Source organism: Nonomuraea monospora (assembly GCF_039531895.1).
GTDB classification, from domain to species: Bacteria; Actinomycetota; Actinomycetes; order Streptosporangiales; family Streptosporangiaceae; genus Nonomuraea; species Nonomuraea monospora.
In genome coordinates, this window is the sequence record NZ_BAAAQX010000001.1 from 188,382 (window position 1) to 244,988 (window position 56,607).

The following is a 56,607-nucleotide window of genomic DNA, read 5'->3' on the forward strand; positions in this document are numbered from 1 at the left end:
GCCACGCGGGGCTGCCGTGGTGCCGCGCCACGCGGGGCTGCCGTGGTGCCGCGCCACGCGGGGCTGCCGTGGTGCCGCGCCACGCGGGGCTGCCGTGGTGCCGTGCCACGCGGGGCTGCCGTGCTGGCGCGCCATGCGGGCTGCCATGCTGCCGTGCCGCGCTGGCCTGCCGTGCTGCGCGGGGTTGCTGTGCTGGCCCGCCGCGGTGGCCCGCCGCGGTGGCCCGCCGTGCAGGGCTGTTCGCTTGGCGCTGGCCCGGCAGTGCTGCCTGCCACGCACTGGCGCGTCGGGGAGCCGCTTGTCACGCGTCGATGCGGCAGGGGCGGCCTGCCTGCGACACGTCCCACTTAACCGGGATCAACCCCCAGCCGTCAGGACACCTTGCCGGCAGGTGCCGACCACGTGTCACAAGCGGCGGGCGACGTCGTCGTAAGCCCCCGCTTGAACCAGCGCCCCCGGTTGACACCCTTGCCATGGCTACGCCCCTCGCCACCATCACCACTACCCCGCACCACCTCGTCCAGAGCCGCCCACTCCTCCCCCGTCCGCCCGAGAGACCCCCGCACGCTCCCCATGAACACCCCCGCCAGACAGTCGGCCTGCAGCTCGAACCGGCGCCGCAGCTCGGCCCGTGCCCCCGCCTCGGCGCGGTAGCGGGTCTCGTAGGAGCGGCGGATGCCGGTGAGGGTCTGGAGGTGGTGGGCGTACTCGTGGGCGGCGACCTTGAACGGGTAGAGGTCGCTGCGGCCTTCGATCCACCGCCCGGTCAGCGGGAACACCAGGGTCTTGGCGTCGTGGCAGTAGAAGGCGTCCACGTCCGCGACCGGTACCCCGCACACGGTGCCGTCCTCGGCGTATCGCACGCCGGGCCGCTCGAAGCGCGTCCTCGTGCGGGAGAAGTAGGCGGACCACGAGGTGTCGAGACATCTCACGACCGTGTCGAGGTATTCGCGGGTGCGTGGGATGCCGCCGGAGCTGAGCGGGGGCTCGGGGCAGGAGGTCGTGGCCAGCTTGCCGGCGCTTTTGGGGAACGGGGACGCGGCGGCGGCGTGGGCGGGGAGTGGGGACAGGAGTGTGAGGGTGAGGAGGGTGGAGAGGAGGAAGGGGGATGATCGCACGGTGGTGAGCTTAGAGGGGTGCGGGCTGTGGCACGATGAAAAGGCCACCCGGCGAACTGTTACTTCGCCGGGCGGCGAAATCTCACAACATCCGCTTCAGTACGGTGACCACTTCCTCGACCACCTCGTCGGGCGCACTGCCGACGTAGAAGTCGAAGCGGTCGGGCGAGATGGCGCGCAGTTGCTCCATCATCGCCCAACTGGTCTTGGCGAGGCCCGTGCCACGATGGTCGATGCGGACATGGGTCATGTAGCCGCGCTCACGGGTGGTCAGCGGCACCGCCAGGACGATGTCGAGGCGCGACTGGTTGAGATGGTCGTTGCTGACGATCAACGCGGGGCGGTCGAAGCCCTGCTCCCGGCCGGTCGGCCGGCCGAAGCGGGTGAACCAGATGTCACCTTGCGCCAGTTTCACTCTTTCTCCTCGGGATATGCGATGAGGCCCTCCCACTCCGGTGCGATCTGGCGGGTGCGGGACTTCGGGCCCAGCACGAGCTCTCGCTCTGCCAGGTAGTCGGCCCAGCCCTCCGGGTCCTCGCGCTGGGTGCGCTCTATCTGCTCGTTGACGGTCTGCCAGAACAGTTTCTGCTCGTAGTCGGTGATGGCATCGTTGAGCACTTCTGTCATGTTGCGGCCCTCCTGTCGGGCGATCTTGGCTAGCCGGTCTCTCGTCTTGACGCTGACCCGGATCGTGGTCGCCGCGTTATGCTTCGCGCTCATACCCGTCAGGCTACGGGCGCGACGACCAGAACACTATCGCGGCGTCGTCACTCGCAAGGTGCTTACGGCAACAGAGAGTAAAGATGATTGACTCGTCCGCATGACAAATGCGGCATTGGTCCTCATAGTGGGAAGTTTGGCGGTTCTGGTGGGCGCCATCGTCCAAGGCGGGGTCGGATTCGGTCTCGGCCTGGTCGCCGCCCCCGTGCTCACCATGCTGGCCCCCGACCTGATGCCGGGCGCGATTCAGGTGGTCAACATGACGTTGCCGCTGTTCACGCTGGCCGTCGAGTGGCGGCGGGTGGACTGGCGGGGGCTGGGGTTCGCGCTGCTCGGGAGGCTGCCGGGCAGCGCCATCGCCGCAGTCATCATTGTCTACGTTTCTGTCTACACCAGGGGCGTCTTCGTCGCCGTCATGGTGCTGATCGCGGTGGTGCTGACCGCGCGGGCGCTGAGTGTGCCGCGCAACGGGTACACGATCACTTCGGCCGGGTTCGTCTCGGGCATCACCGGGACGGCGACCGGCATCGGCGGGCCGCCCATCGCGCTGGTGTACCAGAACGCCAAGGGGCCGCAGATCAGGGCCACGCTGGCGATGTTCTTCTTCCTGAGCGCGGCTCAGTCGCTGGTCATCCTGCAGTTCGTGGGGGAGTTGCCCGGTCAGGCGTTGCTGGTCGGGGGTGTGCTGATCGTGCCGATGGTGCTCGGGTTCCTGGTGTCGGGGCCGCTGCGGCGCTACCTCGACGGGGGCAAGGTGCGGGTGGGGGTGCTGACGGTGGCGGCGCTCTCGGCGGTGGGGCTGATCGTGCAGAACGTGATCACCGCCCTGTGAGGCCCCGCCCCCCGGGCACACGGGCCGCCGCCGTCCTGTGAGGCCCAGGTGGGTGCCGGGCCTCACAGGGGGTCGGGGCCCGGGTGGGTGCCGGGCCTCACAGGGGGTCGGGGGATCAGCTCACCGGCGTGTTCATGTCGGTCTGGACCTGAGCCGCCGTGAGCGCCCTGTTGTAGATGCGCACCTCGTCGATCTGGCCGCTGAACACCTGGTTCAGCACGCCGTTACCGCCGATCCTGAGCGAGCTGCCGTCCGTCCTGATCGCCCCGGCGACCGCCTGTTGCGCGACCTGCGTGCCGTTGACGTACAGGCGGAGTGTCGCCCCGTCGTACGTGGCCGCCAGATGGGACCACGTGTTGACCGGAAGCGCGGCGGCGCCCGGCAGGTCGGCGGCGGCGGTGGTGTGGAGGCGGGCGTGGGGGCGCTGGTCGGGCGCGCCGGCCGAGAGGGCGTAGGCGAGGCCGCCGGAGTGCCGTTTCATGACCACGGTGCGCCAGCCGCTGACGCTGGACGGCCGTACCCACGCTTCGAGCGTCATGCCCGACGTGAGCCGCAGCCCCGCGGAGTCCGGCACGTTCACCCAGCTCAGCACCCCGTTGAAGGACAGCGCCCGGCCGTACCTGCCGCTGGCCGTCCGGCTGGTTCCGGAGGTGGTGCCGGTGTTGCCGTTGCCGGAGGCGTCCACGACCGTGCTGCCTGAGGCCTCGTTCATCCCGTACGCGGCCACCAGCCCGCCCGCCGGCGGCACCAGCGTGTACGCGGCCGTGTACGTGGTCGCCGTCGCGGGCGCCACCACCTGGTGGGAGGCGGCCCCGCCGTCGGACCACGACGCGAACGTGTAGCTCTGGCCGCCGAGGGTCTGCGGCGACGGCGCCGAGATGGAGTTGCCGGAGCCGACGATCACCGTACGGGTGAACGGTGTGGCGACCTGCTCGCTGTTGAAGCCGAGCCGCAGCCCGGACGGCGAGGAGGCGAACGTCAGGTTCACGGTCCTGGGCTGGAGCAGCACGCTCTCGGTGTCGGTCAGCCCGTGGGCGTCCGTGACGGTCAGCCGCAGTTCGAGGTGGGACGGGTACTCGTGGTCGGGCGCCTGGAACGAGCCGCTGGCCCCGGTGAACGTGGTGATCTCGTGCTCGTGGCAGGTGCTGGGACAGTGGTGCATGATGAGCGCCCAGCTCATGCGCGAGCCGGGAATGGCGCCGTCCTGGGCGTCGCTCCCGCTGCCCGAGAACGCGATGGACTGGCCGACCGCCCAGGTGGTGGCCGCCGTCGGGGTGGTGATGGTGGCGGTGGGCGCGGTGTTGGCCACGTTGATCGTCACGGTGGCGTCGTTCTGGCCGCCGCGGTCGTCGCTCACCCGCAGCCGCACCACGGGGGAGCCCGGCTGGGTGTAGGTGAAGGACGGGGTGGCCGAGGTGGAGTCGTCGAGCTCGCCGTCGCCGTCGAGGTCCCAGGCGTAGGTGAGCGGGTCGCCGTCGGCGTCGGTGGAGCGGGCGGCGGAGAAGTTGACGGTGAGGGGCGCGTTGCCGGAGGTGGGCGTGGCGTCGAGAACGGCGGCGGGCGGGGTGTTGTCGTAGATGTAGCGGACGATCGTGCCGTTGGTGTAGTCGACGGCGAACAGGTCACCGCCCGGCCCGATCTCCAGCTCGACCGCGGGGATGCCGGAGTCGAAGTTGGCGACCGTGGCGGGGTCGGGCAGGCCGTTCGCGCCGGGGGTCATCACCCAGACGCAGGAGCGGCTGTAGTCGGAGAAGAACAGGGCGCCGTCGTAGGCGGCAGGGTAGTCGCCGCCCTCGTAGAACGCCACGCCGCTGGAGGAGGAGCCGCCGGTCGGGCAGGGGTCGTTCGGGGCGGGCCTGGAGTTGTGGTTCCAGGCGAAGTACGGGGCGGCGTGCGCGGCGGTGCCGGCCGTGTAGAGGTTCTCGCAGAGGGTCAGGTTGAGGTTGTCGTAGCCGCCCTGGCGGGCGGCGCCCTCGTAGCAGGGCCAGCCGAAGTTGGGCACGGACGCGGTGGGCGTGGCGATTCGGTTGATCTCCTCGAACGTGCTCCAGCCGACCTCGCCGGACCAGATCTCGCTGGTGCCGGGGCGGTGGGTGATGCGGAACGGGTTGCGCAGGCCGTGGGCGACGATCCTGGCGACGTTGGGGTCGGCGCTGCTCGCGTTGGGGTTCCCGGCGGCGGCAGCCCCCGTGTCCGGATTTATCCGGATCACGGTGCCGGCCAGCCCGGCCGGGTCGGCGGTGGTGCGCACGTCCTGGGAGCGCAGCGCGCCACCCTCGGCGGCGGGCGGGCTGAGCGCGGTGCCGACGGGGGAGGGCGGGTCGCCGCACGGGTTGTCGGGCGTGACGTCGGAGGCGGGCAGGTTGTCCTGGCCGTAGTCGGCGAAGTTGAAGCTGGCGCCGTCGCCGCCGGAGGCGTACAGTGCGCCGTCGGCGCCGAACTGCAGGTCGCCCACGGAGTGGCTCGGATGTTGCTGGCACCAGTCGGTGATCAGCGGCGTCTCCGCCCCCGAGGGTGAGATCACCGACAGCCGGCCGGTGACCAGGCAGCCGTCGGCGGTCGCGCCGGGCGGGGTGGGGCAGGGGTCGTCCGTGCCGCCCGCGGTGCCCCAGCGGGGCGCGGTGCCGCCGGGGACGGCGTCGTAGGCGTACAGGACGTACATCCGCGGATCGGACGGGAAGTTCGGGTGCAGCGCGAGCCCGAGCAGGCCGCGGTCCCAGAAGTTGTGCACCTGGGTGCGCAGGTCGGCGTAGGTCGTCGGGGTGGTGTCGGCGAGCGAGTCGAAGACCTTGATCAGGCCGCTCTTCTCGGCCACGAACACCCGTCCGTCGGGCGAGAACTCGATGTTGGACGGGTGGTTCAGGCCGCTGAAGACCGTCTGTTTCTGGAACTGAGCGGGTAAGGCCGCGGCCGGTGGAACGTTCCCGGCGATCAGGGCGGCGGAGACGAGCAGGATGGTGCCCAGGGCGCTGCAGAGCCGCTTCACGGAACCCCCAGATGGGTAAAGAACAGCGTCCCCGCACGCCGAATGGCCTTGATCGATGTATCGCAGATGATGGGGCGGTTTGTCACGAGTTGTGGCCGCATGTGGACGCGACCGATTTGGGCGAGCCGCCTACCCGGTGACGTCCACCAGCGCCTGGAACAGGCGGGACGGGTCCTCGGCGAGGCGGTTCCAGACGTAGAGCCACCACTGCGTGCCGAACACGATGTACACCCTGACCGGATGCCCCTGCTCCCGCGTCGCCGGCAGCAGGCCGCCGTCGAGGCCCAGCAGCATCTCGATCTCGTACGCGCCGGAGCCGGGCCGCATGCGTGGCCGCAGCTCGCCGAGGAGGTCAGGGTCGTGGGTGGCGATCGAACAGGGGTGGCCGCTGTCCAGCAGGAGGGCCGCGTACCTCAGGTAGGCCGCCCGCAGCTCGCGGCTGTCGCGGGCGTGGGCGAGGGACTCGGACTCGAGGTAGGAGCCCTTCACCAGGCGGATGCGTCCGGGCTGCCGCAGCAGGCGGTCCAGGTCCCCGGCCGTACGGTGCAGGCGGGCCTGGACGGTGATGCCGACGTGGTCGAACCGCTCGCAGAGGCGTTCATGGGTCCACAGGATGAGATCCGTACGGTCGGAGCCCTCCATGGAGATCGTCATCTCCTGGCCCGCGGCGGCGGTGGCCTCGGCCAGCCGGGTGGCGTTGGCCAGCCCCAGCTCCCGGTCCACCACCGAGCCGAGGTGGGACAGGTCGAGCGACACCGAGCAGGCCGTCCCGCGCGCGGCGGCCTGCCGCGACAGGTCGAGGAAGACGTCGGTCTCGGCCGTGGCCAGGGCGGCGTCCCGGCAGCTCTCTCCCATGTAGTCGATGGAGACGAGCGTCCCCTCGGCGTTGAGCTCGGCGGCGCGGGCGAGCGCCTCGGCGATGCTCCGGCCGCCGACGTAGCGCTCCGCCACCCGCCAGGCGGACGCGCGCAGGGCGGGGTCGGCGGCGACCTGGTCCTTGAGCGCCTCGTCGAGGGCCAGCGCCCGCATCGCCTGGGCGGCCTGCTCCATCACGGTCATCTTCATCCTTCCATCGGGTGCCGGAAATCTATCACCAATGGAAGTTTTTTTAGAAGCCCTCAGGTGAGGACGCGGCGGCCCGCGTCCACCGGGATGCGAACACCCGAGACGGCGCGGAATCCGCCGTCCAGGACGGCCACGACCACCGCGGCGACGTCCTCCGGATCGAGCATCCGGCCGAGAACGGAGGCGCGCCCCAGCTCCGCCTCGACCTCCGGGGTACGGACGGCCGCGCTGCCCTCGGTGCGGACGGCGCCCGGCGCCACCGTGTTGACCGCCACCCCCCATGCCCCGGCCTCGGCCGCGACGTGCTGGGCGAACACGTTCAGCGCGGCCTTGGCGCTGGCGTGCGCGATCGCGCCCTGGCGTACCAGGTCGGCGCTCAGGCTGGAGACGTACACGATCCGGCCGCCGCCGCCCTGCTCACGCATGCGGGCCAGCGCGGCGCGGGTGACGTGGAAGACGGCGGCCAGCTCTCCGGTGAGCTTGCCCGCGAAGTCGTCCCAGGCCATCTCGGTGAGCGGGGCGAACGGCGGCGGGACGTTGGCGTTGCACACCAGCGCGTCCACCCGCGGGCAGTCCGCGATCATCCTGGCCACCTGCTGCGCGTCCTGGACGTCGGCGCGCACGGCTCGCGCCCGGCCGCCCGCCGCGGTGATCCGCTCCACCACCTGCTCGGCGGCTGCCGTGTCCGAACGGTAGTTGACGATCACGTGGTAGCCGTGGCGGGCCAGCTCGCAGGCGGTCGCGGCGCCGATGCCGCGTCCGGCGCCGGTGATCAGGGCGATGCGTTCCATGCCTACGACCGTAGGCAGCAGGCTTACTTCAGGAAAGTACCCACCTCTAAGTAAGCTCCTGACGTTCAGGTTGGAGTCCAGGAGGGTGAGGGTCATGAGTGACGCGTTTCACAGGGACTGCCCGGCGCGGATGGTGCTCGACCATCTGACCGCCCGGTGGGCCGTGCTCGTCCTGACCGCCTTGCGTCCGGGGCCGTTGCGCTTCCATGAGCTGCGGACCAAGATCGAGGGGGTCAGCGAGAAGATGCTCTCCCAGACGCTGCGCACGCTGACGCGCGACGGGTTCGTCGGGCGCACGGTCATCCCGGCTACGCCGCCGCAGGTGAGCTATGCGTTGACGCCGCTGGGGGAGGGGGTCACGGAGCCGCTCCAGGCACTGTCCGACTGGGTCCGCGATCACGCCGACGCCATCGTGGGCGCTCAGGCGGCGTACGAGGACGCCAGGAGCGATGGCTGACCAAGGCGACGGTCTCGTGAGCCGCCGTCCCACGGCGTGACGTTACAACGGGATCCGCTCACACCCCCGGCCCCCGTCCGTTGAGCCCGTGTTGAGCTGACGTTTCTGGATTGTTACCGGAAACAACAAACTCGCCGCCTCAACCCTCTTCCCATGCTGTCCGTCCCGGAATACGTTGCCGCAAACAACATTCATCCGGGCCCCTCCGGAAGAAAGGACCCTGCATCATGCGCAAGGGGATCCTCAGCCTGACCGCCGCGGCAGCCGCGCTCGCCCTCGGTCTCACCGCCTGCGGGGGCGACAGCGGTCAGACCACGTCGACCTCGACCTCCTCGGCCACGGAAGCAGCCAAGGCCGGCAAGGTGGGTGTCATCCTGCCGGACAGCAAGTCCTCCGCCCGGTGGGAGACGGCGGACCGCAAGTACCTGGAAGAGGCGTTCAAGGCCGCCGGCGTCCAGTACGACATCCAGAACGCCCAGAACGACAAGACGGCGTTCCAGACCATCGCCGACCAGATGATCACTAACGGCGCGACCGTCCTGATGATCGTGAACCTGGACAGCGGAACCGGCAAGACCGTCATCGACAAGGCCAAGTCGCAGGGCGTGGCCACGATCGACTACGACCGGCTGACGCTGGGCGGCGGCGCCGCCTACTACGTCAGCTTCGACAACACCAAGGTGGGCACGCTCCAGGGCGAGGGCCTGAGCAAGTGCCTCACCGACAAGAAGGCCGACAAGCCGATCGTGGCCTACCTGAACGGCTCGCCCACCGACAACAACGCGACGCTGTTCAAGGCCGGTTACGACGGCGTGCTCAAGCCCAAGTTCGACGGCGGCGAGTACGTCAAGGGCCCCGAGCAGTCGGTGCCCGAATGGGACAACACCCAGGCCGGAACGCTCTTCGAGCAGATGCTGACCGAGCAGCCGAAGATCGCCGGAGTGCTGGCCGCCAACGACGGTCTCGGCAACGCCGCCATCACCGTGCTGAAGAAGAACAAGCTCAACGGCAAGGTGCCCGTGACCGGCCAGGACGCCACCGTCCAGGGCCTGCAGAACATCCTCTCGGGCGACCAGTGCATGACCGTCTACAAGGCGGTCAAGAAGGAGGCCGACGCGGCGGCCAAGCTCGCCGTCGCGCTGGCCAAGGGCGAGAAGCCCACGGCGAGCAGCAGCGTCAAGGACCCCGAGAGCGGCCAGGACGTGCCCGCCGAGCTGATGGAGCCGCAGGCCATCTACTTCGACAACGTCAAGGACGTGGTGGCCGACGGTTACGTGACCAAGGAGGAACTGTGCACGGGTGACTTCGCCGCCAAGTGCACCGAGGCAGGAATCAGTTAACGCCGAGGGGTACGGCCCGCGCCACGAGCGGGGGCCGTACCCTCGTTTTAGGGAGCCCCATGACCCCCCTCCTTGAAGTGCGCGGGATCGACAAGAGCTTCGGCCCGGTGAAGGTCCTGCACAACGTCGAGTTCGCCGCCTACCCCGGTGAGGTCACCGCGCTCGTCGGCGACAACGGCGCCGGCAAGTCCACGCTGGTCAAGTGCATCGGCGGCATCTACCCGATCGACGGCGGCCAGATACTCTTCGACGGCAAAGAGGTCCACGTGCACAGCCCCCGCGACGCGGGCGAGCTGGGCATCGAGATCGTCTACCAGGACCTCGCCCTGTGCGACAACCTCGACATCGTCCAGAACATGTTCCTCGGCAGGGAGCGCAAGCACGGCATCCTGCTCGACGAGGACAGCATGGAGGAGCTGGCCGAGAAGACCCTCAGCGGCCTGTCCGTCCGCACGGTGAAGTCCATCAGGCAGCAGGTCTCCAGCCTGTCCGGCGGGCAGCGGCAGACCGTGGCCATCGCCAAGGCCGTGCTGTGGAACAGCAAGGTCGTCATCCTCGACGAGCCCACCGCGGCGCTGGGCGTGGCCCAGACCGCGCAGGTGCTGGAGCTGGTGCGCAGGCTCGCCGACACCGGCCTGGCCGTGGTGCTCATCTCGCACAACATGAACGACGTGTTCGCCGTCTCCGACCGGATCGCCGCGCTCTACCTCGGCAGGATGGCCGCCCAGGTCAAGACCTCCGACTTGACGCACGCGCAGGTCGTCGAACTGATCACCTCCGGCCGCAGCGGCGAACTGGGCCTCAAGAACGGGGTCACCCCATGAACAAGGTCAAGGAACTGCCCGGCGAGGCCATCGTCGCCGCGGCGCAGGCCCCCTCGATCAAGAACAGCTTCCTCGCCTACGCGCAGCGGGTGCGCGGCGGCGACATGGGCGCGCTGCCGGCCGTGCTGGGCCTGCTGGTGCTGTGCGCGGTCTTCGCCATCGCGCGGCCCTCCTTCCTCACGGCGATCAACTTCGCCAACCTGTTCACGCAGGGCGCGGCGATCACGGTCATCGCCATGGGCCTGGTGTTCGTGCTGCTGCTCGGCGAGATCGACCTGTCCGCCGGGTACGCGAGCGGCGTCTGCGCGGCGGTGCTCGCCGTCACGCTGATCAACACCGGTCTGCCCTGGTACGTCTGCATGCTGGCCGCCATCCTCACCGGCGTGGTCATCGGCACGGTGCTGGGCACGCTGGTGGCCAAGGTCGGCATCCCGTCGTTCGTGGTCACGCTGGCGGCCTTCCTCGCCTTCCAGGGCCTGGTCCTGGTGCTGGTGCGGGAGGGCACGAACATCTCCATCCGCGACGACATCGTCAACGCCATCGCCAACAGGAACCTGCCGCCGTGGCTCGGCTGGGCCCTGTACGCGCTCTGCGTGGCGATCTACGCGGCCGTCCAGCTCAGGCGGGCCAGGAGCCGGACCAAGCGCGGGCTGGTCGCCGACCCGCTCTCGCTGATCGCCTTCCGCGTCGGCATGCTGGCGCTGTTCGCCGGGCTCGCGGTCGCCGCGCTCAACCTGGAGCGCAGCCGCAACCCCGCGCTGGTCTCCCTCACGGGCGTGCCGATCGTGGTGCCGGTCATCCTGGTGCTGCTGGTCTTCTGGACGCTGGTGCTGCGCCGCACCGGGTTCGGCCGTCACCTGTACGCGGTCGGCGGCAACACCGAGGCGGCCAGGCGAGCGGGTATCCCGGTGGACCGGATCAAGATCAGCGCGTTCGTGATCTGCTCCTCGATGGCCGCCGTCGGCGGCATCGTGGCGGCCTCGCGGGCCAGCTCGGTCGACCCGAACACGGGCGGCAGCTCCGTCCTGCTGTACGCGGTCGGCGCGGCGGTCATCGGCGGCACCAGCCTCTTCGGCGGCAAGGGCAGGGTGCTCGACGCCGTGCTCGGCGGCGCCGTGGTGGCCGTGATCGAGAACGGCATGGGTCTGATGGGGTACGGGGCGAGCGTGAAGTACCTGGTCACGGGGTCTGTCCTGCTGCTCGCCGCGGGTGTCGACGCCCTGGCGCGCAAGCGGGCGGCTGCTGCTGGTCTAAGGTGATCAGCGACTCACAGCCCCTGAAGGAACCCCAGACGATGCGTGCCGGCCCCTCCCAAGAGGACATCAGGCGCCACAATCTCGGCGCGCTGCTGCGTCATGTCCACCTGGGCGGGCCGATCTCGCGCGCCGAGCTGACCTCGAAGATGGGGCTCAACCGCAGCACGATCATGGCCCTGACGTCGGATCTCACCGCCGCGGGGCTGGTACGCGAGGAGCTGCCGCGCGAGACGGGCCGCGCGGGCAGGCCCTCGCTCGTGGTGCGCCCCGAGTCGGCCCGGGTCTACGTCTTCGCCTTCGACGTGGGCCCCGACCGCATGGCCGTGGCCCGCGTCGGGCTCGGCGGGGTGATACTCGACCGCCGCGAGACCGTACGCGACCGCGGCCGGTTCGAGGTGGACGAGCTGACCGGCACGCTGGCCGGGTTCGCCCGCCAGATGCGCCGCAAGACCAGGGACGACACGGTCTGCGTCGGCGCGGCGGCGGCCGTGTCCGGCGGCGTCCGCAAGGCCGACGGCGTGGTGTCGTTCGGGCCGAACCTGAAGGCCGAGGACGTGCCGTTCGGCGAGGAGCTGGGCCGCAGGCTCGGCCTCGGCCTGCCCGTCAGCGTCGGCAACGACGCCAACCTGGCCGCGCTGGCCGAGCACAGCCGCGGCGTCGGCGTCGCCGTCCGCGACCTCATCTACCTGCACGGGGACGTCGGCATCGGCGGCGGCATCATCGCGGCCGGCCACCTGCTCGGCGGGCACGACGGCTACGGCGGCGAGGTCGGCCACATGGTCGTCAACCCGGGCGGGCGGGCCTGCGGCTGCGGCTCGCACGGCTGCCTGGAGGCGGAGGTGGGGGAGCGGGCCCTGCTGGAGTCGGCGGGCCGCGTCTCGGCCGGTCACCAGGGCCGCGACGCGGTGCGCGCGGTGGTGGACGCGGCCGACCGCGGCGACATCGTCGCCCAGGAGGCGCTCAGCCGGGTCGGCGACTGGCTGGGGCTGGGCGTCTCGAACCTGGTCAACATCTTCAACCCGGAGATGGTGATCTTCGGGGGGATGCTGCGGGAGATCTATCTCGGGTCGGCGGCGCAGGTCCGCTCGCAGCTCACCCTGCACGCCATGGCTCCGCAGCGGGAGCGCGTACGGCTGCGCACCTCGGCCCTCGGGGACGCCGCGACCCTGGTGGGCGCCGCCGAGCTGGCCTTCGCCCACGTGCTGTCCGACCCCCTGGAAGTCCTGGCCCGCGCCAACGCCTGACTTCGTCTCAGGTGACCTTGGCCTTGCCGGCCGTCCACGTGTTGCAGAAGCCCGTGGCCCCGCCCCGGTACCCCCGGTCCTGCCAGCGCGCCAGGTTGCGCGGTTTGCCGTGGATGTCGCTCTCGTCAGCGTTCCGCACCGCCTCGATCCAGTTCTTCCACGAGATGCCGGGCTTGATGGACTTCAGCGTGGCGCTGTAGAACACCCCGGCGAAGCACTCGGCCTGCATCTCCAGCCGGTGGCTCAGCAGCTTGCGCGCCCCCTCCGAGGCGGGCTCGTACAGGGCGGCCTGCGCGGCCAGCACCCCGATGAGCTGCTGCACGTGATGACCCCACTCGTGGGCCACCGAGTGCGCGATGTTCATCCTGAACGGGTCCCGCAGATCATGTTTCATGATCCGGATGACGATCGTGCGGTGGTCGGGACAGTACTGCGCGCCGCTGCTGGTGATCGCCCCGCACACGGAGTCCCTGCCCGTGGTGATCGTGACCTGGGGAGAGCTGTACGGCAGGCCTGCGGCGGCGAACCTGCCCGCCCAGAACGTGTCGGCGCACGCGGCCATCGCCTGGTGGAAGGCTTTGAGCGAGGCGACGCTGCCCACCCGGATCGGCGGGACGGCGCACTTCTGCGGCACCACCTCGCCGCCCATCGTGCCCATCAGCCCGGCCTGGCCGATCCGGCCGGCGGCGGCCGGTGCGGGCGCGAGAAGACCCGCGACCATGCACCCGGCCAATGCCGTGAGGGGAATGCGCACGATCGCGGATCTTAGAGGGTCTTGTGCCTTTTGTCTTAGTACACCCGGCGGCTGGGCGCGGTGAAGGTGTTGCACGCGCTCGCCGACTGGGCCTTGAAGCCGCGCTCCAGCCAGTACTTGTTGCTGGCCTGGGAGGCGTGGGTCTCGTCAGCGTCGTTGCGCACCCCGAGGGCGGCGACCGGGTTGTGGCTGCCCTTGAGCAGGATGCTCCAGTCGGTGTCGGGGCGGCCCAGCGAGTTCCACACGCGGCCGACGAAAGCCGCGCTCAGGCACTGGGCCTGCAGCTCAGTGCGGCGGATGCCTTCGAACGCCCGCGCGTTGACGGCCTTGAGGTAGAAGGGGTCGGTAGCCTTCAAGATGCCGGTGAGCTGCTGGATGTGGTGGCCGTACTCATGGGCCAGTGTCTGCATCAGCGCGAGGTCCGACGGCTCCTCGATGACGTTGTCGCTCAGGTAGAAGTACATGCTCTTGTTGTCCGGGCAGTACATGGCCTGCACACGCGGGTCGTTGATGGTTCCGCAGGGCGTCTTCAGACCGAGCTTGGTGTACACGGTGAGCTTGGACCTGGTGAAGCGGTAACCCGCCTTCTTCACCACGGGACTCCATGCCCTGTTCAGGCAATCCATGACAGCCTCGAAGTAGAGCTCGGCCTCATCAACCGTTCCCCGCAAGACCTCCGGTTCCTCGCACACCGATACGCCCAGCTTGCCGGTCTTGTAGAGCTTGTTCTTCGTCAGGACCGGCTTGTACGACGGGGCCGAAGAGGTGGCCGCGTGGGCCGTGCCGGCGAACAGCACGCCGGCCAGAGCGCCCGCCATGAGCGCCAATCGAGGGATACGCATGAGAAGGCACCCTATTAAAGAGGGAGTTCCAGGTAAAGCGAGACTAAAGAGCCATTAGGTGACATTTCGCGGATTTGCGGCCCAGGTGTTGCACGAGCCGGGTGTGCCACGCTGGAACCCCCTGGTCATCCAGGCCGCCTGCGTCGGCCCCCGGCCGTGGTCGTTCTGCGGCCACCCCTTGGCCCCGTTCTTCTTGAACCAGTTCACCGTGTACTGCCAGTCATCCGGCGTGACCAACGGTGTGTTCTTCATCGTGCTCATGAAGACCGAGGAGAAGCACTCGGCCTGCAACTCCGAATTACGCGACAACTGCAGCCGCTTCGCCTTGCCCGCGGAAGTCCGGGCCGCCCAGTAGTAACTCCAGATTCCGGAGACCTGCTGCACGTGATGCCCGTACTCGTGCGCGATCAGCCGGGTGATCCCCAGCGGGAACGGGTTGCGGAGCTGCGCCTTGCTGATCATCAGGTACATCGTGCGGTCGGTGGAGCAGTAGACGCCGTCCGCGCCGGTGTTCCACGCTCCGCAGGGCGTGCGCACCTTGCTGGTGATGATGCGCAGCCGCGGCTTGCTGAAGGGCATCTCCGCCTTGCGGAACTGCGCGGCCCACGCCTTGTTCAGGCAGGCCGTCACGCGGGTGAGGAAGCGCCGGTAGGCCACCATGCTGCCGGCGGGCAGGTCGCCGGGCGAGCAGTTCACGTCGGTGAGCCGCCCGGTCTTGTACAGGGGGTTGGCCACGGCCAGTGTCCTGGACGGCAGGCCCGTGCCCGACTTCTCGCTGGAGACCTTCGCGGGCGGGGAGGCGTACTGCTGCGCCTCGTTGGCGGGGCCCGTCGAGGTCGTGGCCACGTCCGCCAGCACCATCACCAGAGCGGCCGCGGCGAGGGCGAGCGCCAGCACGGCAGCCACGAGGGTCAGGAGTCTGCTTTTGGGGACGGAGTTCATAGGTACCGAAAGACTAGGTCAAGATCGGACATATGCGGGTGGATTTGACTCGATGGAGTCAGTGGGGCCTCCGCGAACTAGACTCGGGGGGATCGGCGCAAAAGAGCAGAGGGGAGACGCATCCGTGAGCGGGTTGCTGGGCTCTATCAAGGGACCGCAGGACGTCAAACGGCTCAGTGCCGAGGAGTTGCCGCGGCTCGCGGGGGAGATCCGTGACCTGCTCGTCGACGCCTGCGCCAAGTTCGGCGGTCACCTGGGGCCCAACCTCGGTGTGGTGGAGCTCACCATCGCCGTCCACCGGGTCTTCGACTCCCCCCACGACCCCGTGGTGTGGGACACCGGCCACCAGGCGTACGTGCACAAGCTCCTCACCGGCAGGGCGGCCGGCTTCGAGGCGCTCAAGCAGGAGGGCGGCCTGTCGGGTTACCCGAGCCAGGCCGAGTCCGAGCACGACTTCGTGGAGAACTCCCACGCCTCGACCGCGCTGTCCTACGCCGACGGCCTGGCCAAGGCGTTCAAGCTGCGCCGCGACCGCGACCGCACGGTGGTCGCGATCATCGGCGACGGCGCACTGACCGGCGGCATGGCCTGGGAGGCGCTCAACAACATCGCCGCGATCAAGGACCTGCCGGTCGTGATCGTGGTCAACGACAACGGGCGCTCCTACTCGCCGACCATCGGCGGCCTGGCCTCCCACCTGTCCTCGCTGCGGGTCAACCGCCGCTACGAGGACATGCTCGACTTCGTCAAGGACAAGATCGGCAACGTCCCGGTCCTGTACGACGCCCTGCACGGCATCAAGAAGGGCGTCAAGGACGTCCTGTCACCGCAGGTGATGTTCGAGGACCTCGGCCTGAAGTACGTCGGCCCCATCGACGGCCACGACGAGCAGGCCATGGAGGCGGCGCTGCGCCAGGCCCGCGACTTCCGCGGCCCCGTCATCGTGCACGCCCTCACCCAGAAGGGCCGCGGCTACACCCCCGCCGAGAACCACGACGAGGACCAGTTCCACTCGCCCGGCGCCTTCGACCGGGCCACCGGCGCGGAGAAGCCCAAGGGCCGCATCTGGACCAACGTCTTCAGCGAGGAGCTCGTCCGGCTCGGCAAGGAGCGCGACGACCTGGTCGCGATCACCGCCGCGATGCTCCACCCGACCGGGCTCAACGCCTTCGCCGAGGCCTTCCCCGAGCGCATCTACGACGTCGGCATCGCCGAGCAGCACGCGCTGACCAGCGCCGCCGGGCTCGCGCTGGGCGGCCTGCACCCGGTGGTGGCCGTCTACGCCACCTTCCTCAACCGGGCCTTCGACCAGCTCCTCATGGACGTCGCCCTGCACCGCCTGCCGGTCACCGTGGTGCTCGACCGGGCGGGCGTCACGGGTGACGACGGCGCCAGCCACAACGGCATGTGGGACCTGTCGATCCTCCAGGTCGTCCCCGGGCTGCGGATCGCGGTGCCGCGCGACGGCGACCGCCTCACCGAGCTGCTGCGCGAGGCCGTGGAGGTCACCGACGGTCCCACCGTGCTGCGCTTCCCCAAGGGCCCGGTCGCCGAGCCGATCGACCCGGTGGGCAAGCTCGGCGAGATGGACCTGCTGCGGGCCGCCGAGGGCGACCCCGGCGTGCTGCTCGTGGGCGTGGGCCCGATGGCGCAGGCCTGTATGGACGCCGCGGTGCTGCTCGACGCGCAGGGCATCTCGGCCACCGTGGTCGACCCGCGCTGGGTCAAGCCGCTGGACGAGGCGCTGGTGCTGGCCGCCGGCGCGCACAAGCTGGTCGCCGTCGTCGAGGACAACGGCCGCGTGGGCGGCGTGGGCGACGCCGTGGCCCGGCTGCTGCGCGACGCCGACGTCGATGTGCCCGTACGCACCTTCGGCATCCCGCAGGAGTTCCTCGACCACGCCAAGCGGGCCGCGATCCTCGGCAGGATCGGGCTGACCGGCCAGGATCTCGCCCGCCAGATCACCGAGGCGGTCGCCAAGCGGACCTCTTCCGTGGAGCCCGCCCGCCGCTGAGCGCCCTGCGGGCCGCGGCGGTGATCCCGAACACCGCGATCACCGCCGCGGCCAGCACCGGCAGCAGCCACTCCGCGTGCTGCCGCACCACCTGCCCGGCCAGCGCGCCGAGCGTCACGTACGTGCTCACCCACGCCGCGCCGCCCAGCATCGCCCACGGCATGAACCTGCGGTACGGCATGCCCACCGTGCCCGCCACGGCCGGCGTCAGCGCGTGCAGCACCGGCAGGAAGTACGCCAGCGCCAGCGCCCACCGGCTGCGTTCGAGCAGCTCGTGCGCGCGCTCCCAGCGGCGCTCGCCGACGCGCCGCCCCAGCCTGCCGTGCCGCAGCCGCGTGCCGTAGCGCCGCCCCAGCCAGTGGCCTCCTGACGCGCCCGCGAAGCAGGCCAGCACCCCCGCCCCGATCAGGGCCAGCGCCTCGCCCGCGCTGCCGGCGGTGGCCCCCGCCACGAGCAGCAGCCCGTCGCCGGGGACGACCAGGCCGACCCCCACCGAGGCGTCCAGCGTCAGGAAGACCAGCAACAGGGGTAGCACCACGCCGAGGTCTTGCCCGGCCAGGCCATCGAGCAGATCGTTGAGCATGGCTTCAGCCTGCTATCCAGATCGCGGAACACCATCGGGATCGTCCCCGATCCCACCCTGACATGGGCATGATCACTCCGGGCGTGGGAAGGATCGCTGAGCGTGGACATCTTTCGCACGAAGAGCGTCGAGCAGTCGATTCGCGACACCGAGGCGCCCGAGCACCAGCTCCGCAAGCGGCTGACCGCCACCGACCTGACCGTCTTCGGCATCGGCGTGATCGTGGGCACCGGCATCTTCGTGCTCACGGGCCAGGTGGCCAAGGAGATGGCCGGCCCGGCCGTGGCCGTCTCGTTCGTCGTGGCGGGCATCGTGTGCGGGCTCGCGGCGCTGTGCTACGCCGAGTTCGCCTCCACGATCCCGGTCGCGGGCTCCGCCTACACCTTCTCCTTCGCGACCCTGGGCGAGTTCCCCGCCTGGGTGATCGGCTGGGACCTGTTCCTGGAGCTGGCGCTGGCCGCCGCCGTGGTCGCGGTCGGCTGGTCGGGCTACTTCGCCTCCATGCTGGCCTCCATCGGGATGGAGCTGCCCGCCTCCATCGCCGGGGAGAACCCGGTGGTGAACGTGCCCGCCATCCTCATCGTGCTGATCCTCACCTCGATCCTGGTGGCGGGGATCAAGGTGTCCTCGCGGGTCAACCTGATCCTGGTGATCACCAAGATCGCCGTGGTGCTGCTGGTCATCGTGGCGGGGCTGTTCTACGTCAAGGCCGCCAACTACACGCCGTTCATCCCCGAGGCGGTGCCCACGGAGCGGGTGGAGGGGCTGAAGGCGCCGCTCATCCAGCTCATCTTCGGCATCACGCCGGTGGCGTTCGGCGTGATCGGCATCTTCTCGGCGGCGGCCATCGTGTTCTTCGCCTTCATCGGCTTCGACATCGTGGCCACCGCCGCGGAGGAGACCATCCACCCGCAGCGCGACGTGCCGCGCGGCATCATCGGCTCGCTGGCCATCTGCACCGTCCTGTACGTCGCCGTCTCCCTGGTCGTCGTCGGCATGCAGCACTACACCGAGCTGAGCACGTCCGCCCCGCTCTCCGACGCCTTCATCGCGGTGGGCCAGTCGTGGCTGGCCGCGATCATCAGCGTGGGCGCGATCGCGGGCCTGACGACCGTGGTGCTCGTGCTGCTGCTGGGCCAGACCCGGGTGCTGTTCGCGATGGGCCGCGACGGGCTGCTGCCGCGCTGGCTGGCCAAGGTCGATCCGCACTACGGCACCCCGGCCCGGCTCACGGTGCTCATCGGGCTGGTCACGATGGTGCTGGCCGGGTTCGTGTCGTTCGGGGAGCTGGCCGAGCTGGTCAACATCGGCACGCTGTTCGCGTTCGTCGTGGTGTCGGTCGGAGTGATCATCCTGCGCCGCACCCGGCCCGACCTGCCCCGGGTGTTCCGCGTGCCGCTGGTGCCGTGGCTGCCGATCCTGTCCGTGCTGGCCTGCGTCTACCTGATGCTGAACCTGCCGGCGCAGACGTGGCTGCGCTTCCTCATATGGATGATCATCGGCCTGGTGGTCTACTTCGGCTTCGGCTACTGGAACAGCAGGGGGGCCTTCTCCGGGGAGAAGGCCCGCCACTGATTCCGCGGGAACGCTCAGAGGGCGAGGACCGGGCCGGTCATGGCCCGCATCTGGCAGGCGTTGGCGAAGAACTTCGCCCAGTGCACCTTCCTGCCGTACCAGGTGCCCGCGATGGCGACCGCGTGCGGCTTGATCTCCTGGGTGCAGGACGCCTTGGGCTCGGCCTTGAGCTGGGAAGGCTCGCCCTTCACCTGACGGAGCATGCGGCAGGCCGCCTGCGCGTTCGGGTGGGTGCCGCCGACGGGGGCGCAGTGGAGCCACACCGACTTGACGGGCCCGCCCTTCATCCCGTCAACGATCTTGAGCTTCGCCTTGGGAGGCGGCGCGGCCTGCGCGGTAGAGGACGCGCCTGCCAGCAGGGCTCCGCAGAGCGCGAGGGCGCCGGCTGCCTTGATCATGGTTACTCTCCGTTCGTAGGACGGCACCAAAGGCTACGACGGAGCGCGCGCGCAGGTGAGGAGGTCCGGTCAGGACCTCCTCAAAGACTGCGCAAAGTCAGGCGGGGACGGACGCCACGCCGGGGGCCAGGAAGCGCGGCCGGGCGATCCCCGCCCTGTCCAGGTAGGGCGTGACGCCGCCCAGGTGGAACGGCCAGCCCGCGCCGAGGATCATGCACAGGTCGATGTCCTGCGCGGCGGCCACCACGCCCTCGTCGAGCATGATCCGGATCTCCCTGGCCAGCGCCGCCAGCACGCGCTCGCGCACCTGCTCGGCGGTGGAGGGGGAGGCGCCGCCCTCGAACAGGGCCACCGCCTCCGGGTCGAGCGTGAAGTCCGGCCGGTAGACGCCGGGCTTGCCCGACTCGACCAGCTTCGCCATGTTCTCCGAGACGCCGAACCGGTCGGGGAACGCCTCGTGCAGCGTCTCGGCCACGTGCAGGCCGACCGCCGGGCCGACGAGCTGCAGCAGCGCGAACGGCGTCATCGGCAGCCCGAGCCCGTCGAGCGCGTGCTCGGCCGTCTCCAGCGGCGTGCCCTCGTCCACGGCCGCCACGACCTCGCCCATGAAGCAGGTCAGCAGCCGGTTGACCACGAACGCCGGAGCGTCCTTGACCAGCACCGACGACTTCTTCAGCGACTTGCCCACCGCGAACGCCGTGGCCAGCGTGGCGTCGTCGGTCGAGGCGCCCCTGATGATCTCCAGCAGCGGCATGACCGCGACCGGGTTGAAGAAGTGGAAGCCGACCAGCCGCTCCGGCCGCGCCAGGCCGGCGCCCATCTCGGTCAGCGACAGCGAGGAGGTGTTCGTGGCCAGCACGCACTCGGCCGACACCACGGCCTCGACCTCGGCGAAGACCTGCTTCTTGACCGCCAGGTCCTCGAAGACGGCCTCGATCACGAAGTCGGCGTCGGCGAAGGCGTCCTTGGTCAGCGAGCCGCTCACCAGCGACTTGAGCCGGTTGGCCTGGTCCTGCGACACGCGGCCCTTGGCGAGCAGCTTGTCCACCTCGGCGTGCACGTACCCGACGCCCTTGTCCAGCCTGGCCTGGTCGAGGTCGGTCAGCACGACCGGCACCTCCAGGCGGCGCGCGAACAGCAGCGCCATCTGCGAGGCCATCAGCCCCGCGCCGACCACGCCGACCTTGGTGACCTTGCGGGCCAGCGACTTGTCGGGCGCGCCGGCGGGCCGCTTGGCGCGGCGCTGCACCAGGTCGAAGGAGTAGAGCCCGGCCCGCAGCTCGTCGCTCATGAGCAGGTCGGCCAGCGCCTCGTCCTCGGCCGCGAACCCCTCGTCACGGGAGGCCGTCTCGGCCTGGGCGATCAGGTCCAGCGCCCGGTACGGCGCGGGCGCGGCGCCGCGCAGCTTCATGTCCACCAGGAAGCGGGCGTCGGCGACGGCCTTCTCCCAGCCGTCGTGCTCCTTGCGCTCGACGGTGACCTCGCCGTTGACGACGCGGGCGGCCCAGCGCAGCGACTCCTCCAGGAAGTCGGCCGGCTCGAACAGGGCGTCGGCGACGCCCAGCTCGTACGCGTCCCTGCCCTTGACCATGCGGTTGTTGGACAGCGGGTTCTCGATGATCAGCTTGACCGCGTTCGCCGGGCCGATCAGGCGCGGCAGGAGCTGCGTGCCCCCCCAGCCCGGCACCAGGCCGAGGAAGCACTCGGGCAGCGCCACCGCGGGCACGCCCGCCGAGATCGTCCGGTAGGAGCAGTGCAGCGCGATCTCCAGGCCGCCGCCCATGGCCGCGCCGTTGACGAACGCGAACGACGGGATGCCCAGCTCGCCCAGCCGGCGGAAGACGTGGTGGCCGAGCGCGCCGATGGCCAGCGCCTCCTCGCGGGTGGCCACCGAGGCGGCACCCTTGAGGTCGGCGCCGACGGCGAAGATGAACGGCTTGCCGGTCACGCCCACGGCGGCCAGGTCGGTGCGCGCCGCGATCTCCGACAGCGCCCCGTTCAGCGCGAACAGCCCGTGCGGGCCGAACGTGCTGGGCTTGGTGTGGTCGAAGCCGTTGTCCAGGGTGATCAGCGCCATCGTGCCCGCCCCGTAGGGGAGCTGCACGTCGCGCACCAGCGCCTTGGTGACGACCTCGTCGGTGTTGCGCTCACTGAGCAGCGAACGCCAGGTGTCGATGTTGCTCATGCCAGGTTCTCCCAGATCACGGTGCCGCCCATGCCCATGCCGACGCACATGGTGGTGATGCCGTAACGCACGTCGGGACGCTCGCCGAACTGCCGCGCGAGCTGCGTCATCAGCCGCACGCCCGAGGAGGCGAGCGGGTGGCCGTAGGCGATGGCGCCGCCGTAGGCGTTGACGCGGGCGTCGTCGTCGGCGATGCCGAAGTGCTCCAGGAACGCCAGCACCTGGACGGCGAACGCCTCGTTGATCTCGAACAGCCCGATGTCGGAGATGTCCAGGCCCGCCAGGCGCAGGGCCCGCTCGGTGGACGGGATCGGCCCGACGCCCATCACCTCGGGGTCCACGCCCGCGAAGGCGTACGACACCAGGCGCATCTTCGGCGAAAGCCCCAGCTCCTCGGCGACCTCCGCGGCGGCCACGACGCAGCCGGTGGCGCCGTCGTTGATGCCGGAGGAGTTGCCCGCCGTGACGTGACCGTGCGGGCGGAACGGCGTCTTGAGCCCGCTCAGCCCCTCCAGCGTGGTGCCCGGCCTGGGCGCCTCGTCCTCGACGGCCAGGCCCCAGCCCTTCTCCGCCGTCCTGATCGCGGTCGGCACCAGGTCGGGCTGGATCTTGCCGTCGGCGTAGGCCTTGGCGGCCTTCTCCTGCGAGAGCACCGCGTACGCGTCGGCGCGCTCCTTGCTGATCGTCGGGTAGCGGTCGTGCAGGTTCTCCGCCGTCATGCCCATGACCAGCGCGCTCGGGTCGACCAGCTTCTCCGACAGGAAGCGCGGGTTCGGGTCGACGCCCTCGCCCATCGGGTGGCGGCCCATGTGCTCGACGCCGCCGGCGATGGCCACGTCGTACGCGCCGAAGGCGATGCCGCCCGCGACCGTGGTGACGGCGGTCATCGCGCCCGCGCACATGCGGTCGATGGCGTAGCCGGGCACGGTCTTGGGCAGCCCGGCGAGCACGGCGGCCGAGCGGCCGATGGTCAGGCCCTGGTCGCCGATCTGCGTGGTCGCGGCGATGGCCACCTCGTCCACGCGCTCCGGCGGCAGGTTGGGGTTACGCCTGACGAGCTCGCGGATGACGCGGACGACCAGGTCGTCCGCGCGGGTCTCCGCATAGAGTCCCTTCGGCCCTGACCTGCCGAAAGGCGTGCGTACGCCGTCGACGAACACGACGTCACGAGAGGAAGGCACGGATTCGCTCCTCGTTGCTGGATGGGGTTCCGTGCCTAATGCTACTCGTCAGTAACTACCCCGCAGACGAGGGCGGCGGTGAGCAACGCGTACACCACTCCCGTGGCCGGCTCCCACAGGTGGGCGCGGGCCCCGAGCAGGGCCACGACCGCCACGGCCGCGCCCGTCCAGAGCGCCGCGCCCTCTCCTGGACGCGTGCCGCCGCCGGGGTCCCATGGATCGCCAGGTGATCCGCCCGAGCGCAGGGCACGCGCCAGCATCCCCACCACGTCCCGTGCCCACCACAGGAGGAACAACACCCCCGCCGTCACGCTGATCACCGACAGCGCCTCGACGGCCCAGCTCAGGGTGTCGGCGAAGTTGTACAGGGCGGCCTCGCGGAAGGAGCGCGGAACGGTCCAGCCGAGCAGCAGCGTCACCGCCCAGCAGGCGGCCACGGCCGGCCGGGTCAGCGGGCGCGCCCTGCCGGAGCGGGCCACGGCGTACAGCTCCTGCTCGCGGCGGCGGACCAGGCGGGCGCGGGCGCCCCAGACGTACTGGGTGATCGCCATGACGGGCAGGGCGGCGGTGAAGATCGCCAGGGACAGCACGGCGAGCGGCAGCGTCTGCTCCCTGGTCGCGGCCCGGTCGGCGAGCAACTGCACGGTGGTCAGCAGCGCGATCGAGGCGGTGAGCGCCACGAGCGCGCCACGCCGGGCCGCCCTGGCTCTGGAGCGCAGCCCGGCCATCTCCTGGGCGCCCGGGGGAGGGGCCATCTCGGTCAACAGCATGACCGTCATGATGGCGTCACCGTACGTGGTGGTGCCCCGCATTCCGGCGCATTGGATGGAGCCCTTGCTCGGGTGAGAAGGGACTATCCGAAAGGCCACCGTCTCGCGGATGATGAACAGGCGAACAAGCCAAGATGACGGTACTTATCCTCCAAATACCGGTTTGTGGCTATGCTTCGCGATCATGGCGCAAGGGGTGGACCGCGTGAGAGAACGGCGGAACGAAAGCCGTCAGGGGCGGCGAGTCGCCCCGATGCCGCAGCCCAAGGCCCCGATGCCGGTGCGGCAGCCGCCGCGCGGCCGCCGCTCCACGCCGTCGCGCAACCCGCTGACCCCGCTCGGCTGGGTGAGCGTGGCGCTGACGCTCGTGCTGGTGGCTGTCGCGCTCGGCGGCTACGGCTACTACCGCTACCTGGACAGCGGCATCGACCGCGAGCGCATCGACCCGGGCACCACCCGCCCGCCCGACACCGGCGCGCTCAACGTGCTGCTCGTCGGCTCCGACTCCCGTGACGGCGACAACAAGAAGTACGGCGCCACGACCGTGGGAGCGGGGGAGCGCACCGACACGATCATGCTCCTGCACATCGCGCCCAACCGCGACGGCGCCACCATGATCAGCTTTCCGCGCGACTCGATGGTCCAGGTCCCGGAGTGCGAGGGCAGGAACGGCGCCGTGCTGCCCGGCGGGCTGCGCCAGGTCAACGCCGCCTTCAACGACGGCGGCATCAACTGCACGATCAAGACCCTGGAATCCCTCACCAACATCAAGATCAACCACTTCGTGAAGGTGGACTTCACCGGCTTCAAGGGCATCATCGACGCGCTGGGCGGCATCGAGATCTGCCTGCCCAAGGCCGTCAACGACAAAGAGGCCAAGTTCGTGCTCGGCCCCGGCAAGCACACCGTCATGGGCGAGCAGGCGCTCGGCTACGTGCGGACCAGGTACTCCCTGGGCGACGGCAGCGACCTCGGCCGGATCGAGCGCCAGCAGATCTTCCTCACCCAGGTGATGAAGAAGGTCACCGACGGCGGCCTGCTCACCGACCCCGGCAAGCTGAACGACTTCCTCCAGGCCGCCACCCAGGCCGTCACCGTGGACGACGGCCTCGGCCTCGACCGCATGCTGGAGATCGCCAGGAGCGTCAGCGGGCTGACCGCCAAGGAGCTCAAGGGCATCACGGTGCCCGTCGAGCCGTACCCGGAGAACAAGGCCAGGGTGCAGTTCGCCCAGCCGGCGGCGCGCGACTTCTTCGAGGCCGTGCGCAACGACACCGACATCAGGACCAGCCCCTCCCCGGGCAAGTCGAGCGCGCCCGCGGTCAAGAACGAGCAGGTGCGCCTCCAGGTGCTCAACGCCACCGGCGAGCAGGGCAAGGCGCTGCAGGTGGCGGACGCGCTGGCCGCCCAGGGGTTCGTGGTCACGCAGGTGGGCAACGCCGCGGTCGCCGACACCACCACGATCAGGTACGCCAAGAAGGACGCCGAGACCGGCCCCGCCTACGGCGACGCGGTGGCGGCCCGGCTGTCGAAGGACAAGCGCACGCCCGTGCAGGGCAAGGTCAAGGCCGCCACCTCGCAGCCGTACGCGCCCAAGACCCCGCCCGCCGAGACGCCCACCGGGCCCGTCGTACAGCTCGTGATCGGCAAGGACTGGCCGGGGGTCCGGGTCCAGTCGGCCATCCCCGACGCCCTCAAGGACAAGGTCGTCGACAGCAACACCAACCCCTGCAAGTGACCGCGCACGCTTCCTGATGTCGCATCGGCTCCGTGGTGACTCAGTGACGCTGTGGGACGATTGTTACGCAGAGTGATTTTAGGGAAACAAGTGAAATTTCCGGACAAGTAGTGGTAGGAAGGGGCGCGGTTACTATTCGTACAAGAGAGGTTCCACCGTGGCACGCGACGAGAACGACAGGCCATACGAGGACGGGCAGGGTAAGTCGTTAAACCCGGAGATGACGGGTGACGTGCTCTCTCCGCGGTGGAGCACCGACGACACTGACGAGCAGCCCGCCATCCAGGTCGTCGGCAACGAGACCTACATCCTGCCGCCCGACAGGGGCGCGCTGACCGGCGAGCCGCAGCTGATCGGTGAGACCCCGCGCGACGTGCTCGACGACCCCGCCCCGCCGCGCGACCTGCTGTCCGGCGACCCGCGCGACGTGCTCGGCGTCTCCTCCGGCGGCTACGACCTCGGCGGCCAGAGCGGGCCCCACGACGTGCTCGGCGCATCCCGCGACGGCTACGACCTGGGCGGCTCGCACGGCGCGGGCGCGTACGACGTCGGCGGCCCCCGTGACGCGGGCGCGTACGACGGGGGCGGCTCCCGTGACGGAGGCGGCTACGACCTGGGCGCGAGCGGGCCGCACGACCTGCGGGCCGACGTCTACAGCGACGAGCTGAGCGGGCCGCACGAGGTGCGCGCCGGCTCGCCGTACGACGAGCTGGCCGAGCACAGCGGGCCGCACCGGGTGGCGGACGACGACGACAACCCCTACCTCCCGATCGACCGGAGCTACGAGGCGGGCCGCGACGACCTGGACGAGGACCGGCCCAAGCGCGGCTTCCTCGGCTCGGGATGGACCGACGACTCCGGCGACTCCTACGACGGGCGCTCGTCCGGGGGCGAGGGGGAGGTGCGCCGCCGTACCAGGGTGCTGCTGGTGGCGGCCGTCGCGGTGGTGCTGGTCGGCGTCGGCGCCGGCTGGATGCTCACCGGCACCTCCTCCGACGACCCGTGCGCGGGCGTGCAGTGCGCCAGCGCCGGGGAGGTGAACTCGCCGTCCGAGTCGGCCGCCCCTGAGGACACGGCGGCCGAGGAGGCGACGGAGGAGACGCCGGAACCCACGGATTCGGTCACCGATGAGCCGGCCGAGCCCGAGTCCGCAATCCCGACGCCCGCGCAGGAGCGCACGCGCCCCACGCGGGAGGCCGAGCCCCGCCCGACGCCCACGCGGCAGAAGGCCACCACCGAGCCGACGCGCAAGCCCACCCGCGACCCGCAGGGCACGATGAACGACACCGCGGACTCGCGCGGGCAGGACAGCGGCGGCAGCGACGGGTCGTCCTCGTCGTCCGACAAGGGCGGCACGAACGACACGGGTGACTCGACGACCACCCAGCCGCCCGCCACGACCCAGGCCCCGGTGCCCGCCCCGACGCAGGAGGAGCGCAAGGGGCTGCTGGACATCCTGTTCCCCTGGGCTTAAGCGTGAGGTCCGCCCGGCGGCGGTTCCGGTGCCGCCGCCGGGGCGGGACATCCTGTCCCCGAGGCCGCGGACGTGGCAGGATGCGGATCCAGGTGCCGGTCTGGCAGACTTGGAAACCGCTTTCCTGGAGGTCTCGTGGTCACGCTTGAAGACGTCGCCAAGCAGGCGGGCGTCTCGCTCGCGACCGCCTCGCGGGTGCTCAACGGCAGCACCCGCCAGGTGGGCGCGGCCTTGCGGGCGCGCGTCGAGCGGGCCGCGGACGAGCTCGGCTACCGGGCCAACATCGCCGCCCAGACGCTGGCCCGCGGGGCGAGCAACGTCATCGGCATCGTCGTGCACGACCTCACCGACCCCTACTTCGCGGCGCTCGCCGACGGGGCGATGCGGGCCGCGGCCACCGAAGGGCTGCTCGTCATGGTGGGCACCACGCATCGCGACCCCGAGCAGGAGATCGCCTACCTGGCCACGCTGCACGCCCAGCGCGTGCGCGCCGTCCTGCTGGTCGGCTCGCGCGTCGCCGACGCGGGCGTCACCCGGCGGCTGCGCGAGGAGCTGGCCCGCTACCAGGCGGGCGGCGGCCGGGCGGCCTGCGTCGGACAGGACCTGCTCGGCGTCGACACCGTCGCGCCCGCCAACAGGGAGGGCGCGGCCGAGCTGGCCAGGGCGCTGGCCGGGCTGGGCCACACGCGGTTCGCGGTCCTGGCGGGCCCGCCGCACCTGGTGACGGCGGCCGACCGGTGCGCTGGCTTCTCGCAGGCGCTCGACGAGCTGGGCCTGCCCGCCCCGCAGGTGATCCACGGCCCGTTCGACCGCGACGGCGGCTACACCGCGGCCCGGCAGGTCACGGACGCCACCTGCGTCTTCGCCGTCAACGACGTGATGGCGGTGGGCGCGCTCGCGGCCTACCGCGAGCAGGGGACCCGGGTGCCCGAGGACGTCTCGGTGGCCGGTTTCGACGACATCGTCACGCTGCGTGATCATGTGCCCGCGCTGACGACGGTCCGGCTGCCGCTGAAGGACATGGGGGCTCGCGCGCTGGAGTTGGCGCTCAACGAGGACGACCCGATCGTGGTCGAGAAGGTGGCCGGCGAGGTCGTGCTGCGCGAGAGCGTCCGGAGAATGGCTTGACGCCGCGGGAGCCCGCGGCGTGATGGGGAGGATGGCGTGAAGCTGGCGGTCAGCACGCTGGGGATGCCCGGCGAGGGGCTGGACAGGGCGATCGAGATCGCGGCCGGGCACGGCTGCCAGGGGCTGGAGCTACGGCTGCATCCCGACACCGGTGTGCACGCGGGCCTCGACCAGGCGGCCAGGGAGTCGGTGCGCAAGCGGATCGAGCAGGCGGGGCTGCAGATCTCCGCCCTGGCCGGTTACGCCGGCGTCTGCGAGGCGGGCCCGGACGAGCCGGTCGTCGAGGCGCTCCTGGCCGACCTGCGGCTCGCCGCCGACCTCGGCGCGCCCGGCGTGCGGGTGTTCCCGCGCGGCGACGACCCGGCCACCGGCGTCCGCCGCCTCCACGCCGTCTCCGGTACGGCGGCCGCGCTCGGCTGCCGGGTGCTCGTCGAGACGCACGACAGCATGGCGACCGGCGAGGCCGTGGCCGCGCTGCTCGCCCAGGCGGACCTGCCCGAAACCACGGGCGCGATCTGGGACCTGCTGCACCCCTGGCGCCACGGCGAGCCGCCCGCGCGGACGCTTGCGGCGCTGGCCCCTTACCTCGGCTACGTGCAGGTCAAGGACGCCGTCTCGGCGCAGGACACGACCCCCGTGCCGATGGGGACGGGCTCGGTGCCGCTGCAGGAGTCGGGCGAGCTGCTGTGCGCGGCCGGGTTCGGCGGGTGGGTGTCGCTGGAGTGGGAGCGCACCTGGTATCCGCAGGTGGCCCCGGTCGAGGAGATCCTGCCCGGCGCCACCGAGTGGGTACGGCGCTTCACCTCATAGCGGGCGTCACCGCTTAGATGGGGGGATGTCCGCTCTCACAAGCAAGGTGCTCGTCGTCGGCATGGACGGGCTGAGGTTCGACCGGCTGCTCGTCCTGGACGCCCCCGTCCTGGCCGGCCTGATGGCCACCGGCGCGTACGGCACCAGCAAGCTCCCCTACGGCGAAGCGGGGACACCGCGCACGGAATCCCCCGGCGAGGTCGTCCCCAAGACCCCCGAGCCGGGCGACGGCGGCCGGGTGATCAGGTCGCGCACCGACTCGGGCCCCGGCTGGTCGTCGATCGCCACCGGAACCTGGCCCGACAAGCACGGCATCGTCGACAACGGCTTCGCGAACCCCCAGTTCCAGAAATTTCCGGACTTCCTGACCCGGGCCAAGACCGCCCGGCCCGAGCTGACGACCTCCGCGTTCTTCTCCTGGGCCGCCCTCGCCGAGCACGGCGCGTTCGGCCCGGCGATCGACCACCGCTTCGTGCTCGACGGCTACACCGTCGGCTGGGCCACCGCGGACAAGCAGGTCGCCGAGGCCGCCGAGCGGCACCTGGCCGAGGACGACCCCGACGCGGTCTTCGTCTACCTCGGCGACACCGACGAGGTGGCCCACGACCTCGGCCCGCACTGCCCCGAGTACGCCGCCGCCCTCCAGGCCCAGGACGCCTACCTGGGCCGCCTCCTCGACGCGATCCAGGCGCGGCCCGCGTACGGGCAGGAGCGCTGGACGGTGCTGGTCACGACCGACCACGGCCACGTGGACGCGGGCGGGCACGGCGGCACCTCGGACGAGGAGCGCACCGTCTTCGTGATCGCGAACACGCCGGGGCGCGACCTCGGCGGACGCCCGCTCGACGAGCCCCGGCTGGTGGACGTGGGGCCGACGGTGCTCGCCGTGCTCGGCGTGCCGGTCGAGCCCTCGTGGGATCTGGACGGCATCCCCTTGAGCATTTGATTCATCAGGCGTTGAATTCTTGGCCGGGAAGCGGAACACTGGGATGACGGGACGCTGAACGGCAGGAGAGCGTGCGATGAAGACGACGGCCCTGGACTTCACCGAGATCGACGCGGGCATGCTCGCCGACGTGGGCGGCAAGGCGGCCAACCTCGGCGAGCTGACCAGGGCCGGCCTGCCGGTGCCGCCCGGGTGGGTGCTCACCACCGACGCCTACCGGCAGGTCGCCCAGGACCTGCGGATCGACGGCGAGAAGGACGGAGGGGAGGAGCTGGCCGCGCGGGCCAGGCGGCACCTCCTGGAGGCGCCGGTGCCGGACGCCGTGCACGAGGCCATCGTGAAGGCGTACGAGGCGCTCGGTCCCGACGTGCCCGTGGCCGTGCGCTCCTCCGCCACCGCCGAGGACCTGCCGTTCGCCAGCTTCGCCGGCCAGCAGGACACCTTCCTCAACGTCGTCGGCACGAAGGCGGTGGTGGAGGCCGTCCGCCGCTGCTGGGCCTCGCTCTGGACCGGCCGCGCCGTCGCCTACCGCGAGTCCAACGGCATCGACCACGCCGCCGTCCGGCTCGCCGTGGTCGTCCAGCGGATGGTGGACGCGCGGGTCGCCGGCGTCATGTTCACCGCCAACCCCGTGACGGGCACGCGGCACGAGAGCGTCATCGACGCCAGCCCCGGCCTCGGCGAGGCGGTGGTGTCCGGCGCCGTGAACCCCGACCGCTTCCGCGTCCGCGACGGCCGGATACTCGAACGCCACGCCGGTGACAAGCGGCTGGCCATCCGCTCCCTGCCCGGCGGCGGCACCGAACGCGTCGAGACGGCCGGGCAGGGCCTGTGCCTGACCGACGACGAGGTGCGCGACCTCGCCGCCCTCGGCGCCCGCGTCGAGGCCCACTACGGCGCCCCGCAGGACACCGAGTGGGCCATCGGCCACGACGGCACGCTCTGGCTCACCCAGGCCAGGCCGATCACCACGCTCTACCCGCTGCCCGAGCACCCCAGGCCCGGCCTGCGGGTGTACTTCTCGGTCAACGTCGTCCAGGGCGTCATGGGGCCGCTGACCCCGATGGGGCAGGCGGCGTTCCGGCTGATCAGCGCGGGCGGCGCGGCGCTGGCCGGGCACGCGCCCGCCGACCCCCTCGACGGCGCCGGCTTCGTGACGGTCTCGGGCGAGCGGTTGTGGCTCGACATCACCGCGGCCGTGCGCAGCCGTCCCGGCAGGGCCGTCCTGCCGCGCATGCTGACGCTCGGCGAGGCCCGCGCGGTGGGCGTCGTGGAAGGGCTCTTCGAGGACCCGCGCCTGAACGCGGCGCCCGGGTCCGTGCGGCCCTTCCTGCGCGGGCTCGGCAGGTTCGCCGGCAACCTCCGCCTGCCGCGCCGGGCGCTGACCGCGCTCACCAGGCCGGACCAGGCCGTGGCCGCCACCGTCAAGCTCGGCGAGACCCTGGACGGCAGGCTGCGCGTGCCCGCCACCGCGACCCCCGCCCAGCGCCTGGACCACGCCGAACGCGTCCTGCGCGGCACCTTCCCGCTGATCATCTCGATCATGCCGAACGTGATCACCGGCTACGCCCTGTTCGCGCTGGCCTCCCGGCTGTCCGGCGTGCCCGTCGCCGGGATGAGCGACGTGCTGCGCAGCCTGCCCCACAACCCGACCACCGAGATGGACCTGGAGCTGTGGCGGCTGAGCACCCGCATCGAGCCGGAACCGTTCAGGGAACTGTCCGTGCCCGAACTGGTGGCCCGCTACCAGGAGGGACGGCTCCCGCCGGTCGCCCAGCGGGAGATCGCCGCGTTCCTCGGCACGTACGGGCACCGCGGCGTCGCGGAGATCGACCTCGGCGTGCCGCGCTGGTCGGAGGAGCCCGCCCATATCCTCGGCGTGCTGGCCAACTACCTGCGCATGGAGCAGGGCACGCCCCCTTCCGACACCTTCCGCGAGGGAGCCGAGATCGCGCGGCGGACCATCGCCGAGGTGACGGCACGGGCCCGGCGCAGGGGGCGGTGGCGGGCCGCGGTGGTGCGCTTCGGGCTCGGCCGCACGCGCCGGTACGCCGGGCTGCGGGAGCTGCCCAAGTTCTACCTGGTCAAGACGCTCGCCGCGGTCCGCGCCAGCCTCCTCGTGGTGGGGGAGCACCTGGTGGGGCTGGGCGTGCTGGACTCGGCGCACGACGTGTTCTTCCTGGACCTGCGCGAGACCAGGGCCGCCCTGGCGGGCGGCGACCCGCGCGTCACCGGAGGTGTCTCGGCGGGCGGCGATCTGCGTGAGGTGGTGGCGGAGCGGCGGGCCACGTACGAGCGGGAACGGCGTCGCAGGCACGTCCCCAGAGTGCTGCTCTCCGACGGCACCGAGCCCGAGGCCACCCAGGAGGCCGCCGCCGACGGCGCGCTCACGGGCACGGCCGCCTCGCCCGGCACGGTCACCGGCGTGGCCAGGGTGGTGCTCGACCCCATCGGCGCCCACCTGGAACCGGGCGAGATCCTCGTCTGCCCCTCCACCGACCCGGGCTGGACCCCGCTGTTCCTGACGGCGGGCGGGCTGGTGATGGAGATGGGCGGCGCCATGTCGCACGGCGCCGTGGTGGCCAGGGAGTACGGCATCCCCGCCGTCGTGGGCGTGCCCGACGCCACCCACCGCATCACCTCGGGACAGGAGATCACGGTCAACGGCGCGGCGGGAAATGTGACGATCTCCGAGCCGTGACGCTACCGTGATCACGCCTACTGGAACCACAACGTCCACTACCAGCGCCTGGTCATGAAGCTCATGCCCGCGGGCTGTCAGCGGGCACTCGACATAGGTTGCGGCGACGGGCTGCTGGCGAGCAAGCTGGCCGCCCGCGCCGCCGAGGTGACCGCCGCCGACCGCGCCCCCGAGGCCGTCGCCATGGCCTGCGAGCGCCACGGCGGGCTGGACAACGTCGAGTTCGTCACCGCCGACTACCTCGACGACCCGCGCGGGCTGCTCCCCGAGGGCAAGTACGACTTCATCAGCGCCGTCGCCGTCGTCCACCACGCCGAGCTCACCGCCGCCGCCCGCGCGCTGACCCGGCTGCTGGCCCCTGGTGGACGGCTGGTCGTGATCGGCCTGGCGCGGAACCGGTCGCCGCTCGACTGGATCGTCAGCGGCGCCGGCCAGGTCGCCTCCCGGGTGCTGCGCCTGCGTAACGGCCCCAAGACCGGGCCTGGCAAGGCGGTGCCCGCCATGGACCCCGTCCTGTCGTGGGGCGAGACCGCGCGGCTGGCCCGTCGCGTGCTGCCCGGCTGCCGCTTCCGCCGCCTGCTCCTGCGCCGCTACCTGCTGGTCTGGGACAAAGCTGAGTAGCGAGGTGGGACAGATGGACGTCGTACGGACTGCACCCACCTCTCAACCGGTGAGTCAGCCCGAAGCGGACTGCTCCGCGCGGGCGATGTAGGTCCCTTTCGCCGGCAGCGTGACCACCAATCCGCGATCCCGAAGCTCTTGGACGGCTCGCCTGATCGTGCCTTGCGCGACGCCATATTCCTTCGCCAGGTCGCGTTCTCCTGGTAGTCGGCTGTTCGGGACGAGTTCGCCTGCTCCGATTCTGGCGACGATGTGGTCGGCGACCTGGACGTAGACATAACCGGGGCCCGCTGCGAATCGGTGGGCAGGTCCGCCTCCACCCGCGTCCGAGCGCACACGTGTGACCGGGAGCCCACCACCTACGAGCTGTGTGCGGCGGGCGGTCTGGGACACATCCGGCGAACGGACAGGACAGCGGATGGCGATCAGGTCCGCGAGAGCCCCTGGGTGCGGGATGCGGAGGCGGGACGGCTTTGGAAGGCCCTACTCGAGGGGCACGCGAGGTAGCCACCGCGGACACGGCCCATCCTCCGGACGGAGGATGCCGCGTGTACGAACGGGCGATGCCGCCGGAAGCCGGGTCCAGCGAGCCTCGGAGCATGACGGTGATCGAGGTCGACGACCTCCACAAGACGTACGGCCACACCCGCGCCGTGGACGGCGTGTCGTTCACGGTGGCGAGGGGCGAGACGTTCGGCGTGCTCGGCCACAACGGCGCGGGCAAGACCACCACGGTGGAATGCCTGTCGGGCCTGCGCAGGCCCGACTCGGGGACGGTCCGCGTGCTCGGCCAGGACCCCGCCCGCCGCCGACGGGCCCTGGCCCAGCGCATGGGCGTGCAGTTGCAGGAGGGTGAGCTGCCCGACCGGCTCAGGGTGGCCGAGGCGATGCGGCTGTTCGCCGCCCTGTACGACCGGCCGGACGACTGGCGGGCGGTGCTGCGGCGCTGGGATCTCGGCCCGATCGCGGCCAAGGCGTACGGCGACCTGTCGGGCGGCCAGAAGCAGCGGCTCAAGCTGGCGCTGGCCCTGGTCGGCGGCCCGGAGCTGGTCGTGCTGGACGAGCTGACCACCGGCCTCGACCCGGTGGCCCGCCGCGAGACCTGGACGCTCGTCGGCGACCTCAAGGCGGCCGGCACCACGGTCGTGCTGGTCAGCCACTTCCTGGACGAGGCCGAGGAGCTGTGCGACCGGGTGGCCGTGCTCCGCAAGGGGAGGATCGTGGCGCTCGGGAGCCCGCGCGAGCTGATCGGCCGCACCGGGACGGACTCGCTGGAGAACGCGTACCTGGCGCTGGCGGAGGAGGGGCGATGAAGGCGTTCACGAGCCTGTCGGCGTCGGAGCTGCGGCTGCTGTCCAGGGACCCGGCCACGCTGTTCTTCATGGTCGCCTTCCCGGCCATGCTGCTGCTCCTGAACGGGAGCAACGACCACCTTGAGATCTTCGTGCCCGGCTACCTGGCGATGGTCCTGGCCATCGGCGGGATCTCCACGCTGCCCGGGGTCATGGCGAGCTACCGGGAGCGCAAGGTGCTGCGCCGCCTGGCCACCACCCCGGTCTCCCCGCTCGTGCTGCTCACCGCCCAGATCGCGGCCCAGCTCGTGATGGCGCTCGCGGGGGCCGCCATCCTGATCGGGGTCGCGGTGATCGGGTTCGGGGTGGCGCCGCCCGCGCATCCGGCCGCGCTGGTGCTGGCGTTCGTGTTGTGCGCGCTCATGTGTTACGCCATCGGCTTCGTGCTGGCCGCACTCGCGCCCCGCGCCAGGACGGCGGACCTGATCGGCCTGCTCGTCATGTTCCCGATGATCTTCCTGGCGGGGGCGGCCATCCCGCGCGAGGGCGTGCCGGGAGAGCTACGCGAGATCGGCGCGTACCTGCCGCTCACCCAGGGCGTCACCGCGCTGCGGGAGAGCTGGCTCGGCGATCCCGCACCGATGCCCTTTCTGGTCATTTCGGCGATAATCGTGGCCGGCACCGCGATCGCGGTCGCGCTGTTCCGCTGGGAGTGATCGCACGTTGGACGACGCAGGCTGGCCCCGGGTCTTCCACCTGCTCTTCTACACCTGCCTCGCGATGGCCGTGACGATCGCGACCCTGGAGGACGGGCCCGACCCCGTCGGGCTCGGCCTGTCGGCGCTCCTCGGCGCCTGGTACACCTTCTTCATCGCCCGCCGGCCCGCGCTCCTCGAACGCCTCAACCCCATGGCCTGGCACTTCCTGGTGCTGGTGGTGCTGAACTACGCGCTCGTCCGGACGAACTCCTCCTACCAGGCGATGGCGTACGGCCTGATCGCGATGCCGTACCTGTTGCTGCCCGGCCGGTGGGGCTACGCCGGAGCGGTGCTGTTCGTCCTGTCGAGCGCCGCCGCGGCCGGGGCGATCGAGGCCATCCCCGGCGACCCGTCCGTGCTGGCCTTCGTCCTGGGCAGCACGGCGCTCACCCTCATCATGGGGATCTTCACGCACGAGCTCGTCAAGCACAGCGAACAGAACCGGATCGTGGGCGCCTTGGAGGAGCGGGCCAGGCTGGCCAGGGAGATCCACGACACGCTCGCCCAGGGGTTCAGCGGCATCATCGCCCAGCTCGAAGCGGCCGAGCAGGGCATCGACGACCCCGAGGCGGTGCGCAAGCGCATCGCGCTGGCCAAGCAACTGGCCCGCGACAGCCTCAAGGAGGCCAGACGCTCGGTGGACGCGCTGCGCCCCGAGCCGCTCGAACGCGCCCCGCTGCACGAGGCGCTGAGGGGGGTGGCCGAGCGCTGGTCGGCCGCGACCGGCGTGCCGGCGACCGTCTCGGTGGACGGCGAGCCGCGCCGGCTGCCGGAGGAGGTGGAGGCCACGCTGTTACGCGCCGCCCAGGAGGGCCTGGCGAACGTGGCCAAGCACGCCGGCGCCCGCCGCGCCGCTCTGACCCTGTCGTACATGGAGGAGGAGGTCACCCTGGACGTGCTCGACGACGGCACCGGCTTCGACCCCGCCGGCACCCAGGGAGGCTACGGGCTGATCGCGATGCGCGAGCGGGCCGCCCGCTCGGGCGGCACCGTCACCGTGGAGTCGGCGCCGGGAGAAGGGACCGCCCTGTGCGTGAGCATCCCCTGCGCCTGATGATCGTCGACGACCATCCGGTGGTACGCGACGGGCTGCGCGGCATCTTCGACGGCGTGCCCGACATCGAGGTGGTGGCCGAGGCGGGCGACGGGCACGAGGCCCTCGCCCTGGCCAGGGCCGCCGCGCCCGACGTGGTGCTGATGGACCTGCGCATGCCGGGGCTCGACGGCGTCAGCGCCATCGAACGGCTGGCCGCCGACCATCCGGGCATCCGGGTCGTGGTGCTGACCACGTACGACACGGACGCCGACGTGTCGCGGGCGCTGGCCGCGGGGGTGGCCGGATACCTGCTCAAGGACGCGCCGCGCGAGGAGCTGCAGGCGGCCGTGCGGACGGCGGCGGCCGGCGGGCGGGTGCTGGCCCAGCGGATCACCTCGCAGCTCATCGACGGCCTGGGCCGCAAGCCCGCGTCGGCGCCGACGCCGCGGGAGCTGGAGGTGCTCAGGCTCATCGCGCGCGGGGCCGCCAACAAGGAGGTGGCGCGGGCGCTGCTGATCAGCGAGACCACCGTGAAGACGCACCTCAAGCACGTCTTCGCCAAGCTCGGCGTGGACAACAGGGCGGCGGCCGTGGTCGCGGCGATGGAACGACGCCTCATCTAGGCTTGACGCGCATGCGAAGGGGCGGCGCCCCATCCGGCGCCGCCCCCGGTCCTGCTAGGCGAGTACGACCTCCTCGTAACGCGCCTTCATCGTGGCCACGACCTCATCGGGGTCGGCGGCCCAGATCTCGGCGTTGAAGATCTCCACCTCGACGTCCCCGCCGTACCCGGCCGCCTGGACCGCCGCCGTGATCGGCCGGAAGCCGATCACGCCGTCGCCCATCATGCCCCGCCCGAGCAGCACGTCCGCGGGCAGCGGGTGCAGGTAGTCGCACACCTGGTAGGAGGCGATCCGGCTGCCGACGCGGGCGATGTCCTCGAACAGGCGCGGATCCCACCACACGTGGAAGGTGTCCACGACCACGCCGACCTGCTCCTCGGGGAACGGCAGGCTCAGGTCGAGCGCCTGCCCCAGCGTGGAGATCACCGCGCGGTCCGGGCAGTAGATCGGGTGCAGCGGCTCCAGGGCCAGCTTCACCCCCCGCTCCCCGGCGTACGGCGCCAGCTCGGCCAGCGCCTCGGCCACCCGCTCGCGCGCTCCCGCGAGGTCACGGCCGAAGGCGCCGGGCAGCGGCTCGCCGGGCTGCACGCCGGGCAGCCCGCCCACGACCAGCACGAGGCAGGCGGCCTCCAGCTCGGCCGCCTCGTCGATGGCCCGACGGTTCTCCTCCAGCGCCTGCGCGAAGGCCGTACCGTCACCCGAGGTGAGGAAGCCGCCGCGGCACAGCGACGACACCCGCAGCCCCGCCGCCCGCACGAGCTTGACGCTCTGCGCGAGCCCCGTCTCGGCGACCTTCTCCCGCCACAGCCCGATCGCCTCCAGGCCGTGCCTGACGCATCCGTCCACGGCCTCCGGCAGGGTCCAGTGCCTGGTCGTCCACTGGTTGAGAGACAGACTCACAGGCCGTTCACCGCCAGCAGCGCCTTCATCCGGCGCACGGCCAGCTCCTGGTCGGCGAGCAGCCCCGCCTGGTCGGCCAGGCGGAACACCTCCGACAGGTGCAGCAGCGAGCGGGCCGACTGGGCGCCGTTCACCATGGCGAACGCGTCCTGGTGGCCGTTCAGCCAGGCCAGGAAGACGATGCCGGTCTTGTAGTTGTACGTCGGCGTCTCGAAGATCTTGCGCGACAGCGGGACGGTCGGCGCGAGGATTTCGTCGTAGCGGGTCAGCGCCTGCTCGTCGCCCGCCTCGGCCGCGTCCAGGGCCTGGAGGGCGGCCGCCGCAGCCGGGGCGATCGCGTCGAAGATGCCCAGCAGCGCGTGCGAGCCCGACTTGATCAGCGACGGGTAGTTGAAGTCGTCGCCGGTGTAGAGCTTGACGCCCTCGGGCAGCGCCGCGCGCAGGCCGATCTCGTGCTGCTCGTCCAGCAGCGACACCTTCACGCCGTCCACCATCGAGGCGTTGGCGTGGATCAGCTCCAGGAACGACTCCGTGGCCGCCGCGACGTCGCGCGAGCCCCAGTATCCGGCGAGCTGAGGGTCGAACATCTCGCCCAGCCAGTGCAGGATCACCGGGCGCTCGGCGACGCCGAACAGCTTGCCGTACACCTGGTGGTAGTCCTGCGGCCCGGAGGCGATCCTGGCGAGCTGGCGGGAGGCCATCACGATCACGCCCGCGCCGGCCGACTGCACGGTCTCGATCTGCTCGGCGTACGCGGCGGTGATCGCGTCCAGGGTGCCGCCGTCCGGGTCGTGGTCGGTGCCCGCGCCGCAGGAGACCAGCGTGGCCGGGTCGCCGTACGCGCGGGCCTCGGCGGCGCTGCGCTGGATCAGCTCCCTGGTGGCGGCCCAGTCGAGGCCCATGTTGCGCTGGGCGGTGTCCATGGCGTCGGCCACGCGCAGGCCCAGCGACCACAGGTGGCGGCGGAAGCGCAGGGTGGCTTCCCAGTCCACGGCGGCGGGGGAGCCGGGCGTGTTGTCGCCCAGCGGGTCGGCCACCACGTGCGCGGCGGCGTACACGATGCGGCTGGTCGCCGGCCGGTCCACGACCGGCCAGGTCGTGGGCTCGCTCAGCGGGTACGAGCCGAACCCCGGAAGGTCGATCCTCACAGGCCAGGCACCTCGATCCTGCGGCCCTCGGCGTTGGAGCGCAGCCCCAGCTCGGCGAGCTGCACGCCGCGCGCGCCCGAGGCGAAGTCGTTCGGGAACGGCGCGTCCTCCACCACGTGCCGGACGAACGCCTCCCACTGCACCTTGAAGCCGTTGTCGAACTCGGCGTTGTCCGGCACCTCCTGCCAGCCGTCGCGGAAGCGCGCCGTGGCGGGCAGGTCGGGGTTCCAGACGGGCTTGGGGGTGGCGGAGCGGTGCTGGACGCGGCAGTTGCGCAGGCCCGCGACGGCGCTGCCGTGCGTGCCGTCCACCTGGAACTCGACCAGCTCGTCGCGGTTCACGCGGACCGTCCAGGAGGAGTTGATCTGGGCGATGACGCCGCCCTCCAGCTCGAAGATCCCGTACGCGGCGTCGTCGGCGGTGGCCTGGTACTCCTTGCCCTGCTCGTCCACGCGGGCCGGCACATGGGTCACGGCCTGGGCGTAGACCGAGCGCACGCGGCCGAACAGGTTCTCCATCACGTAGTGCCAGTGCGGGAACATGTCGAGCACGATGCCGCCGCCGTCCTCGGCGCGGTAGTTCCACGAGGGGCGCTGGGCCTCCTGCCAGTCGCCCTCGAACACCCAGTAGCCGAACTCGCCGCGCACCGACAGGATGCGGCCGAAGAAGCCGCCGTCGATCAGCCGCTTCAGCTTGAGCAGGCCAGGCAGGAACAGCTTGTCCTGCACGACGCCGTTCTTGACGCCCTTGGCCGTGGCGGCCTCGGCCAGCGCGATGGCCTCCTGGGTCGACTCGGCGGTGGGCTTCTCGGCGTAGATGTGCTTGCCGGCCTCGATGGCCTTGAGCACGGCCTTCACCCGGGCGCTGGTGACCTGGGCGTCGAAGTAGATCACGTTGTCGTCGTCGGCGAGCGCCGCGTCGAGGTCCGTGGTGAAATCCGCAATGTCATGCTTTGTTGCGATATCTGCAAGTTTGTCGGCATTGCGGCCGACCAGTACGGGCCTGAGCTTCACCCTGGAGCCGTCCGAGAGCGTCACGCCGCCCTGCTCGTTGATGGCCAGGACGGACCGGACCAGGTGCTGACGGTAGCCCATCCGTCCGGTGACGCCGTTCATCACGACGCCGATGGTGCGCACGCTCATGAGGATCCCTTCGAGGCACAACAGGTGGAAAGCGCTTTCCCGAACGGTACGGCCGGGCCACCGAAGGCGTCAAGTAGCGCGAACCTCAGGTGGGCCTGCCGGGCCCGTGGCCGGGGCGCCCGCTGACGAGCTTAGAGCTCGCCGCGCGTCCCCAGCCTGGACAGGGCCTTGGTAATGGGTGCGGCGGCCAGCGTGAGCTGCCACTCGCGGGCGCCGAGCTCGCGCAGCCTGGCCGTCACGCTCTCCTCGGTGATCTCGGCGGGGGGCTCCCAGGTGAGCCTGCGCACCGCGTCGGGCTGCAACAGGTTCTCCGTGGGCATGTGGTGCTCCTCGGCCAGCGCGGCGACCACCGCGCGGGCCGCGGCCAGGCGCTTGGCGGCGGCCGGGTCGCGGTCGGCCCAGCGGTTGGGCGGCGGCGGGCCGTCGCCGGGGGTGCTGGGCTGGGGGAGCTGGTTGTCGGGCAGGTTCCTGGCCCGGGAGACGGCGGCGAGCCAGTCGCTCATGTGCCTGCGCGCACTTCGCCCGGTGAATGCCGAAATTTCGGTCAATGCCTTCTTGGTGCGAGGCCCTTCCAGCGCGGCGGTCACGATCGCCGCGTCCGGGAGCACCCGGCCTGGAGCCAGATCGGCCTCACGGGCGATGCGGTCGCGCATGTTCCACAGCTCGCGCACGATCGCCAGCGCGCGCACGTTGCGCACCTTGTGAATGCCCGACGTACGCCGCCACGGGTCGGAGCGCGGCGCGGGCGGCGGGGTGTCGAGCACGGCCGCGAACTCCTCGCGCGCCCACTCCAGCTTCCCCGACTCCGCCAGCTCCCCGTGCAGCACGTCGCGCAGCTCGACCAGCACCTCCACGTCGAGCGCGGCGTAACGCAGCCAGTCTTCCGGCAGCGGCCTGGTGGACCAGTCGGCCGCCGAATGCCCCTTCTCCAGCCGCAGCCCGAGCACGGTCTCCACCATCGTGCCCAGCCCGACCCGCTCGTAGCCGAGCAACCGCCCGGCCAGCTCGGTGTCGAACATCACCCGCGGCTTGAACCCGACCTCCATCAGGCACGGCAGATCCTGGGAGGCGGCGTGCAGCACGATCTCCGCCTCGGCGACGGCCTCGTCGAGCGCCGTCAGGTCGGGGCACCCGATCGGATCGATCAGCGCGGTGCCCGCCCCGGCCCTGCGGAGCTGCACGAGATAGGCGCGGTTGCCGTAGCGGTAGCCGGAGGCGCGCTCGGCGTCCACCGCGACGGGGCCGCTGCCGGCGGCGAACCGCGCCACCACCTCGGCCAGCCCCGCGGCGTCGGCGACGACCGGAGGGATGCCCTCGCGCGGCTCCAGCAGCGGCTCCACCGCTCGTTCCGCTGTGCGTTCTTCTGTCATGAGTTCACCGGCCTCATGACGCTGGTGCTGTCTTGACTGGTGCCCTCACTTCGTTCGGTCACTCTCCGGATCATCACGTCGGCGGGGCAGGGCGGCCACGTCCGGCGGGAGCGGCGGGATCCCGGCCGCCAGGCACATGAGGTCGCACCAGGCGTCGACATGGCCGGACAGATCCTCCTGCGCGGGTGACCACGACGCCCGCAGCTCGAGCTCGGTCGTGACCGGGTCGTCGGCCTTGTTGCCGAACCCCTCGGACACGGCTCTTGTCACGGTACCGCCAGCGGCGGAGTAGTCGGCTTGATGTGCGTCGAGAGCCTCGGTCAGCCAGCTCCACGCGACCGGCCCGAGCAGCGGGTCGGAGGTGATCTCCGGCTCCATGTCGGCCCTGACGTAGGCCACCAGGCGGAACGGGCCCTCCCATCCGCGCTGGCCGTCAGGGTCGTAGAGCAGGATCAGCCTGCCGACGGCGAGCTCGTCGTCGTCGCGGTAGACCGACGCGCCGATGGCGGCCGAGTAGGGGGCCAGCCGCTGCGGCGCGGGCAGGTCCTCGAGCTCGATCTCCGGCCTGACCTCGGCCCGCCGCAGGCTCTCCGCGGCGCGCGTGAACGCGGCCGGAGGCGGCGGCTGGTCACCGAGTGTCATAGCCGAAGCGTAGGTCGAGGACGGGCGGAAGGGGACCACGGGGGTGCTCATCCTTCGGAATCAAGCCGCTGCCGTAACGAGCTGGCGTGCCGGGCGGATGGTCTCGGCGGTCGCGAGCACGAGCGCGTGGCCGCAGTCGACGCAGGCCCACTCGGGGCACTGGCCCGGCTCGTGCCCGTCAAGGCACGGCGGCTGCTCGAACGGCCGCTCCTCGGCGCAGGAAGGGCAGCGCTCACTGCGGCGCTCTGGGGAAATCCACAACGCGGTCATCGCACGAGTCATCGAACCGGGGCCTTTCTTCGGGTCGTGCCCCCGACGTTGGCACGAGCCGCTGACAATTCCCCGCAACGCGCTCGGCGTGTCCCGAAAGTGGTCGCTGAATCGATGCCGCGCGGTGACTTGGGGAACATTTGGCCCAGTCGAGACCGGCTCTCTGGCCGGACATGGGGTGTGTTCGACCCGTGTGCGGTGCCGATGCCGAGCAGACCGGTAAACCTTCATCTGGCTATCTGATCATGATTTGGGGTGTCCAATGCATCTTTTTCCGACACCGCGGGGGGCGTGTCCCGGCCCGCTGGACCGGCGTACCCAGCCACTACCCTGGTGAGGTGAACCTCGCCGACTCCGCGTTCCTGCGTGCCTGCCGCCGCCAGCCCGTTCCGCACACCCCCGTCTGGTACATGCGCCAGGCCGGCCGGGCGCTGCCGGAATACCACAAGGTCCGCGCGGGCGTCCCGATGCTCACCGCGTGCGCGACCCCCGACCTGATCGTCGAGATCACCATGCAGCCCGTCCGCCGCTACGGCGTCGACGCGGCCATCTTCTTCAGCGACATCGTCGTCCCGCTCAAGGCCATCGGCGTCGACCTCGACATCAAGCCGGGCGTCGGCCCCGTCGTCGCCGACCCGATCCGCGACGCCAAGGGCATCGACGCGCTGCGCCCCCTGGAGCCCGGCGACGTGCCGTACGTCACCGAGGCCATCCGCGCGCTGACCGGGGAGCTGGGCGGCACCCCGCTGATCGGCTTCGCCGGAGCGCCGTTCACGCTCGGCTCCTACCTCATCGAGGGCGGCCCGTCCAAGAACCACGACCGCACCAAGGCCATGATGTACGGCGAGCCGAAGCTGTGGCACCAGCTCATGGAGCGGCTGTCCGGCATCGTGGCCGAGCACCTGCGCCTCCAGGTCGAGGCGGGCGCGTCGGCGGTGCAGCTCTTCGACTCGTGGGTGGGGGCCGTGGCGCCCGAGGACTACCGCGAGTTCATCCTGCCGCACACCCGGCGCATCTTCGACGGCATCGCCGACGTGCCGCGCATCCACTTCGGCGTGGGCACCGGAGAGCTGCTGGGCGTCCTCGGCGAGGCCGGGGCCGACGTGGTGGGCGTCGACTGGCGGGTGCCGCTCGACGAGGCCGCCCGCCGGGTCGGGCCGGGCAAGGCGCTGCAGGGCAACCTCGACCCGGCGATCCTGCTGGCCCCCTGGGAGGTCGTCGAGCGCAAGGCGCTCGACGTGCTGCGGCGCGGTAAGGCGGCCGAGGGGCATGTGTTCAACCTGGGTCACGGCGTGCTGCCCTCCACCGACCCGGATCAGTTGAAGCGTCTCACCGAGCTGGTGCACGAGTTCTGACAAGCCTTTCTGGGAACCCCCACGGGCCGCCGCCGTCATGCGTGTCGGAGACCCGCTGCGCCCGCCGTAGTTCACGCGGTGGTGGTCGTGGTCAGGGGGCTTCCGGGCCCGGCTGGGGTGGCGGGACGGGGCGGCGGCGGTCCCTGCGGATGAGCCAGACCATCAGCACGACGAGCGGGAGCGACGCGGCGGCCCACGGGAGCAGTGCCCCGATCACCGTCAGCGCCGTCTTCGTGAACGACACCAGCGCGCGCCAGCCCGCTGCCAGGCCGCCGAGGAAGCCTGCCGGTTCGTCGGCCGGGTCGTCCACCACTGTCACCGGGCCCACCAGGCGCAACGTCAGGGTGGCCATGGAGGTCTGGGTGGCCAGTTGCTTCTGCTGGGCCTGCAGCGACTCCAGGTCGGCCTGGCGCTCGGAGATCTCCCGCTCCACGTCCAGCACCTGGCCGATCGTGTTCGCCCGCTTCAGCAGCGTGCGCAGCGACTCCAGCGACTGCTCCGCCGACTTCAAACGGCTCTCGACGTCGGCCACCTTCAACGTGACGTCCTGGGCGTTCTGGTTCAGCGAGAGCTGCTTGCCCAGCTCGCCGCCGAGCCGCCGCAGCACCTCGGGGTACTTCGCGACCGGGATCTTGAACTCCAGCATGGCGGACGCCTCGTCGTCGCCCGAGGCGTTGCTCTCCTCCTGCGACAGGTAGCCGCCGGCCTCGGCCGCGATCTGCTTGGCCTGCTGGGCGGCGGGCGTCACCTGCGTGGCCCGGACGGTCATGCTGCCCGTGTAGATGACCTGCCGGTCCTGCTGGACGACCTTGACCCCGGAGACGACACCGTCGCCGGCGCTCTGCTCGACCTTCTCGGGCCGGGCCTGGTTGCTCGAACTCTCGTCGCGAGCCGCGCCGCCCGACTGGGCCTCGCTCGCGGGGGCGGGCGCGGAGTCCGCCGACTCGCCGGAGGTGGAGTACACGCCGCCACCACCGCAGCCCGTCAGTAACGCGGCCGCGCAGACCGCCGTGAGCGCGATGCCGTACCGGAATCTCGTCATGTCCTTATGACGGGCCGCGGACGGCCCCGGTTTGACAGGGGGAATCACGGTCCGATCACACGCCCCAAGCGGCTGGCCGAGCCGTTGAGGCGGTAGCGTCAGGAGACGTGGAAGGGAATCGGGCGCACGTGGTCATCGTCGGCGCGGGGATCTCCGGCCTCGCCGCCGCGTGGTATCTCCGCCAGAACGCGGGCGATCGGATCAGGGTGACGGTCCTGGAGGGCTCGCCACGCATCGGCGGGAAGCTGCACGCCTCGGAGGTCGCCGGGGTGAGCGTCGACGCGGGCGCCGAGTCCATGCTGGCCAGGCGGCCCGAGGGGAAAGAGCTGGCCAAGGCCGTCGGCCTCGGTGACGACCTGGTCTTCCCCGGCTCGCTCAGCTCGGCCGTCTACACCAGGGGCGTGCTGCGGCCCATGCCCAAGGGCCAGATCATGGGCGTGCCGTCCGACCTGACCGAGCTGGCCAAGTCCGGCGTCGTCTCGCCCGGCGGGCTGCTGCGCGTGCCGCTCGACCAGATCCTGCCGCCCACCCTGGTGCGCACCGACGTGTCCGTGGCCGCCTACATCCGCGCCAGGATGGGCGCCGAGATCGTCGACCGCCTCGTCGAGCCGCTGCTCGGCGGCGTCTACGCCGGCCGCGCCGACAGGCTGTCGCTGGAGGCCACGATGCCGCGGGTGGCGGCGGTGGCCCGCTCCGAGCGTTCGCTGCTGAGCGCCGCCAGGCACCTGGCCGCCGAGGCCCCCAAGGACGCCGGGCCCGTCTTCACCACGCTGCGCGGCGGCGTCGGCGCCCTGCCAGAGGCGGTCGCCAAGGCGTCCGAGGCGGACGTCAGGACAGGCGTCACCGTGCGCGAGCTGCACCGCACCGAGACCGGCTGGCGGCTGATCACCGGCCCCGTGCCGCGGCCCGAGGTGATCGAGGCCGACGCGGTGATCCTGGCCACGCCGGGGGCCGCCACGAGCCGGCTGCTCAAGCGGGAGGTGCCGAAGGCCGCCGCCGAGCTGGCCAGGATCGAGTACGCCAGCATGGCCGTCGTCACGCTCGCCTACCCCATGGACGCCTTCCCCGAGCAGCCCGCCACCAGCGGCTACCTGGTGCCGCCCGTGGAGCGGCGGCCGGTCAAGGCCGTCACGTTCAGCTCCGTGAAATGGCCCCACCTGACCAAGGACCTGGTGATCCTGCGCTGCTCCATCGGCCGGATCGGCGAGGAGCACCTGCTCCAGCGCGACGACGCCGAGCTGGTGTCACTCGCCATGGCGGAGATGGGCGACGTCATGGGCGTGCGCGGGCTGCCCTTCGACACCCGGGTGACGCGCTGGGGCGGCGGGCTGCCGCAGTACAACGTGGGGCACCTCGACCGGGTGGCGCGGGTGCGCGCCGCCGTGTCCGTCGAGCCGGGGCTGGCCGTGTGCGGCGCGGCCTACGACGGCATCGGCATCCCCGCCTGCGTCGGCACGGCCCGCACGGCCGCCGCCCGGATTCTGGACCACCTCGACAGGCGAGGAGAATAGGCACCATGACAGAGGGCGCTGCGCGGCTGAAGGCCCGCGATCTCAACCAGGTGATCCGTTACACGATGTGGTCGGTCTTCCAGGTGACCGAGCCCTGTCCAGGCGACCGCGACGAGCTCGCGGCGGAGGTTCAGGAGCTGCTCGACCAGGCCGCCGGCAAGGACGTCGTGACCAGGGGGGTCTACGACGTGTCCGGGCTGCGGGCCGACGCCGACTTCATGTTCTGGTGGCACGCGGCCACGCCGGAAGACCTGCAGGACGTGTACGCCAGGTTCCGCCGCACCCGGCTGGGCCGGCACACCAGGCCCGTGTGGTCGGCGATGGCGCTGCACCGGCCCGCCGAGTTCAACAAGTCGCACATCCCGGCCTTCCTCGCCGAGGAGGAGCCGCGGGCGTACGTGAGCGTCTACCCGTTCGTGCGCTCCTACGAGTGGTACCTGCTGGAGGACTCCGAGCGGCGGGCCATGCTGGCCGAGCACGGCAGGATGGCGCGCGACTATCCCGACGTGCGGGCCAACACGGTGTCGTGCTTCTCGCTCAACGACTACGAGTGGATGCTGGCGTTCGAGGCCGACGAGCTGCACCGGATCGTCGACCTCATGCGTACGCTGCGGGGGGCGCAGGCCCGCAGGCACACCCGCGTCGAGATCCCGTTCTACACCGGGGCGCGCAAGCCGGTGCAGGAGCTCGTCGCCGCCCTCCCATAAGGCCGTTCCGCCTCGCTCGGTGAGCGCACGCGCGCGGCCGGCGACGGCCGGGCGCTCAGCGGGTGAGTGCGGCGCGCAGCCGCCACGCGCCCAGGGCGAACAGGATCGCGGCGAAGGCGATCAGCACGCCGAGCTGCGGCAGGACGTCGGCGATCGTGCCGTCCCTGCGCAGCAGCTCGGCGAACCCGTCCAGGGCCCACGCGTGCGGGGTGACGTGCGCCAGGCGCCGCATCGTCTCCGGGAAGAAGTCGATCGGCGCCATCGTGCCGCCGATCGCGGCCAGCCCCAGCCCGACCAGCAGCCCCACCGAGACCGCCTGCTGCCCGGTCCGCAGCGCCGAGCCGAGCAGCATCGCCGCCCCGCCGCCCACCAGCGAGAACGCCAGCACCAGCGCCGCCGCGCCCAGCGGGTCACCCCACCGCACGCCGAACAGCAGCCCCGACCCCACCATGATGATCAACGCCTGGGTCAGCGCCACGGCGACCCGGCCCGCCGCCTCGCCCAGCAGGATCGTCCGGCTGGACACCGGCGCCGCGTACATCCTGCGCGACAGCCCGAGCCGCCGCGTCTCGATCAGCGCCGCCGCGCCGGTCAGCGAGGTGAGGAAGGTGAACAGCAGGAGCTGCGAGGTCGCGGCGATGTCGAAGCTGGAGACGTTCCGCGGGATCGTCGCGGCGCCCAGCGCGGTGAACCGCACCGCGATGCCGGGCACGCTCACCTGCCCGGCGCGGCGGACCAGCTCGTCGAAGGAGCCCTCACGGACGTAGGCGGCGGCGCGGGCAGGCATCGTCACCTGGTTGACGACCGACCTGACGGCGGCGCCGAGCTGCAGCGCGTCCGGCTCCTGGCGGCTGATGAAGGACAGCGTGACGGGGACGTAGCGGGTCAGGGCGCGGTCGTAGCCGTCCGGAATGATCAGCGCGGCGGCCAGCCTGCCGCGCTCGACGCCCTCGCGCGCCTCCTCGGCGTCGCCGACCCGCACCACCTGCATCCGCCCGGACGTCTCCAGCGCCGTCACCAGCTCGGCGGCCAGCGGCGTCGAGCCGCCCGCGACGCCCAGGCGTGGGCTGAAGCCGGAGCCGAACGACAGCCCGAACACCATGATCAGCACGATCGGGAAGACGACCACGAAGAAGACGTTCGTCCGGTCGCGGAAGAGCATGACCAGGTTGACCCAGGCGATGGCGATCATGGCCGGAGCATCCTTCCCGCCCGCAGCAGCGCCGCCCCTGTCGTCACGGCGGCGAAGGCCAGCAGCGCCAGCGTCGGCACCGGAGCGAGCACCGGCGCGTCGGAGCCGTTCAGGTCGGCCAGCCCCTGGATGAACCAGCGGTGCGGGGTGGCCATGCTCAGCCACTCGAACGCCCCGCCCATCTGCTGGATCGGGATGAACACCCCGCCAAGCACCCCCAGCAGCACCGCGACCACCGCCTGCACGTTCCCGGCCTGCTCGGCCGTGGAGGCCACGGTCGCCACCATCGCCATCACACCGGTCGCCGCCAGCACGCCCGCCACCAGCAGCGCCCCCACGCCGATCGGGTTGCCCCACTCCGCGCCCAGCAGCAGGCCGGAGGCGACGACGAGCACGGTCATGCTGACGACGCCGACCACGAAGCCCCCCAGCAGCTTGCCGAAGACGATGGTGGAGCGCGGCACGGGCGCGGCCAGCAGCCTCGACAGGGTGCCGTCGCGCCGCTCGTCCAGGATCGAGCTGAACCCGAACTGGACGGTGAAGAACAGGAAGAACACCGCCATCCCGGCGGAGAAGCCCTCCGCCAGCGACAGTTGCCGCCGCTCGGCGGTGAAGCTCTCGACGCCGGCCGGGGCGGGCACGGCCAGCGCCTCTTCCGGTGTGCCGCCGCCCTTGGCGGCCAGCGCCACCCGCACGTAACGGACGTCGGCGACGAACGCCTCGGCGACCGAACGGGCCACGAACGAGCCTATCTGCGCGTCCACGTTCCCGATCACGCGCAGCTCGGCGGCCTGCCCGCCCAGCACCGCCCGGGTGAAGCCGGCCGGGATGACGTACGCGGCGTCGGCGTCGCCGCGCCCCACCATGGCCGCCGCCTCCTGCTCGGAGCCGGCCGTCCTGAGCCCGATGACGCCGTCCCGCTCCAGCGGCCCCAGCACCTGCCCGGTGAAGGTCGCCGCGATCTGGCCCCGGTCCAGGTCCGCCACCGCGAACGTGGGCCGCTCCTGGTCGTCCACGCCGCTGAACACCAGGCTGAAGATGGCCGCCAGCCCGAACGGCACCACGATCGCCATCAGGAACACCGACCTGTCCCTGACCCGCTGCCGCAGGTCCTTGGCGGTGATGAGCAGCATCGCGCGCATGTCAGTCCCGCAGCGCCTTGCCGGTCAGGTGCAGGAAGACCGACTCCAGGTTCGGCTCGTGCACCTCGACCGTCCGGACGACCACGCCCGCGTCCGTGGCCGCCGCCAGGACCCTGGGCAGCGACTTGCGGGCGTCCTCCACCATCACCTCCATGCGGCCCTCCTGGCCGCCTACCTTGCGCACCTCGGGCAGCGACTCCAGCTCGGGAACGGCCTGCGCGCCGTCGGTCGTCAGCGAGATCCTGTCGAGCTCGCCCACCAGGCCCACCAGCTCCCTGCGGGTGCCCTCGGCCCTGATCCGGCCCAGGTCGATGATGCCGATGCGGTCGCAGAGCCGCTCGGCCTCCTCCATGTAGTGGGTGGTGTAGAGGATCGCCACCCCCTCGCCGGCCAGCGCGGAGACGCTCTCCAGGATCGCGTTGCGGCTCTGCGGGTCCACGCCGGCGGTCGGCTCGTCGAGGATCAGCAGCGGCGGGCGGTGCAGGAGGCCGACGCCGATGTTGAGGCGGCGCTTCATGCCGCCGGAGTACTCCTTGACCGGGTCCTTGGCCCGTTCCGTCAGGCCGACGACCTGGAGGACTTCGTCGATCCTGGCGCGGGCGTCCGCGCGGCCCAGGCCGTAGAGGCGGGCGAAGAAGCGCAGGTTCTCGCGGGCGCTGAGGTCGGGGTAGAGGGCCAGGTCCTGGGGAACGTAGCCGATCTGCTTCTTGCCCCAGGTGCTGGTGGTGCCGTGGGGGCGGCCGGAGACGAGGACGTCGCCCGCGTCGCGCTCCAGGATGCCGGTGATCATCGAGATCGTGGTGGTCTTGCCGGCGCCGTTGGGGCCGAGCAGGCCGTAGGTCTCACCGGCCTGGATGGTGAAGCTGACGTCGTCGACGGCCACGAGGTCGGCGAACGTCTTCCGCAAATGCCGACATTTCAGGATCTCAGCCCTGGTCACCTTTGCAGTCTGGATTGGCCGGGGGAAGAAGAGCAAGCCCCAAGGCCGGGAGGCGGCCGTGTGTTCGTGGCGGGCCGATGTGAACGCTCCAAGCCGGGTGGGCGTCTAGGGAACGGGCCTATTGCGGGGAGGTCGGTCGGAGTGGAGGAGACCGGAGGACGGAGCGGTGGGCGGGGCCGCCGGCGGCACGCGGGCGGACGCCACGTCGCGGGACATCGGGCACGACACGCCAGGGGGCGTACGGGGCTCGTTGCGGACGGTCGTGCGGCGGCGGAGCCGAGCCTGGCGGCGGAGGGGCCGCTGGTGATCGGCAGCGGGCCGGAAGCGGCCGGGGCGCGGCGGGGTGCGCCGCTCATGCGGAAGGGCCGGTGGGTGGTGGCGGTGGTGGCGCTGGTCGGCGGGACGGTCGCGCTGCTCGGGGTGAACGGCGGGCTCGGCTCGAACGCCCTGCTGGGTGTGCTCGGGGGAGCGCATGCGGGCGGCGGGCAGGAACGCGCCGCCGCTTCGACCGGCCCTGGCGGCCAGGACGGGGGATCAGGCGCCACCGGCCCGAACGGAGGGACGGGTGCGAATGGCGCAAACGGCGCAACAGGCGCGACCGATGGGACCGGTGGAACGGGCGCGACCGTTGGGACCGGGGTGAACGGGGCGCCCGGCGCGAATGGCGCAACCGGCGTGGACGCGTCGGCGGTGGCGGGCGATGGCGGGACCGTGGGCACCGGCCCCGAGGCTAGGGCCGAGGCCGGCATGCGGGAGGCCCAGCGCCCCCAAGCTGAGCAACCCGCCCCCACCCCGCCCAGCCGGACGACCGGCGGCACAGTGACAGGCACTCAGCCCGGCGGCACCACGTCCCCCGAGGACGTCCTGGCAGGCGGCCCACCCCCCGAGGACGGCGTCGACTACCGCGCCGACGGCCCGTCCCGCCACACGGACCACCAGGCCACCGAATACTTCCGCACGAACTGGGGCCCGAACGACAAGACCCTCAAACACCTCAAAGACGTGCGCAGCGTCGGCGGATACCTCCGAATCTACACAGACCTGCCGGAAACGGCCGACAACTCCCTCACCGCGATCATCCTCTGCGAACGCGGCCTCGCCTACCTCCGCAGCCGCGGTGTAGAGGACCCGGTCGTGTTCGTCCAGGCCGAGTTCGGCGGGAACGGCAACCCGGTGCTCGCCAACATCATCGGCCCCGGCGACCGGAGCTGCCGCGTGACCCATCCCGCCCCGGGGTGACCGGCGAGGCCCGGGTCAGCGGACCCGGACCCGCGTCTTCGAGCACACTTCGCACCGCTGGGTGACGACGCGCCCGATCGTCTCGATGGTCACCCACCGGTGGCGAAGATGGACAAAGCGCACGCGGCACTCGTACCCCTCGAAGACGATCGATACGCCGCGTCGCCGCGTGATCACCCCTTGGGTTCGAGCCGCAGGGAGATCGAGTTGATGCAGTAGCGGTCGTCCGTCGGCGTGGGATATCCCTCGCCGTGGAACACGTGCCCCAGGTGCGAGTCGCACCGGGCACACCGCACCTCGGTCCGTACCATGCCGTGGGTGCGGTCCTCGATCAGCCGCACGGCGTCGGTCTCGGACGGTTCGAAGAAGCTCGGCCACCCGCAGTGCGACTCGAACTTCGTGTCAGACCGGAACAGCTCGGCCCCGCAGGCGCGGCACGAGTACACGCCCTCGGTCTTGGTGTCGACGTACTCCCCCGTGAACGGGCGCTCGGTGCCGGCCTGCCTGAGGACGTGGAACTCCTCGGGCGACAACTCGGACCGCCATTCGGCCTCGCTCTTGACCACCTTGTCCATGAGTCCAGCGTACGAGATCGTGCAAAAAGAGATCTCCGCAGGGTGAAGCATCTGTTCTGGGGTGAATTTGCGTCTTTGTAGGCAAGGGGGTGTCATCGCCTCCTTGCCAAGGGGTGATCATCCGTGGATCCCGCCCAGCGGCACAGCCCACGCCCGTGCTGGCGCCGCTAGGGATCGCCACGGCCTGCCGGGTGGCGCGCCAGCGCCCGGCACGGCGGCGGATGGTCTCGTGGTCCGTCCCGTCGAGCCCTCGGTCCCGCCACCGAGGTGGCTCCGGGACGGGCCCACCCCGCTTGGAGTAGGTTCGGAACCATGGCATCGCCGTACATAGAGCTCGAGGTGGGGGAGCGGACCGTCAAGGTCACCAATCCCGACAAGGTCTACTTTCCTGAGATCGGCGCCACCAAGCGGGAACTGGTCGAGTACTACGTGAGCGTCGGTGAAGGGGCGCTGCGGGCGCTCAAGGACCGTCCCACGAACATCAAGCGCCACCCCGACGGCGTGCAGACCGAGGCCATCTACCAGAAGCGCATGCCGCCCAAGCACCCCGACTGGCTGCAGTCCGTCACTGTGACGTTCCCCAGCGGGCGCACGGCGCAGTCGCTGCGCGTCACCGAGGTGGCGGCCATCGCCTACTGCGCCAACCTCGGCACGATCGACTTCCACCCGTGGCAGGTGCGGGCCGCCGACGTCGAGCACCCCGACGAGCTGCGCATCGACCTCGACCCGCAGCCGGGCCTGGAGTTCGACGCCGCCCGCAAGGCCGCGCTGCTGACCAGGGACGTGCTCGGCGAGCTGGGCATGGAAGGCTTCGTCAAGACCTCAGGCAACCGCGGCGCGCACATCGCCGTCCGCATCGAGCCGCGCTGGGATTTCATCCAGGTACGCCACGCCGGCATCGCCCTGGCCAGGGCCGTCGAGGCCCGCGACCCCGACCTGGTGACCACGGCCTGGTGGAAGGAGGAGCGGGGCGACCGGGTGTTCATCGACTACAACCAGAACGCCAGGGACCGCACCGTGGCCAGCGCCTACTCCGTCCGCGCCAAGCCGTACGCGCCCGTCTCGACCCCGCTGACCTGGGACGAGCTCGCCGACGCCGACCCGCGCGACTTCGACATCCGCACGGTCCCCGCCCGCTTCGCCAAACTGGGCGACGTGCACGCGGCCATCGACGACCGCGCGTACTCGATCGAACCCCTTCTGGAGCTGTACGCCGAGGACGAGCGGGGCGACATGCCGTACCCGCCCAACTATCCGAAGATGCCCGGCGAGCCCAAGCGTGTCCAGCCGAGCAAGGCCAGATCCGACACCTAGGGCGAGGCGTCCATGGCGGGTTCCGGCTTGAACGCCGGTAGCGGCGTCGGCATCGGCACCGGCGGCTGGACGAGCGTGGGCGGCGGGCCCGCGGGCATCGCCGGCCTGCCCGGCATGGGGATGACGTGCGGCGTGCCGGTCGTGGACACGGTGTCTGCGCAGCCGATCGCCGCCACGCCCGCGACCACCAGCAGGGCCGCGGCCGGTATCAGCGCATGCTTCATATGACCGCCCGCTTTCGACGACGCTCACTTTGCGGCACGATGCCGTCGCAGATCGTAGTCCATCACGGGCACCCACGCCCCCGTCAGCGCCGCATGAGGCGATGTGGCGCCAGCTCGCGCGTCTCCCCCCGCTCCAGGTACACCACCCGATCGGCAAGCCCGGCCTGCTCGATGTGATGCCGGAAGTCGTCCAGCGACGAGCTGAACACCCCGTAATCGTCGTAATGAACCGGCACCACCGTGTGCGGATTGATCAGATCCACCCACGCGGCCCCCTGCTCACCGTCCATGGTCACCATCAGCGTGCCGAGCAGCTTCGTGCCGCCCAGATGCACGATGGCCAGGTCGATGTCGGGAAAGCGACGCGGGATGGAGTCCAGCCGGCGGTCGAGCAGCGTGTCGCCGCTGATGTGCAGGCGCAGCTCCACCCGTTCGTCCTGGTTGCAGAACTCCACCATCGTCCCGATCACCGGCGGCAGCAGCGCCTCCGCCGGCCCTGGCGCGTGCTTGGCGGGCAGCGCGGTGATCCGCACCGCGCCGCCAGGGCCGCGCAGCTCGTGCTGCTGCCAGTTCTCCAGCCCCACGCTCCTGCGGAACCCGCGCCGCCGCAGCCTGCCGGCCGCCGACGTGGTCGTGACGATCGGCGTCGCCTTGTCCAGGCCGCGTTGCGCCACCCGGTCCCAGTGGTCGCCGTGCAGGTGGGACAGCAGCACCGCGTCCAGCGGCGGCAGGTCCTCGATCTCCACGGCCGGGTCGGTGAGGCGGCGCGAGGCCAGGCCGTACCCGAGGTACGCGCGCTGCCCGCGGTGCAGGAAGTTCGGATCCGTCAGCAGTGTGAAGCCGTTGTAACGGATCAGCGTGGTGGCGTTCCCGATGAACTGCAGGCTTCCCTTCACGAGATCTCACTCCGGGTGTCGAGGTCGCTGGGCCGGGGGCACGCCGCCGCCCTTACCGCCCCCTTTGCGCCCTTTGTCCGTGCCGTGCGGACGGCCGGAGCGCCGTCCGCCCTTGGCCTCCCGTGCGGCGTCCGCGGACTTGGAGTCGGTGCTGGCCTTGCCTGACCTGCGCAGCTCAGGCTGTTGCGGATTGCTCATGGCTTTTGTCCCCCTATGTAACCCTCTCTCCTGCCACGTCGCGTCGGCGGCAAACCCTCCGTGTCTGGACGGTTTCACTTCGGTCACATTACTTGACTGTCGGTCTAATAGTTCGCAAGGCTCTCTTGTGCATCGGGGGGCGACAACCACGTCTGGAGCCTTCTCATGGCAAGAGCGCGACGTCTCGCGGCGGCTGGAGCGGCGACCGCCTTCATGGTGGCGGGTGTGAGCATGGCGGTCGGTCTCGGCCCTGCCTTCGCCGACACCGACCCCCAGGTTCCCGGCACCAAGCCCGACTGCACGGTGCACCTGCCCCTGCTCTGCGAAGACCCCCCGGACGCCGGAGACGATTCCTGGTCGGGTGACGCCGAATCCGGCGACTCGTGGTCGACTGCGCCCGTCCCCACCGACTCCTGGTCGGACGCCCCTGCGCCTACCGACTCCTGGTCGGACGCGCCCGAGCCCACCGATTCATGGTCGAACGCCCCCAAGCCCAACGAGTCGTGGTCGAGCGTGCCCATACCTACCGATTCCTGGCCCAGTGGCAGCGCGCCCCCGTGGCGGCCGGCGGGGGAGGACGAGCACCGCGTACCCGAGGGGCATCCCGAGACGGGCGGTGGCGCGCTGGCGGGCGGCGGCGAGCCGGTGTGGCCGTTCGCGGTGGGCGGGGTGGCGCTGCTGACCGGCGCCGGACTGACGGGCTTCGCGGTACGGCGCCGCAGGGATGTCGTCTGACCCGCCCCCGCCCCCGCCCCCGCCTGGGCGTGCGGTGGGGAATCGGGCGGTGCTGGGGGCGGCGGTGGCCGTGTCGGCGGCGGGCGTGCTGCTGATCGCCCTCGGCATCGGCGGCGCGCTCGGCGGAGGAGGCGGCGACACGGCCCCCGCCGCCGTGGCGGACGAGCAGTCCCGGGCGCCGGCAGCGCCGCTCAGGGAGCTGCCCGGCGTGCCGGCGTCCAAGGTGGCCGAGCCCATGCGCGCGGCCCGCCCCACCGCCGTCTACATTCCGTCGATCGGCGTGGCCGCCCCGCTGATGGAGCTGGGCCTGGACGCGAAGGGCGCCATCCAGAACCCGCCGTTCGACCCCCCGAACCTGGCCGGCTGGTACCGCTACGGCCCCGTCCCCGGCCAGCGCGGCGCCGCCGTGATCACCGGCCACCTGGACACCCGGACGGGCCCGGCCGTCTTCGCCCGCCTCAAGGAGGTCAGGCGCGGCGCTCAGGTGCAGGTGCTGCGCGCCGACCGCTCGGTGGCCGTCTTCATCGTGGACAAGGTCGAACACACCCAGAAGCGGAGCTTCCCCGCCAAGAAGGTGTACGGCAAGCTCCGCTACCCGGGGCTGCGGCTGGTGACCTGCGGCGGCGCGTTCGACCGGCAGGCGCACAGCTACGAGGAGAACACGATCGTGTACGCCCACCTCGCGGCCCCGTACTACCCCGGAGGCTAGGTCACGGATCGCGCGGGAGGCCGAGCGCGCGCTCGGCGATGATGTTGAGCTGCACCTCCGTCGTGCCGCCGCCGATCGTGAACGCCCGGGTGGTCAGGATCATGCGGCTCCAGTACCGGTCCGACGGGTCCAGCGACCAGCAGAACTCCGAGATCGCCTGCGCGTGCCGCATGCCCAGCAGTTTGCGCACGGACGGCGCCGCGCCCGGGTCGGCGCCGGCGAGCTGCGACAGCGTCACCCGCAGGCCGAGCGCCGAGATGGCCTGTCCCTCGGCCCACAGGCGGCCCGCCTGCTCCGCCTGCGCCTCCCTGAGTTCGGGCAGCCGGGCGATGAGCCTGACCATGTCGGTGTG

General features: G+C 71.4%; 54 protein-coding genes (1 of these 54 cut by a window edge). 26 read left to right on the top strand and 28 right to left on the bottom strand.

Going from position 1 to position 56,607, the window contains the following annotated elements; genetic code table 11:
- Positions 1-371: 371 nt before the first annotated feature.
- The 3 genes from ABD331_RS00850 to ABD331_RS00860 all read right to left on the bottom strand — a co-directional run bounded on the left by ABD331_RS00850 (position 372) and on the right by ABD331_RS00860 (position 1,838).
- Positions 372-1,118 carry a neutral zinc metallopeptidase gene (locus tag ABD331_RS00850; protein ID WP_344470179.1) on the bottom strand — a complete coding sequence of 249 codons (747 nt, stop codon included), beginning with the start codon at positions 1,116-1,118 and terminating at the stop codon, positions 372-374.
- A gap of 82 nt (positions 1,119-1,200) precedes the next feature.
- A complete protein-coding gene (locus ABD331_RS00855; RefSeq protein WP_344470181.1) occupies positions 1,201-1,533 on the bottom strand; it encodes a type II toxin-antitoxin system PemK/MazF family toxin in 333 nt (110 codons plus the stop codon).
- On the bottom strand, positions 1,530-1,838 hold the full coding sequence (locus ABD331_RS00860; protein WP_344470182.1) for a hypothetical protein: 309 nt from the start codon (positions 1,836-1,838) through the stop codon (positions 1,530-1,532). Before ABD331_RS00860 ends, ABD331_RS00855 begins: the two co-directional genes overlap by 4 nt.
- A gap of 127 nt (positions 1,839-1,965) precedes the next feature.
- Between ABD331_RS00860 and ABD331_RS00865 the strand changes: the two genes are divergently transcribed.
- A complete protein-coding gene (locus ABD331_RS00865; RefSeq protein ID WP_344470183.1) occupies positions 1,966-2,670 on the top strand; it encodes a sulfite exporter TauE/SafE family protein in 705 nt (234 codons plus the stop codon).
- 115 nt (positions 2,671-2,785) lie between these two features.
- Here ABD331_RS00865 and ABD331_RS00870 read toward each other — a convergent pair whose 3' ends face one another.
- The 3 genes from ABD331_RS00870 to ABD331_RS00880 all read right to left on the bottom strand — a co-directional run bounded on the left by ABD331_RS00870 (position 2,786) and on the right by ABD331_RS00880 (position 7,512).
- Entirely contained in the window at positions 2,786-5,656 is a 2,871-nt protein-coding gene (locus ABD331_RS00870; RefSeq protein ID WP_344470184.1) for a LamG-like jellyroll fold domain-containing protein, read from the bottom strand.
- A gap of 129 nt (positions 5,657-5,785) precedes the next feature.
- Positions 5,786-6,715 carry a proline dehydrogenase family protein gene (locus ABD331_RS00875; RefSeq protein WP_344470185.1) on the bottom strand — a complete coding sequence of 310 codons (930 nt, stop codon included), beginning with the start codon at positions 6,713-6,715 and terminating at the stop codon, positions 5,786-5,788.
- Positions 6,716-6,774: 59 nt separating this feature from the next.
- Positions 6,775-7,512: an SDR family oxidoreductase gene (locus ABD331_RS00880; RefSeq protein WP_344470186.1), complete on the bottom strand. Its 738-nt coding sequence runs from the start codon at positions 7,510-7,512 to the stop codon at positions 6,775-6,777.
- 94 nt (positions 7,513-7,606) lie between these two features.
- Between ABD331_RS00880 and ABD331_RS00885 the strand changes: the two genes are divergently transcribed.
- From ABD331_RS00885 to ABD331_RS00905, 5 genes are all read left to right on the top strand, one after another.
- Positions 7,607-7,969, top strand: coding sequence for a winged helix-turn-helix transcriptional regulator (locus ABD331_RS00885; RefSeq protein WP_344470187.1), 363 nt, complete (start codon positions 7,607-7,609; stop codon positions 7,967-7,969).
- Positions 7,970-8,196: 227 nt separating this feature from the next.
- Entirely contained in the window at positions 8,197-9,309 is a 1,113-nt protein-coding gene (locus ABD331_RS00890) for a sugar ABC transporter substrate-binding protein (RefSeq protein ID WP_344470188.1), read from the top strand.
- A 59-nt stretch (positions 9,310-9,368) separates the two neighbouring features.
- Entirely contained in the window at positions 9,369-10,133 is a 765-nt protein-coding gene (locus ABD331_RS00895) for an ATP-binding cassette domain-containing protein (protein ID WP_344470189.1), read from the top strand.
- Entirely contained in the window at positions 10,130-11,392 is a 1,263-nt protein-coding gene (locus ABD331_RS00900; RefSeq protein ID WP_148434320.1) for a sugar ABC transporter permease, read from the top strand. Before ABD331_RS00895 ends, ABD331_RS00900 begins: the two co-directional genes overlap by 4 nt.
- Before the next feature lie 35 nt (positions 11,393-11,427).
- Entirely contained in the window at positions 11,428-12,633 is a 1,206-nt protein-coding gene (locus ABD331_RS00905; RefSeq protein WP_344470190.1) for an ROK family transcriptional regulator, read from the top strand.
- Between the two features lie 7 nt (positions 12,634-12,640).
- Here the strand turns inward: ABD331_RS00905 and ABD331_RS00910 are convergent, their stop codons facing one another.
- From ABD331_RS00910 to ABD331_RS00920, 3 genes are all read right to left on the bottom strand, one after another.
- The gene (locus ABD331_RS00910) at positions 12,641-13,387 is read right to left on the bottom strand and encodes a neutral zinc metallopeptidase (protein ID WP_344470191.1); all 747 of its coding nucleotides are present in this window, start codon (positions 13,385-13,387) and stop codon (positions 12,641-12,643) included.
- 35 nt (positions 13,388-13,422) lie between these two features.
- Positions 13,423-14,205, bottom strand: coding sequence for a neutral zinc metallopeptidase (locus ABD331_RS00915; protein ID WP_344470192.1), 783 nt, complete (start codon positions 14,203-14,205; stop codon positions 13,423-13,425).
- 78 nt (positions 14,206-14,283) lie between these two features.
- On the bottom strand, positions 14,284-15,135 hold the full coding sequence (locus ABD331_RS00920; protein WP_344470193.1) for a neutral zinc metallopeptidase: 852 nt from the start codon (positions 15,133-15,135) through the stop codon (positions 14,284-14,286).
- 169 nt (positions 15,136-15,304) lie between these two features.
- Here ABD331_RS00920 and dxs point away from each other — a divergent pair, with 169 nt between their 5' ends.
- Positions 15,305-17,185 carry a 1-deoxy-D-xylulose-5-phosphate synthase gene (gene dxs, locus ABD331_RS00925; protein ID WP_344470732.1) on the top strand — a complete coding sequence of 627 codons (1,881 nt, stop codon included), beginning with the start codon at positions 15,305-15,307 and terminating at the stop codon, positions 17,183-17,185.
- On the opposite strand, the gene ABD331_RS00930 is transcribed toward dxs, so the two are convergent.
- Complete coding sequence (locus tag ABD331_RS00930; protein ID WP_344470194.1) at positions 17,133-17,768, bottom strand: DedA family protein; 636 nt, start codon at positions 17,766-17,768, stop codon at positions 17,133-17,135. The two genes, dxs and ABD331_RS00930, sit on opposite strands and share 53 nt — an antisense overlap.
- A gap of 102 nt (positions 17,769-17,870) precedes the next feature.
- On the opposite strand from ABD331_RS00930, the gene ABD331_RS00935 reads away from it, so the two are divergent.
- Complete coding sequence (locus tag ABD331_RS00935; RefSeq protein WP_344470195.1) at positions 17,871-19,343, top strand: amino acid permease; 1,473 nt, start codon at positions 17,871-17,873, stop codon at positions 19,341-19,343.
- A gap of 14 nt (positions 19,344-19,357) precedes the next feature.
- Here the strand turns inward: ABD331_RS00935 and ABD331_RS00940 are convergent, their stop codons facing one another.
- The 4 genes from ABD331_RS00940 to ABD331_RS00955 all read right to left on the bottom strand — a co-directional run bounded on the left by ABD331_RS00940 (position 19,358) and on the right by ABD331_RS00955 (position 23,877).
- Positions 19,358-19,741: an SSI family serine proteinase inhibitor gene (locus ABD331_RS00940; protein WP_148434326.1), complete on the bottom strand. Its 384-nt coding sequence runs from the start codon at positions 19,739-19,741 to the stop codon at positions 19,358-19,360.
- 97 nt (positions 19,742-19,838) lie between these two features.
- Positions 19,839-21,926: a 3-hydroxyacyl-CoA dehydrogenase NAD-binding domain-containing protein gene (locus ABD331_RS00945; protein ID WP_344470196.1), complete on the bottom strand. Its 2,088-nt coding sequence runs from the start codon at positions 21,924-21,926 to the stop codon at positions 19,839-19,841.
- Complete coding sequence (locus ABD331_RS00950) at positions 21,923-23,086, bottom strand: thiolase family protein (protein WP_344470733.1); 1,164 nt, start codon at positions 23,084-23,086, stop codon at positions 21,923-21,925. Before ABD331_RS00950 ends, ABD331_RS00945 begins: the two co-directional genes overlap by 4 nt.
- Positions 23,087-23,148: 62 nt before the next feature.
- Positions 23,149-23,877 (bottom strand): hypothetical protein, encoded by a 729-nt coding sequence (locus ABD331_RS00955; protein WP_344470197.1) that lies wholly within the window; start codon positions 23,875-23,877, stop codon positions 23,149-23,151.
- Positions 23,878-24,130: 253 nt separating this feature from the next.
- Here ABD331_RS00955 and ABD331_RS00960 point away from each other — a divergent pair, with 253 nt between their 5' ends.
- The 7 genes from ABD331_RS00960 to ABD331_RS00990 all read left to right on the top strand — a co-directional run bounded on the left by ABD331_RS00960 (position 24,131) and on the right by ABD331_RS00990 (position 33,295).
- Entirely contained in the window at positions 24,131-25,615 is a 1,485-nt protein-coding gene (locus ABD331_RS00960; RefSeq protein ID WP_344470198.1) for an LCP family protein, read from the top strand.
- Between the two features lie 232 nt (positions 25,616-25,847).
- Positions 25,848-27,089 (top strand): SPOR domain-containing protein, encoded by a 1,242-nt coding sequence (locus ABD331_RS00965; RefSeq protein ID WP_344470199.1) that lies wholly within the window; start codon positions 25,848-25,850, stop codon positions 27,087-27,089.
- 135 nt (positions 27,090-27,224) lie between these two features.
- Positions 27,225-28,217, top strand: coding sequence for a LacI family DNA-binding transcriptional regulator (locus ABD331_RS00970; protein WP_344470200.1), 993 nt, complete (start codon positions 27,225-27,227; stop codon positions 28,215-28,217).
- Between the two features lie 36 nt (positions 28,218-28,253).
- Positions 28,254-29,027: a sugar phosphate isomerase/epimerase family protein gene (locus ABD331_RS00975; RefSeq protein ID WP_344470201.1), complete on the top strand. Its 774-nt coding sequence runs from the start codon at positions 28,254-28,256 to the stop codon at positions 29,025-29,027.
- Positions 29,028-29,052: 25 nt separating this feature from the next.
- Positions 29,053-29,973, top strand: a complete 921-nt coding sequence (locus tag ABD331_RS00980) for an alkaline phosphatase family protein (RefSeq protein ID WP_344470202.1) — start codon at positions 29,053-29,055, stop codon at positions 29,971-29,973.
- Between the two features lie 76 nt (positions 29,974-30,049).
- Positions 30,050-32,674, top strand: coding sequence for a PEP/pyruvate-binding domain-containing protein (locus ABD331_RS00985; RefSeq protein WP_344470203.1), 2,625 nt, complete (start codon positions 30,050-30,052; stop codon positions 32,672-32,674).
- 54 nt (positions 32,675-32,728) lie between these two features.
- Positions 32,729-33,295, top strand: coding sequence for a class I SAM-dependent methyltransferase (locus ABD331_RS00990; RefSeq protein ID WP_344470204.1), 567 nt, complete (start codon positions 32,729-32,731; stop codon positions 33,293-33,295).
- Positions 33,296-33,349: 54 nt separating this feature from the next.
- On the opposite strand, the gene ABD331_RS00995 is transcribed toward ABD331_RS00990, so the two are convergent.
- Positions 33,350-33,688 (bottom strand): GntR family transcriptional regulator, encoded by a 339-nt coding sequence (locus ABD331_RS00995; RefSeq protein WP_344470205.1) that lies wholly within the window; start codon positions 33,686-33,688, stop codon positions 33,350-33,352.
- Between the two features lie 206 nt (positions 33,689-33,894).
- On the opposite strand from ABD331_RS00995, the gene ABD331_RS01000 reads away from it, so the two are divergent.
- From ABD331_RS01000 to ABD331_RS01015, 4 genes are read left to right on the top strand one after another with little or no spacing between them, the layout of a single operon-like run.
- Positions 33,895-34,608, top strand: coding sequence for an ABC transporter ATP-binding protein (locus ABD331_RS01000; RefSeq protein WP_344470206.1), 714 nt, complete (start codon positions 33,895-33,897; stop codon positions 34,606-34,608).
- Positions 34,605-35,303, top strand: a complete 699-nt coding sequence (locus ABD331_RS01005) for an ABC transporter permease (RefSeq protein WP_344470207.1) — start codon at positions 34,605-34,607, stop codon at positions 35,301-35,303. The genes ABD331_RS01000 and ABD331_RS01005 overlap by 4 nt, the downstream gene beginning before the upstream one ends.
- Positions 35,304-35,310: 7 nt before the next feature.
- The gene (locus ABD331_RS01010; RefSeq protein WP_344470208.1) at positions 35,311-36,399 is read left to right on the top strand and encodes a sensor histidine kinase; all 1,089 of its coding nucleotides are present in this window, start codon (positions 35,311-35,313) and stop codon (positions 36,397-36,399) included.
- Positions 36,375-37,004, top strand: a complete 630-nt coding sequence (locus ABD331_RS01015) for a response regulator (RefSeq protein ID WP_344470209.1) — start codon at positions 36,375-36,377, stop codon at positions 37,002-37,004. Before ABD331_RS01010 ends, ABD331_RS01015 begins: the two co-directional genes overlap by 25 nt.
- A gap of 54 nt (positions 37,005-37,058) precedes the next feature.
- Here ABD331_RS01015 and ABD331_RS01020 read toward each other — a convergent pair whose 3' ends face one another.
- The 5 genes from ABD331_RS01020 to ABD331_RS01040 form a co-directional block, all read right to left on the bottom strand.
- Positions 37,059-37,904: a sugar phosphate isomerase/epimerase family protein gene (locus ABD331_RS01020; protein ID WP_344470210.1), complete on the bottom strand. Its 846-nt coding sequence runs from the start codon at positions 37,902-37,904 to the stop codon at positions 37,059-37,061.
- Positions 37,901-39,052, bottom strand: coding sequence for a dihydrodipicolinate synthase family protein (locus ABD331_RS01025; protein ID WP_344470211.1), 1,152 nt, complete (start codon positions 39,050-39,052; stop codon positions 37,901-37,903). The genes ABD331_RS01020 and ABD331_RS01025 overlap by 4 nt, the downstream gene beginning before the upstream one ends.
- Positions 39,049-40,194: a Gfo/Idh/MocA family protein gene (locus ABD331_RS01030; RefSeq protein ID WP_344470212.1), complete on the bottom strand. Its 1,146-nt coding sequence runs from the start codon at positions 40,192-40,194 to the stop codon at positions 39,049-39,051. Before ABD331_RS01030 ends, ABD331_RS01025 begins: the two co-directional genes overlap by 4 nt.
- A 131-nt stretch (positions 40,195-40,325) precedes the next feature.
- Entirely contained in the window at positions 40,326-41,564 is a 1,239-nt protein-coding gene (locus tag ABD331_RS01035) for an HRDC domain-containing protein (RefSeq protein ID WP_344470213.1), read from the bottom strand.
- Positions 41,565-41,609: 45 nt separating this feature from the next.
- Positions 41,610-42,206, bottom strand: coding sequence for a DUF3000 domain-containing protein (locus ABD331_RS01040; RefSeq protein WP_344470215.1), 597 nt, complete (start codon positions 42,204-42,206; stop codon positions 41,610-41,612).
- 632 nt (positions 42,207-42,838) lie between these two features.
- On the opposite strand from ABD331_RS01040, the gene hemE reads away from it, so the two are divergent.
- Positions 42,839-43,831, top strand: coding sequence for a uroporphyrinogen decarboxylase (hemE, locus tag ABD331_RS01045; RefSeq protein WP_344470734.1), 993 nt, complete (start codon positions 42,839-42,841; stop codon positions 43,829-43,831).
- 91 nt (positions 43,832-43,922) lie between these two features.
- Here the strand turns inward: hemE and ABD331_RS01050 are convergent, their stop codons facing one another.
- Positions 43,923-44,873, bottom strand: coding sequence for a DUF4349 domain-containing protein (locus ABD331_RS01050; RefSeq protein ID WP_344470216.1), 951 nt, complete (start codon positions 44,871-44,873; stop codon positions 43,923-43,925).
- Between the two features lie 107 nt (positions 44,874-44,980).
- Here ABD331_RS01050 and hemG point away from each other — a divergent pair, with 107 nt between their 5' ends.
- The gene (gene hemG / locus ABD331_RS01055; RefSeq protein WP_344470217.1) at positions 44,981-46,384 is read left to right on the top strand and encodes a protoporphyrinogen oxidase; all 1,404 of its coding nucleotides are present in this window, start codon (positions 44,981-44,983) and stop codon (positions 46,382-46,384) included.
- A 5-nt stretch (positions 46,385-46,389) separates the two neighbouring features.
- Positions 46,390-47,091 carry a hydrogen peroxide-dependent heme synthase gene (gene hemQ, locus ABD331_RS01060; RefSeq protein ID WP_344470218.1) on the top strand — a complete coding sequence of 234 codons (702 nt, stop codon included), beginning with the start codon at positions 46,390-46,392 and terminating at the stop codon, positions 47,089-47,091.
- Positions 47,092-47,146: 55 nt separating this feature from the next.
- Here hemQ and ABD331_RS01065 read toward each other — a convergent pair whose 3' ends face one another.
- Genes ABD331_RS01065 through ABD331_RS01075 form a run of 3 tightly spaced genes read right to left on the bottom strand, consistent with a single transcriptional unit; the run spans position 47,147 to position 50,365 of the window.
- Entirely contained in the window at positions 47,147-48,283 is a 1,137-nt protein-coding gene (locus tag ABD331_RS01065; protein ID WP_344470219.1) for an ABC transporter permease, read from the bottom strand.
- The gene (locus ABD331_RS01070) at positions 48,280-49,416 is read right to left on the bottom strand and encodes an ABC transporter permease (protein WP_344470220.1); all 1,137 of its coding nucleotides are present in this window, start codon (positions 49,414-49,416) and stop codon (positions 48,280-48,282) included. Before ABD331_RS01070 ends, ABD331_RS01065 begins: the two co-directional genes overlap by 4 nt.
- Positions 49,417-49,426: 10 nt before the next feature.
- Entirely contained in the window at positions 49,427-50,365 is a 939-nt protein-coding gene (locus ABD331_RS01075; protein ID WP_344470221.1) for an ABC transporter ATP-binding protein, read from the bottom strand.
- Between the two features lie 141 nt (positions 50,366-50,506).
- On the opposite strand from ABD331_RS01075, the gene ABD331_RS01080 reads away from it, so the two are divergent.
- Positions 50,507-51,604, top strand: a complete 1,098-nt coding sequence (locus tag ABD331_RS01080) for a hypothetical protein (RefSeq protein WP_344470222.1) — start codon at positions 50,507-50,509, stop codon at positions 51,602-51,604.
- A 173-nt stretch (positions 51,605-51,777) separates the two neighbouring features.
- Here ABD331_RS01080 and msrB read toward each other — a convergent pair whose 3' ends face one another.
- Positions 51,778-52,179 (bottom strand): peptide-methionine (R)-S-oxide reductase MsrB, encoded by a 402-nt coding sequence (msrB, locus tag ABD331_RS01085; RefSeq protein ID WP_344470223.1) that lies wholly within the window; start codon positions 52,177-52,179, stop codon positions 51,778-51,780.
- 312 nt (positions 52,180-52,491) lie between these two features.
- Between msrB and ligD the strand changes: the two genes are divergently transcribed.
- Positions 52,492-53,493 carry a non-homologous end-joining DNA ligase gene (gene ligD, locus ABD331_RS01090; RefSeq protein ID WP_344470224.1) on the top strand — a complete coding sequence of 334 codons (1,002 nt, stop codon included), beginning with the start codon at positions 52,492-52,494 and terminating at the stop codon, positions 53,491-53,493.
- Here ligD and ABD331_RS01095 read toward each other — a convergent pair.
- Both ABD331_RS01095 and ABD331_RS01100 read right to left on the bottom strand, forming a co-directional pair.
- Entirely contained in the window at positions 53,490-53,717 is a 228-nt protein-coding gene (locus tag ABD331_RS01095) for a hypothetical protein (RefSeq protein WP_344470225.1), read from the bottom strand. The genes ligD and ABD331_RS01095 overlap by 4 nt on opposite strands.
- 83 nt (positions 53,718-53,800) lie before the next feature.
- Positions 53,801-54,613, bottom strand: coding sequence for an MBL fold metallo-hydrolase (locus ABD331_RS01100; protein WP_344470226.1), 813 nt, complete (start codon positions 54,611-54,613; stop codon positions 53,801-53,803).
- 363 nt (positions 54,614-54,976) lie between these two features.
- Here ABD331_RS01100 and ABD331_RS01105 point away from each other — a divergent pair, with 363 nt between their 5' ends.
- Both ABD331_RS01105 and ABD331_RS01110 read left to right on the top strand, forming a co-directional pair.
- Positions 54,977-55,546 (top strand): hypothetical protein, encoded by a 570-nt coding sequence (locus tag ABD331_RS01105; protein ID WP_344470227.1) that lies wholly within the window; start codon positions 54,977-54,979, stop codon positions 55,544-55,546.
- Between the two features lie 49 nt (positions 55,547-55,595).
- On the top strand, positions 55,596-56,255 hold the full coding sequence (locus ABD331_RS01110) for a class F sortase (protein WP_344470228.1): 660 nt from the start codon (positions 55,596-55,598) through the stop codon (positions 56,253-56,255).
- Position 56,256: 1 nt separating this feature from the next.
- Here the strand turns inward: ABD331_RS01110 and ABD331_RS01115 are convergent, their stop codons facing one another.
- A protein-coding gene (locus tag ABD331_RS01115) for an acyl-CoA dehydrogenase family protein (RefSeq protein ID WP_344470229.1) crosses the window boundary here: on the bottom strand, positions 56,257-56,607 show its end. It continues 1,746 nt past the right edge of the window; only the last 351 of its 2,097 coding nucleotides appear in the window; the start codon falls outside the window, past its right edge — the gene reads right to left on this strand; it ends in the stop codon at positions 56,257-56,259.

Excerpts from the sequence above, each read along its gene's own strand:
- ABD331_RS00945 (WP_344470196.1), bottom strand. The coding sequence starts at position 21,926 with ATGAGCAACATCGACACCTGGCGTTCGCTGCTCAGTGAGCGCAACACC.
- ABD331_RS00900 (WP_148434320.1), top strand. The coding sequence starts at position 10,130 with ATGAACAAGGTCAAGGAACTGCCCGGCGAGGCCATCGTCGCCGCGGCG.
- ABD331_RS00915 (WP_344470192.1), bottom strand. The coding sequence starts at position 14,205 with ATGGCGGGCGCTCTGGCCGGCGTGCTGTTCGCCGGCACGGCCCACGCG.
- ABD331_RS01000 (WP_344470206.1), top strand. The coding sequence starts at position 33,895 with ATGACGGTGATCGAGGTCGACGACCTCCACAAGACGTACGGCCACACC.
- hemQ (WP_344470218.1), top strand. The coding sequence starts at position 46,390 with ATGACAGAGGGCGCTGCGCGGCTGAAGGCCCGCGATCTCAACCAGGTG.
- ABD331_RS00960 (WP_344470198.1), top strand. The coding sequence starts at position 24,131 with ATGCCGCAGCCCAAGGCCCCGATGCCGGTGCGGCAGCCGCCGCGCGGC.
- ABD331_RS00990 (WP_344470204.1), top strand. The coding sequence starts at position 32,729 with ATGAAGCTCATGCCCGCGGGCTGTCAGCGGGCACTCGACATAGGTTGC.
- ABD331_RS01030 (WP_344470212.1), bottom strand. The coding sequence starts at position 40,194 with ATGAGCGTGCGCACCATCGGCGTCGTGATGAACGGCGTCACCGGACGG.
- ABD331_RS00930 (WP_344470194.1), bottom strand. The coding sequence starts at position 17,768 with ATGCTCAACGATCTGCTCGATGGCCTGGCCGGGCAAGACCTCGGCGTG.
- ABD331_RS00985 (WP_344470203.1), top strand. The coding sequence starts at position 30,050 with ATGAAGACGACGGCCCTGGACTTCACCGAGATCGACGCGGGCATGCTC.
- ABD331_RS00875 (WP_344470185.1), bottom strand. The coding sequence starts at position 6,715 with ATGACCGTGATGGAGCAGGCCGCCCAGGCGATGCGGGCGCTGGCCCTC.
- ABD331_RS01005 (WP_344470207.1), top strand. The coding sequence starts at position 34,605 with ATGAAGGCGTTCACGAGCCTGTCGGCGTCGGAGCTGCGGCTGCTGTCC.
- ABD331_RS01105 (WP_344470227.1), top strand. The coding sequence starts at position 54,977 with ATGGCAAGAGCGCGACGTCTCGCGGCGGCTGGAGCGGCGACCGCCTTC.
- ABD331_RS00940 (WP_148434326.1), bottom strand. The coding sequence starts at position 19,741 with ATGATCAAGGCAGCCGGCGCCCTCGCGCTCTGCGGAGCCCTGCTGGCA.
- ABD331_RS01065 (WP_344470219.1), bottom strand. The coding sequence starts at position 48,283 with ATGATCGCCATCGCCTGGGTCAACCTGGTCATGCTCTTCCGCGACCGG.
- ABD331_RS00890 (WP_344470188.1), top strand. The coding sequence starts at position 8,197 with ATGCGCAAGGGGATCCTCAGCCTGACCGCCGCGGCAGCCGCGCTCGCC.
- ABD331_RS01070 (WP_344470220.1), bottom strand. The coding sequence starts at position 49,416 with ATGCTGCTCATCACCGCCAAGGACCTGCGGCAGCGGGTCAGGGACAGG.
- ABD331_RS00980 (WP_344470202.1), top strand. The coding sequence starts at position 29,053 with ATGTCCGCTCTCACAAGCAAGGTGCTCGTCGTCGGCATGGACGGGCTG.
- ABD331_RS00860 (WP_344470182.1), bottom strand. The coding sequence starts at position 1,838 with ATGAGCGCGAAGCATAACGCGGCGACCACGATCCGGGTCAGCGTCAAG.
- ABD331_RS00885 (WP_344470187.1), top strand. The coding sequence starts at position 7,607 with ATGAGTGACGCGTTTCACAGGGACTGCCCGGCGCGGATGGTGCTCGAC.
- ABD331_RS01095 (WP_344470225.1), bottom strand. The coding sequence starts at position 53,717 with ATGAAGCATGCGCTGATACCGGCCGCGGCCCTGCTGGTGGTCGCGGGC.
- ABD331_RS00905 (WP_344470190.1), top strand. The coding sequence starts at position 11,428 with ATGCGTGCCGGCCCCTCCCAAGAGGACATCAGGCGCCACAATCTCGGC.
- ligD (WP_344470224.1), top strand. The coding sequence starts at position 52,492 with ATGGCATCGCCGTACATAGAGCTCGAGGTGGGGGAGCGGACCGTCAAG.
- ABD331_RS01050 (WP_344470216.1), bottom strand. The coding sequence starts at position 44,873 with ATGACGAGATTCCGGTACGGCATCGCGCTCACGGCGGTCTGCGCGGCC.
- ABD331_RS00880 (WP_344470186.1), bottom strand. The coding sequence starts at position 7,512 with ATGGAACGCATCGCCCTGATCACCGGCGCCGGACGCGGCATCGGCGCC.
- ABD331_RS00955 (WP_344470197.1), bottom strand. The coding sequence starts at position 23,877 with ATGCTGTTGACCGAGATGGCCCCTCCCCCGGGCGCCCAGGAGATGGCC.
- ABD331_RS01040 (WP_344470215.1), bottom strand. The coding sequence starts at position 42,206 with ATGACACTCGGTGACCAGCCGCCGCCTCCGGCCGCGTTCACGCGCGCC.
- ABD331_RS01035 (WP_344470213.1), bottom strand. The coding sequence starts at position 41,564 with ATGACAGAAGAACGCACAGCGGAACGAGCGGTGGAGCCGCTGCTGGAG.
- ABD331_RS00895 (WP_344470189.1), top strand. The coding sequence starts at position 9,369 with ATGACCCCCCTCCTTGAAGTGCGCGGGATCGACAAGAGCTTCGGCCCG.
- msrB (WP_344470223.1), bottom strand. The coding sequence starts at position 52,179 with ATGGACAAGGTGGTCAAGAGCGAGGCCGAATGGCGGTCCGAGTTGTCG.